Genomic DNA, 53,636 nt, shown 5'->3' on the forward strand with positions numbered 1-53,636 from the left:
TACGTTCGGCGGGCTGGTCAGCACCGCGTGGACCGGATCGCCCTGCGGCGGGCCGAAGTCCCCCGGCGCCACCGCGCCCGCCGTCGCCGCGGCGAGCGGGGACGAGGCCCCGGAATGCCCCGAACAGGCGGCGAGCAGGCAGGCGCCGGCGCAAAGCAGCGCGACGCGACGGATCCGCGACATCGACCATGACATCGGCATTCCCCCCGTGATTTTCCCTGGCGCACGGCCAGGCGACCTTCATCCCTGAAGCGGTGGATGCCGATCGCCATCCGTCGAGCAGGTGGCTGCGACAATCTGTCACAGCCCGGCGGGCAGAAATGTGCGGATCAGCCCGGTTTACCGTCGCGCCTCGGGGTCAGGTAGATCCACAGCGCGCGCAACACCCAGGGCAGGAAGGCCAGCAGCCATCCGGCGGCGGCGAGCACCAGCCACAGGTAGGCGTCGCCGCCCAGCTCCGCGCGCACCCGCAGCAGCAGCACGCCCTGCAGCAGCGCGAAGCACAGCCACGGCACCGCGCCCATCTGCAGCGGACGCCCGGAATGGCCCTGGGTGACCCGGGTCACCATCGCCACCAGCATCGAGCCGAAGTAGCCGATGGTCAGCACGTGCAGCGGCGCCAGGCCCAGCACGGGCTGTTGCGTCGCCATCAGCCACAGGCTTTGCAGCGCGTACAGCGCGAACGCCAGCGGCAGCCAGGCGAAGGCCAGGTGCAGCACCGCCAGCAGGCCTGGCCGGCGCGCCTTCCACGGCTGCCAGGCCAGGGCATGCCAGCCGAAGGCCAGTGCCAGCGGCGCATCCACCACCCACAGCCACGCCGGCTCCCCGCCCAGGTCGATCAGCAGGTGCGCCAGCAGCAGCGTCCACACCAGCGGCAGGCTCCAGGCCGGCCGCCGCACGACGTAGCCGGCCGCCACGTTGCCGCTGAAGAACGGGATCATGCGATGCGACACCGTGAAGTACACCGGCAGCAGCAGGCCGAACGTGCCCAGCTTCACCGCCAGCAGCGCGCACGCCGCCGGCGCGCCGGACAGGAAGGCGAGGAACGCGGCCAGCCCCAGCGCCCCCAGCGCGAACGCGGCCAGGCACGACAGGGCATGGCGGTCGCGCGAGCGCGCGGCGCGCAGCACGCCGCCCAGCGTGGCCAGGGCCAGCAGGTAGCCGGCCAGCATCAGCGCCAGGCCTGCGCGCAGCAGCCACGGCGCGTCGAGCAGACCGGCGTGCGCCAGCAGGTAGCCACCGAACACCGCGCCGGCCACCGGCACGTAGCGGGCGCGCGGCAGCGCCGGCTGGCCCAGCCAGCGCGGGAACACGGTCAGCAGGAAGCCGAACATGAAAAGCGGCAGCATGCCGTACTCGGTCAGCACGGCGTGCGCCCAGCCCGGCGGCACCGGCGGCTGCGGCCAGCCGGCCAGGCCGAAGCGCAGCGACACCAGCTCCAGCGTCCACCAGGCCATGCTGGTCAGCACCGCCAGCGCGCCGGCGAAGAACAGCAGGCGGTGCGGCGCCGAGGCCAGCAGCGCCGGCAGTTCCTTCATCCCGGCCTCCATGGCCGGTGGTCGAACGTCGCGCATGCCCCGGGCCTCGCTGCAATCGGTCGCCCGCATGCTCGCAGCCGCGCCGGCCGGGCGCCGTGATCTGGATCAGCCGGTCAGTCCGCCAGCAGGTCCTGCCCGATCGCCCGCAGGCCGGCCGGGTCGCGCAGCACCAGCTCGCGTCCCTCGACGGCGATCAGGCCCTGGCTGCGGAAGCGGCTGAGCACGCGGCTCACCGTCTCGGCGGCCAGCCGCAGGTAGTTGGCGATGTCCGCGCGCGACATGCTCAGGTGGAAGCGCGTATCGGAAAAGCCGCGGAAGGCGTAGCGCTCCGACAGGTCGACCAGGAACGCCGCCATGCGCGTGTCCGCGCTGTGGTCGCCCGCGAGCAGGCTGGCCGCGCCCAGTTCCTTGCTGATCAGGCGGAACAGGTGCTGCTGCACCACCGGCATGCGCGCCGCCAGGGCGCTCATCGCGGGGAACGAGAAGCGGCAGAAATACGCCGTCTCCAGCGCGATCGCGTCGCACGGGAAATGGTCGGGATAGATCGCGTTGAGCCCGATCACCTCGCCCGGCAGGTAGAAGCCGAGCACCTGCTCGCGTCCCTGCTTGTCGACCATGCAGGTCTTCACCGTGCCGCCGCGCACCGCGTAGATCGCGCGGAACGGATCGCCGGTGCGGAACACGTGCTCGCCGGCGCGGAACGGCCCGACGTGCTCGACCAGGCAGTGCAGCTCGGCCAGCTCCGGCTTGCCGTAGCCCACCGCGATGCAGGCGCTGGAAAACGCGCAGGTGCTGCAGAAGCGCACGGCATCGCCGTCGTCGGCGATCGGGCGGACTGGCGATGAGAGGGAACGCATGCGGATGACCATGGCCGGATGGAGCAGGAACGCCCCGCGCCGTCACGATGCGCGGGCGGGCACGGTGGTGATAGTAGTAGGCCGCGGCGGCGCCGCACAGGCGGCGGCGTGACGCAGCGCACCGCAGCGGCGGCCGGCGCCGGCCGCTGCGGGAAGCCCGCGGGCGGTTTTCAGCGCCGCAGCGGCGCGATCTCCTGCTCGATCGCACCGAAGATCGAGGCGCCCGACGCGTCGGTGACGTCGATCTTCAGGCGGTCGCCGAACTTCAGGAACGGCGTGCTCGGCTGGCCGTCGCGCAGGGTTTCCACCGTGCGCTGCTCGGCCAGGCAGGACGCGCCCTTGCCCGTGTCCTCGTTGGCGATGGTGCCGGAGCCGACGATGGTGCCGGCGGTGAGCGGGCGCGTCTTTGCCACGTGCGCCACCAGCTCGGCGAAGCTGAACTGCATGTCCACGCCGCACTCGGCCTCGCCGAACCATTGGCCGTTGAGCCAGGTGCGCATCGGCAGGTGCAGCTTGTCGCCCCGCCACGCCTCGCCCAGCTCGTCCGGCGTCGCCAGCACCGGCGACAGCGCCGAGCGCGGCTTGCTCTGCAGGAAGCCGAAGCCCTTGGCCAGCTCGTTCGGGATCAGCCCGCGCAGCGACACGTCGTTGACCAGGCCGACCAGTTGGATGTGCGCCGACGCCTCGGCCGGCGTGGCCGCCATCGGCACGTCGTCGGTGACCACCACCACCTCGGCCTCCAGGTCGATGCCGAAATCCTCGCTCGGCACCACCACCGGGTCGCGCGGGCCGAGGAAGCCGGCGCTGGTGGCCTGGTACATCAGCGGGTCGGTGTAGAAGCTGGCCGGCACCTCGGCGCCGCGCGCGCGGCGCACGCGCTCGACGTGCGGCAGGTAGGCCGAGCCGTCGACGAACTCGTAGGCGCGCGGCAGCGGCGAGGCCAGCGCGGCCATGTCCAGTGCGAACGCGCCCGCCGCAGTGCCGGCGTTGAGCTCGTCGGACAGCGCGTTGAGCCGCGGCGCCAGGTTCGACCAGTCGTCCAGCGCCGCCTGCAGCGTCGCGGCGATGCCGGCCGCCTTCACCGCCCGCGCGAGATCGCGGCTGACCACGACCAGCGTGCCGTCGCGGCCGCCTTCCTTGAGACTTGCGAGTTTCATCTGATGCTCCGAGGTTCGGAAATGTCCGGGATACCGTTACTTCTGGAAAATCCGCCGCGGGCGGCGGTTCCGTGCTTTTTTGCCGTCGGGAAGGCCGGCGTCCGTCATCCGCAGCCTTCCACGTAATCGACCTGCGGCGGCACGCCGACGCGCCATCGCGTCACCCTGCCGTCCGCCCCGGTCTCGAAGACCAGCACGCCCCCGCCCTGCGGCGCGGCCACGCGGAGGATCTTCGCACCCTCGACGTACTTGTGCGGCTGCTCATCGACCGCCGCGCCGTACAGCGCATGGACCTGCGCCAGGCTCATGCCGACCCGGCCGCCGCCCGGCGCCGCTTCCTTCGCGGTGCCCACGTCGTAGCGCACGAAGCGGCCGCCCTCGAACATGAAGGCGAAGTCGCGCGGCGTCTTCGCCCACTTCGGCAGCTTGTACTTGCAGCTCGACCCCGGCGACGGCGGGGCCCCCTTCAGCTCGCCGCCCCAGGCCTTGGCAAAGGCGGCTTCGTCCATGCCCAGGCGCAGGTCGCCGTAGCCGTCGTAGCGCGCCGGCTGCGCCGGGTCGGCCGGCGCCGGTGCCGGCTTGATCGGCGGCGCGGCGGCCACCGGCACGCCGTCGGAAGGCGCTCCGTTGCCGCAGGCCGCCAGCAGCAGCGCGCAGGCAAGTCCGGGCAGGCGGCGCATCATCCCGCGCGCCCGCCGTCGAAGTGGCGGGCGATGCCCTGCCAGCAGGTGTAGTAGTCCTGCTGCAGTTGCGGTGCGTCGAGCGCCTGCCGGGTCGGCCGGATCACCTTGCGCGTCTCGAACATGAAGGCCATGGTGCCGCCGATCACGTCGGGCCTGGACAGGTCGGCGGCGGAAGCCTTCTCGAAGGTGGCCGCGTCCGGGCCGTGCCCGCTCATGCAGTTGTGCAGCGACGCGCCGCCGGGCACGAAGCCCGCGGCCTTGGCGTCGTAGACGCCGGCGATCAGCCCCATGAACTCGCTGGCCACGTTGCGGTGGAACCACGGCGGCCGGAACGTGTGCTGCGCCACCAGCCAGCGCGGCGGGAAGATCGCCAGGTCCACGTTGGCGGTGCCGGGCGTGTCGCTGGGCGAGGTCAGCACGGTGAAGATCGACGGGTCGGGATGGTCGTAGCTGATCGAGCCGATCGTGTTGAAGCGGCGCAGGTCGTACTTGTACGGCGCGTAGTTGCCGTGCCAGCCGACCACGTCCAGCGGCGAATGGCCGATCTTCGCCTCCCACAGCGTGCCCTGGAACTTGGCGACCAGGCGGAAATCGCCCTCGACGTCCTCGTAGGCGGCGCACGGCGCGAGGAAGTCGCGCGCATTGGCCAGGCAGTTCGAGCCGATCGGGCCGAGATCCGGCAGCCGCAGCAGCGCGCCGAAGTTCTCGCACACGTAGCCGCGCGCCGCATCGTCCAGCAGCTCGACGCGGAAGCGCACGCCGCGCGGGATCACCGCGATCTCCTGCGGCCCGATCTCCAGCACGCCCAGCTCGGTGGCGAGCCGCAGCCGCCCCTGCTGCGGCACGATCAGCAGTTCGCCGTCGGCGTCGTAGAAGAAGCGCCCCTGCATCGAGCGGTTGGCCGCATAGACGTGGATGCCGATGCCCGCCTGCTCGGCCGGGCCGCCGTTGCCGGCCAGGGTGACCAGGCCGTCGACGAAGTCGGCCGGCGCCTGCGGCAGCGGCCACGGGTCCCAGCGCAACTGGTTCGGCGTGGCCGGCGCCTCCTCGAAGCGGTTGTGGAAGCGCTCGTGCGCCAGCGGCGCGAACGGCTCGTGCACCGCCGCCGGGCGGATCCGGTACAGCCAACTGCGGCGGTTCGCGTGGCGCGGCGCGGTGAAGGCGGTGCCGGAAAGCTGCTCGGCGTAGAGGCCGTGCGCCACACGCTGGGGCGAGTTCTGCCCCTCGGGCAGGGTGCCGGGGATCGCCTCGGTGGCGAATTCGTTGCCGAAGCCGGATTGGTAACCGTTGCTGACCATCGCAGACATGCGCGTGCCCTTGGCTCTTTAAAGCCCCTCTCCCCGCGGGAGAGGGGTTGGGGTGAGGGTTCGGTTTTCGCCGATGCTCAGGATGGATTCGAGCACCGCCTCGGTTTGCTGCAGGGCCTCATGATCCCAGTAACGCAGGACCTTAAGGCCCATCGATTCAAGATGGCGGGTGCGCGGCGCATCCGCGTCTTCGTTGTGCTGCGAACCATCAAGCTCGACCACCAGCCTGGCTGCCTCGCAATAGAAATCCACCACGTAGGGCGGGATCGGGTGCTGGCACCGGAACTTCAGGCCGCCCAGCCTGCCGGCGCGCAGATGCAGCCACAGTCGCCGCTCGGCCTCCGTGGCTTCCTTCCGTAGATTGCGCGCCTGCTGCCTCGTCCGTGCCGGCAGCGGCGGGTTGATGCGTCCCGGCATGCCCGTACCCTCTCCCCAACCCCTCTCCCGGCGGGAGAGGGGCCTTGAGACCTTACAGCACCCCGCGCTTCATCTGGTCGCGCTCGATCGACTCGAACAGCGCCTGGAAGTTGCCCTCGCCGAAGCCCTCGTTGCCCTTGCGCTGGATGATCTCGAAGAAGATCGGGCCGATGTTGTTCTGGGTGAAGATCTGCAGAAGCTTGCGCTGCTTGGTCTCCGGGTCGGCGTCGATCAGGATCTTGTTCTTCGCCAGGCGCGGCACGTCCTCGCCGTGGTTGGGGATGCGCAGGTCGATCACGTCGAAGTAGGTGTCCGGGGTGTCCAGGAACTCCACGCCCTGGGCGCGCATCGCTTCCACCGTGGCGTAGATGTCGTCGGTGAACAGCGCGATGTGCTGGATGCCCTCGCCGTGGTAGGCGTCGAGGTATTCGTTGATCTGGCTCTTCGGGTCGTTGGACTCGTTGAGCGGGATGCGCACGATGCCGTCCGGCGCGGTCATCGCCTTGGACACCAGGCCGGTCTTGGCGCCCTTGATGTCGAAGTAGCGGATCTCGCGGAAGTTGAACAGCCGCTCGTAGTAGTCCGACCACTTCTGCATGTTGCCGAAGTAGAGGTTGTGCGTGAGATGGTCGATGAAGGTGAGGCCGAAACCGGCGGGGTTCTGCTCGGCGCCTTCGACCGGCGCGTAGTCGCCGTCGTAGATGCTGCCGGCGCTGCCGTAGCGGTCCACCAGGTACAGCATGCAGTCGCCGATGCCCTTGACCGCCGGCGCGTTCACCGCCTTGCTCGCCTCCTTGTGGTCGATCGCCTCGCCGCCGTTGCCCAGCACGGTGGCGAGCACCTCGGCGGCCGGCTTCCTGAAGCGGATGGCGAAGCCGCAGGCGCAGGGGCCGTGCTTTTCGGCGAAGTCGGCGGCGAAGGAATCCGGGTCCTCGTTGACCAGCAGGTTCACGCCGTTCTGGCGGTATACCGTGATCGGCCGCGTCTTGTGCTTCAGCACCGCGGTGAAGCCCATGCTGCGGAACAGCGCGTGCAGTTCCTGGCTGCGGCCGGCCGGGGCGGCGAACTCGACGAACTCGAAGCCGTCGATGCCCATGGGGTTTTCGAACGTGGTGACCTGCATGCCAAGATTCGGCTGGGCGTTCATGGCGTTCTCCTGCGATGCGTTGTAGCTAAGCTGCGTCTATGGGCGGCCCGCGCGTGGACGCACGGGCTCCGGCGAGGGGTCCGCCCGCGGGAAAGTCCGCCCAAGCATGGCCGGACGCCCGCAAGGGAACCGCATATCTCCCGTTATAGTTACATATGAAACCACTTGCAAGGAAGACCGCCGCAGTGACCGTCAAGCGCAAGCCCGCTCCCGCCACCGCCGAACACGCCCCGCTGCAGTTGGAGCACTTCCTGCCGTACCGGCTGTCGATCCTGTCGAACACGATCAGCCAGGCGATCGCCGACGACTACCAGCGCCGCTACGACATCTCGATGACCGAATGGCGGGTGATGGCGGTGCTGGCCCGCTTCGAGGGCCTGTCCGCGCGCGAGGTGGCCGAGCGCACCGCGATGGACAAGGTCGCGGTGAGCCGCGCGCTGGCACGGTTGGTCGCGGCCGGCCGGGTCGACCGCGCCATCCACGACGACGACCGCCGCCGCTCGGTGCTCAGCCTCACCGAGGCCGGCTGGACCATGCACGACGAGGTCGCGCCGATGGCCCGCGCGCGCGAGCGCGAGGTGCTGGCGAAGCTCGACGACGAGGAGCGCGCGTGGCTCACGCGCATCCTCGACAAGCTGCTGCCGGCGGGCTGAAGCGGCTGTCCGAGGCGGCTGCCTGAAAAATGGCGGCCCGAAACGGCAAGGGCGGCCCGGAGGCCGCCCCTGCACGCCGCCGGCGCCGCGCGCTCAGCGCACGCCGTGCATCAGCCGGTTGATCAGCGGCGCCACCAGGAACAGCAGCGCGCCCGGGATCACCAGCAGCCAGAAGCTGAAGGTGAAGCCCGACAGCGCCGAGGCCACGGTCATGCCGGTCTCGCCGCTGACGTGGCCGGCGAAGATGCCCGACAGGTTGTTGCCGATGCCGGTGGACAGGAACCAGCCGCCCATCGCGAAGCCCACCATGCGCACCGGCGCCAGCTTGGTCACCATCGACAACCCGATCGGCGACAGGCACAGCTCGCCCACCGTCTGCAGCACGTACACCAGCACCAGCGGCCAGAACGGGATCAGCCCGCCCGCGTCGACCAGGCTGGACAGCGCGTACATCAGCACGGTGAACGCCAGCGCGTTGAACAGCAGGCCGAGGCCGAACTTGCGCGGGATCGACGGCTCGGCGTTGCGCCGGTCCAGCAGCCCCCAGGCGATCGACACCAGCGGCGCCAGCAGCACGATCGCCAGCGGCGCGACCGACTGGAACCAGCCCACCGGGAACTCCCAGCCGCCGAACATCCTGCGGTCCACGATGTTCTGCGCGAGGAAGTTGAACGAGCTGCCGGCCTGCTCGTAGAACATCCAGAACAGCACGTTGAAGGCGAAGATCAGCAGCATCGCGATCACCCTGTCGCGCTGCACCCGCCCCTCGCGGATGCCCTCGACCAGCAGCATCAGCGACAGCCCGACGAACATCACCGTCAGCAGCCACTGCAGGAAGATCGCGCCGGCCTTCGCCATCAGCAGGTACACCAGCGGCGCCGCCAGCACGCAGCCGACCAGCACCCACGCCACCCGCGCCCGGCTGGCCTGGTCCGGCGCCGGCCGGCCCACGCCCTTGAGCTGGCGCCGGCCGACCAGGAACCACGCCAGGCTGACCAGCATGCCGATGCCCGAGGCGAGGAACACCAGCTTGTAGTTCTGCTGCATCGGCGTGTCGGTGAAATGGGCCGCCATCCAGCCGGTGAGCAGCGGCGCCACCAGCGCGCCGCCGTTGATGCCCATGTAGAACAGCGTGAAGCCGCGGTCGCGGCGCGGGTCGCCCTGCAGGTAGAGCTGGCCCACCATCGAGGAGATGTTGGGCTTGAACAGGCCGTTGCCCACGATCACCGTGGCCAGGCCGAGCAGGAACACCGGCTCGCTCGGCCACATGATCATGAACAGGCCCACCGCCATCACCACCGCGCCGACCAGGATCGAGCGCTGGTAGCCGATCACCTTGTCCGCCACGTAGCCGCCGAACACCGCCGCGGCGTACACCAGGGCCAGGTAGGCGCCGTAGGTGCGGCTGGCGTACGCCTGGCCGGACGGATCGCCGCCGAAGAACTCCGCCACGATGTACAGCGTCAGCGCCCAGCGCATGCCGTAGAACGCGAAGCGCTCCCAGAATTCGGTCATGAACAGCATCCACAGCGGGCGCGGATGGCCGAGCATCTGCGGATAATCGGGCCTGGCGCCTGGCGCCACGTCGGTGGTCGGACTCATGGGTTCCCCTCGGGTTGCGGGTCGGCACCTCACGTGCGGACCTGTAATTTCTTGCGAAGGTGTACCCGCTGGCCGCACGCGGCGTCAAATGCACCGCAGCAAGGCATCGCCGGCACGCGAAAGCTTCCACGGCAGCCATGGCGGCGCGATGGCCGCCATGGCCGGTGCCGCACGCTCAGCGCACGCCGTGCATCAGCCGGTTGATCAGCGGCGCGACCAGCAGCAGCACCACGCCGGCGCCGGCGAGCAGCCAGAAGCTGAAGGTGAAGCCGGACAGCGCCGAGGCCGCGGTCATGCCGCTCTCGCCGCTGATGCGCCCGGCCAGCAGGCCCGACAGGTTGCCGCCCACCGCCAGCGACAGGAACCAGCCGCCCATCGCCAGCCCGACCAGCCGCGGCGGCGCCAGCTTGGTCACCATCGACAGGCCGATCGGCGACAGGCACAGCTCGCCCACCGTCTGCAGCACGTAGCACAGCGTCAGCGGCCAGAACGGGATCAGCCCGCGCGGGTCGAGCAGGGACGACAGCGCGTAGGTCAGCACGGCGAAGCCCAGCGCGTTGAACAGCAGGCCGAAGCCGAACTTGCGCGGGATCGACGGCTCCATCCGGCGCCGGTCCAGCCCGGCCCACACCAGGGTCACCAGCGGCGCCAGCACGATGATCGCCAGCGGGCTCACCGACTGGAACCAGCCCACCGGGAACTCCCAGCCGCCGAACATCTGCCGGTCCACCAGGTTCTGCGCGAGGAAGTTGAACGAGGTGCCGAGCTGGAAGTAGAACATCCAGAACAGCACGTTGAAGGCGAAGATGATCAGCATCGCGATCACCCGGTGCAGTTGCACGCGGTCGTGCCGCACCGCCTCCACCACCAGCATCGCCGCCACGCCCACGAACAGGAGGCCGAGCAGCCACTGCAGGCCGTCGGGCCCGATCTTCGACAGCAGCCCGTACACCACCGGCACCGCCAGCGCCGTGCCGGCCAGCACCCACACCACGCGCAGCCGGCTCTCGGCGCCGGGCGCCGGGCGACCCACGCCGCGCAGGCCGCGCCTGCCGATCCAGAACCACAGCAGGCTCAGCACCATGCCGATGCCCGCGGCGGCGAACACCAGCTTGTAGTTCTGCTGCATCGGCGTGTCGGTGAAATGCGCGGCCAGCCAGCCGGTGAACAGCGGCGCCACGAAGGCGCCCGCGTTGATGCCCATGTAGAACAGGGTGAAGCCGCGGTCGCGGCGCGGGTCGTCCTTGCCGTAGAGCTGGCCGACCATCGAGGAGATGTTCGGCTTGAACAGGCCGTCGCCAACGATCACCAGGGCCAGGCCGAGCAGGAACATCGGCTTGCTCGGCAGCATGATGGTGAACAGGCCCGCCGCCATCACCGCCGCGCCGATCAGGATCGAGCGCTGGTAGCCGATCACCTTGTCCGCCACGTAGCCGCCGAAGATGCCGGTGGCGTAGATCAGCGCGGTGTACGCGCCGAAGATGCCGCTGGCCCAGCCCTGCCCCGCCGGATCGCCGTGGTAGAACTGCGCCACCACGTACAGCGCCAGCGCCCAGCTCACGCTGTAGAACGCGAAGCGCTCCCAGAACTCGGTCATGAACAGCATCCACAGCGGGCGCGGATGGCCGAGCAGTTGCGGGTAGTCGGGCACGGCGCCGGTATCGATGGTCTGGCTCATGGATTCACCTCGGCGCCTGAAGCCGCAGCCTGGCGCGTTGTCGTGGGGTTGTCGTGGATAGGGATCGCGCGGGCGCGCGGCGGCGCCTGGCGAAGGACGATGCGCCGCGGCCCGGCCGGCAGGCGCGGCAAGCGTGGAAGGACGGCTGGCCGAACGGTGCGTCTGCACGCCTCGCACGAAGCGCGGGAACGGCCGCGCGCAACGCCGCGCGACCGCCGGGCGCCCGGTTCGGCGACCATGCTGCGGCCATGCCCTTCACGCCGCCGGCGTACCCAGCACCGTGCGCACTTCCAGCAGCTCGGGGAAGAAGGTCAGGTCCAGCGCCTTCTTGAGGAAGCCCACGCCGGACGAGCCGCCGGTGCCGCGCCGGTGGCCGATGATGCGCTCCACCGCCTTCATGTGGCGGAAGCGCCAGAGCTGGAAGCTTTCCTCGATGTCCATCAGCGTCTCGCACAGATGGAACTCCGCCCAGAACTTTTCCGGCGCCTCGTAGATGCGCCGGAACACCGGCAGCAGGTCGTCCTCGCGCTGCCAAGGCTGGCTCACGTCGCGCCGCAGGACCGCCGCCGGCACCGCATGGCCGCGCCGCGCCAGCCAGCGCAGCACCTCGTCGTACAGGCTGGGGGCGTCCAGCGCCTCGCGCAGCGTCCGCGTCGCCGCCGGATCGTGCGCGAACACCGCGAGCATGTCGGCGTTCTTGTTGCCGAGCAGGAACTCCACCGTGCGGTACTGCACCGACTGGAAGCCGGACGACGGCCCCAGCGTGTCGCGGAACGCGAGGTACTCGTGCGGCGTCATCGTCTCCAGCACCGCCCACTGCTCGAACAACTGGCGCTGGATCTGCTTCACCCGCGCCAGCACCTTCAGGCAGGGATCGGCGCGGTCGGCGCGCAGGAACTCCAGCGCCGCGCGCAGTTCGTGGATCACCAGCTTCAGCCACAGCTCGGCCACGTGGTGCTGCACGATGAACAGCATCTCGTCGTGGTACGCCGGCTGGCTCAGCGGCTGCTGCGCGGACAGCAGGGTATCCAGCCGCAGGTAGCCGGCATAGGTCATGCGCCCGTCGAGGTCGCGCTCGATGCCTGCCTCGAGCTCGCGCTGGTTGTCCGTCATGGGGGATCGCGGTGGCCGAAAACGCGCATGGTAACCCCTGCCGGCCGGCAGGCTGCACGCGGCCGCGAATCGCGCGCCTTCCCCGCAGCCTCCGTACCCGGCCGCATGCTGCGGCGTACCTTGCGACGCAACATGCCCTCCTGCTATCAATTGCCGGCTATTTCAGGCTGTTTTGATCGGCGCAACTGATCGCCGCAGCCAAGGGATCTTCGCGCGCCAGGCCCCACTGGATGGGCCGCCGCCTCCCGCCATCCCCCTTCAGTCCACCCGGGAGCGAGTCGTGTCCATCGCCGCCAAGTTTGAGATCGAATACCTGCAATACCTCGATGCCGAAGGCAACGAGGTCCGCAAGGACCTGCCGGCCTTCGCCAAGGATCTCGACCACATGGTCGAGCTGTACAAGCTGATGCTGTCCACCCGCGTGTTCGACGCCAAGTCGATCGCCCTGCAGCGCACCGGCAAGCTCGGCACCTACGCGAGCTGCCTGGGCCACGAGGCCGCCCACGTCGGCATCGGCAGCGCGATGAAGCCGGAAGACGTCTACGCGCCGAGCTACCGCGAGTACGGCGCCCAGCTCTACCGCGGCGTGCAGCCGCGCGAGGTGTACATGTACTGGGGCGGCGACGAGCGCGGCAACGACTACCAGAAGGAGCCGGCTCGCCACGACTTCGCGTGGAGCGTGCCGATCGCCACGCAGTGCCTGCACGCGGCCGGCAGCGCGCTGGCTTTCAAGATCCGCGGCGAGAAGCGCGTGGCGGTGTGCACCATCGGCGACGGCGGTTCGTCCAAGGGCGACTTCTACGGCGCCATCAACATCGCCGGCGCGCAGAACCTGCCGCTGGTGGCGGTGATCGTGAACAACCAGTGGGCGATCTCGGTGCCGCGCAAGATCCAGTCCGGCGCGCCCACGCTGGCGCAGAAGGGCATCGCCGCCGGCCTGTTCTCGATCCAGGTGGACGGCAACGACATCATCGCCGTGCGCAAGGCGATGGAAGACGCGCTGGAGCGCGCCCGCAACGGCCAGGGCGGCAGCGTGATCGAGGCGGTCACCTACCGCCTCGGCGACCACACCACCGCCGACGACGCGCGCCGCTACCGCGGCGAGCAGGAAGTGAAGGACGGCTGGGACAAGGAGCCGATGAAGCGCCTGCGCAACTGGCTGGTGGCCAAGGGCGTATGGGACGACGCGAAGGAAGAAGCCTGGAAGGCCGAGTGCGACGAGTGGATGGACAACGAGGTGAACGCCTACCTCGAGACCAAGACGCAGCCGGTCTCGGCGATGTTCGACTACACCTTCGCCGAGGTCCCCGCCGACCTCGCCAAGCAGCGCGACTACGTCCTTTCGCTCGAAACCAAGGGTCACTGAGCCATGGCACAAATCACTCTCATCGAAGCCGTCACCCAGGCACTGGCCTACGAAATGGCACACGACGACAGCGTCGTGGTGCTGGGCGAGGACGTCGGCGTCAACGGCGGCGTGTTCCGCGCCACCCAGGGCCTGCAGCAGAAGTTCGGCGAACTGCGCGTGCTCGACACGCCGCTGGACGAGACCACCATCGCCGGCGTCACCGTGGGCCTGGCCGTGCAGGGCATGAAGCCGGTGGCCGAGGCGCAGTTCGAGGGCTTCATCTACCCGATGATGGAGCAGATCGCCTGCCACGCCGCGCGCATGCGCAACCGCACCCGCGGCCGCCTCACCGTGCCGGCCGTGTGGCGCGCGCCGTGGGGCGGCGGCATCCGCGCGCCGGAGCACCACTCCGAGGCGAACGAACACCTGTTCACCAACATCCCCGGCCTGCGCGTGGTGCTGCCGTCCTCGCCGGCACGCGCCTACGGCCTGCTGCTGGCGGCGATCCGCGATCCCGATCCGGTGATGTTCTTCGAGCCCAAGCGCATCTACCGCCAGTACAAGGAAGAAGTGCCCGACGACGGCGAGGCGCTGCCGCTGGACGTGTGCTTCGTGCTGCGCGACGGCACCGACGTGACCCTGGTGACCTGGGGCGCGCAGGTGAAGGAAGCGCTGGAGGCCGCCGACGAGCTGGCCCAGCAGGGCATCAGCGCCGAGGTGATCGACGTCGCCACGCTGACCCCGCTGGACTTCGACACCATCGCCGAATCGGTGCAGAAGACCGGCCGCTGCGTGATCGTGCACGAAGCCCCGAAGACCGCCGGCTTCGGCGCCGAGATCGCCGCGCGCGTGGCCGAGGAGTGCCTGTACGACCTGCTCGCCCCGGTCGAGCGCGTCACCGGCCCGGACACGCACATCCCGCTGTTCCGCCTCGAAATGAAGTACCTGCCCAGCGTGGAGCGCATCGTCGACGCCGCCAGGCGCACGCTTGCCGCCAGCTAAAACCTCACCCACGGAGCGTCATTCCGGCGATGGCCGGAATCCAGTCCAAGGACTCGTGCGAAGCACACGAACCCTTTGCGACACCCCAACGACATCGCCACTGGATCCCGGCCCTGCGCCGGGATGACGCACAATGAAATCCTCCGCCTGACCACGGAACTCCGAACATGGCCGACATCAAGACATTCCACCTGCCCGACCTCGGCGAAGGCCTGCCCGACGCCACCATCGTCGAGTGGCACGTGAAGGAAGGCGACACGATCAAGCTCGACGCCCCGCTGGCCTCGATGGAAACCGCCAAGGCGGTGGTCGAGGTGCCCTCGCCCTACACCGGCAAGGTGACCAAGCTCTACGGCGCCGCCGGCGACATCATCGAGACCGGCGCCGCGCTGGCCGACTTCGAGCCCGACCCGAACGCCAAGCAGCGCGCCGAGGCCGAATCCACCGGCCACCACCACGGTCCGAAGAAGAGCGTGGGCAGCCCTGCGCCCGACGACGGCGGCAAGGTGGTCGCCTCCGACGAGGGCGGCGAAGTGCAGGCCGGCGGCGCGGAGCGCGAGGACGAAGGCACCGTGGTCGGCGCGATGGTCAGCGGCAACGCCGTGCACATCGAGCAGGCCGCCAGCATCGGCGGCGTGAAGGCCGTGCCGGCGGTGCGCGCGCTGGCGAAGAAGCTCAAGGTCGACCTGGCCCGCGTGCGCCCCACCGGCGCCGACGGCGTGGTCACCCTGAAGGACGTGAAGGACGCCGCCGCCAACGGCAGCGCGCCGCTGGGCGCCGCCCCGGCCCGTGCCGTGCTCGCCTCCGCCGGCCGCCACCTCGCGCCGGAACTGCCCGAGCCCGGCCCCGCGCCTTCGCGCACGCCGGTGTCGCTCGCCGGCAAGCCGGTGCGTACCGCGCCGCCGTCGCAGCAGGCCAGCGGCCAGCCGGAACAGCTCAAGGGCGTGCGCCGCAACATGGCGCGCGTGATGGCCGAGGCCCACGCCAACGTGGTGCCCACCACCCTGGTCGACGACGCCGACCTGCACGCCTGGATCGGCAAGCAGGACATCACCGCCCGCCTGATCCGCGCCATCGTCGCCGCATGCAAGGCGGTGCCGGCGCTGAACGCCTGGTTCGACGGCAAGAACCTCAGCCGCACCCTGCACCCGCACGTGGACATCGGCATCGCGGTGGACACCGACGACGGCCTGTTCGTGCCGGCCCTGCGCAACGCCGACGTGCTCGACGGCGCCGGCATCCGCGCCGCGATCAAGCGCCTGCGCTCGCAGGTCGAGGACCGCAGCATCCCGGCCTCGGAGCTGTCCGGCTACACCATCAGCCTCAGCAACTTCGGCATGTTCGCCGGCCGCTACGCCACCCCGGTGGTGGTGCCGCCGACCGTCGCCATCATCGGCGCCGGCAAGCTGTGCCACGACGTGGTGGCGGTGATGGGCGGCATCGAAGTGCACCGCCGCATGCCGATCAGCCTCACCTTCGACCACCGCGCCGCCACCGGCGGCGAAGCCGCCCGCTTCCTCAAGGCGCTGATCGACGACCTGGCGCTGCCCAACTAAAGGGCGGCCCCGGCCGGGAAAAAAGGCGCCCAGGGGCGCCTTTTTTCATGCCCCACCCCACGCCCACGGCGACAGGCGGCACCACCGACGCCGTCGCGATCACCGAGCCGCGGATCGTCCGGACAGGGGCCGGGCCATTGGCCGAAGAGCGGGACGCTTCCGGCAAGAACGTCGCGCCCGCCATGCCGGCACGGTTCGGTCGTGCCCGGAACGGCGACGGCATCCGCTACATGCGGCGCGACGCATGGGGACTGCCGTGCTACCGCGGCAAAGTGCATGCCGATGACAACTGGCTCCATCACCGGTGTCGTACCAGGACGCCCGGTCGGCGTTCGCCGGGAAATACGCATCGGCGGCGGATCCCGGCGCCGGTCCATGCCATGTCCTCCCCAAGATCGGCCGTCCATCGACCATCAATGCGTCCCGCTGCGCCATCCGTTCCGCTACTCGCCGTCAGCCGCACGCCCCCGTCATCCCGGCGAAAGCCGGGATGACGGCAAGGCGGCAAGCCAAGGTCCATCCGCTTGCCGAATCCGCGTCGTGACTGCGGGGATGCCCGCAACTTCCGGGCAACCGGATACCCCGCGACCGCTCGTGGCTCGCCCGCAAGGCGGAAGCATCCCGCCCCCTGCATAGCTCGACCGTGCAGCGAATCACGAGCCTCCCGCGAATCATCGCCGGGCACCCGGCAGCGCGCCCCCGAAGACATCGGCGCGCAGGCCGGGAAGCACTCGGCCAACCTCGTCGTGATCGCATCATGGCCGGGCCGGTTGAGGGAACCTCCACGCGGGCGCGCCTATAGTGCGAGCGTCACCACGGAGCATTCCGCCGCGCCGGCTTGCCGGCCGCCCGAATGCGCGGCCCCTCCCCCTTGTCCCGGAGAAATCGCCATGCACCACAGCCGCCTCAGCACCCTGGTCATCGATTGCCGGACCGACGACCTCCGGCAAGCCACCGATTTCTGGAGCCATGCCCTGGGCAAGCCCGTCGTCAGCTACGACCAGGACGGCGACGGCAAGTACGCCGAGCTGGCGACCCTGGCCGACGAGCCGATCATCCTGCTGCAGCGCGTGGCGCACGACAGCCGCGTGCATTTGGACATCGAAACGGACGATCTCGAAGCCGAAGCCAGGCGCCTGGAAAAACTGGAAGCCAGCCGCATCGAGTGCGTGCGCGGGCGCTGGTGGGTGATGGAAGCGCCGAGCGGGCATCGCTTCTGCGTGGTGCAGAAGCAGCGCGAGGCCTTCGGCGCGCACCTCAACCGCTGGGAGTGAGGCGCCGCCCGGCGGGCTCAGTAGTCGCGCACGTCCAGCATCAGGAAACGGTGGACGCTGTACGGCTCCGCCGCTTCCGGCAGGGCCACGCTGGCCAGGGCGCGATCGCCGGCGGCCCACGGCTCGTTGTCGAGCAGCGCCTCGACGGCGGCGCGGCCGTCCGCATCGCGGCGCAGGAACAGGCGCACCCAGTGCAGCCGGGGCTCCAGCGCTTCGTTGCGCAGCGCGGCGGCAAGCGGCGCCAGCGCATCGTCCGCCAGCGCAGCCGGCGCGCCCTGCACGACGGCCGGGCCGATGAAGACATCCCAGCCGCGCACGCCGATGTCCCACGATTCCAGCCGCAGCCTGCGCTCGTCGGTGACGTACCAGCACGCGGCCAGCAGCACCGGCAGGCCGCCCTGCTCGAAGCGCCGCAGCGCGTCGCGGCAGCCGGCCTCGCCATCGCCGAAGCCGGCATAGCTCTCCTCGACCTGCTGGTCCTCGCCGAGCACCACGTCGAGGTCGAGCCGCCCCGGCCCGCCCGCCGCGCCTTCGTGCCAGGCGGCGCGGATCGCGGGGAAGTCGCCGTCGGTGACCAGCCAGTCCTCGTCGGGCTCGAGTTCCACTTCGTGCCGCTCGAACAGGCGCAGCAGGTGGCGTTGCAGCGTATCGTTGTCCATGTCGTTCCCGTGGCGACCGCGCCTCAGCGCGGTCGGCGCCAGATCAGGTAGCGCAGCAGCATCGCCAGCGCGAGCACGGCGATGAACACGCCGTAGCCGTTCAGCGCGGGCAGCACCTGCTGCCAGATCGCACCGCTGACGCGGCGGCCGAATTCGTTGTCCTGCGGCACCACCGCCGCCTCGAAGCCGAGCACGGCGCAGCCGATCGACGCGACCGCGGCGAGCAGCAGCGCGACCGTGTCGAACGAGCGGCGCGCGGCGGTGCGCGGCAGGCTCTTCGGATAGGCGAAGTAGGCCCAGCCGAGGACCAGCAGCCAGGGGGCGAGCAGCAGGATGGCGAGGTAGCGCATCAGCGTCCGGTTCCGTCAAGCGGGCCGGCCGCGTTCATTCCTGCGCGGCCAGCCGTTCCAGTGCCTCGCGCAAGCGCGCGAGGGCGTCGTCGCGTGCCTGTTCGTCGGCGTATTCGGGCGAGCTGGCGACGGCTTCGCCGTCGAGTTCCAGCACCAGCGCCAGCGACGAAAGCTGCACCACCGCCGCCGGCGCGCCGAGCGTGCGGATGCGCTTCTGCAGCGCCCCGGCCGCCTTGGGATCGGCGAACGGCGCGGACAGCAGCAGTTCCTCGCCCTCGGCGGAGAACAGGCGGAAACGGAAGCTACCATCCGGATCGCGGAAACTGGCGAAGCGCGGCAATTTGTCCGCCTTCGCGGCAGCGCGCCGCTCCGGCTGCGACACCCCGGCCGCCGGCGCGACGATGGCGCGCAAGCCGATCGCGTCGCGCAGCTCGGCGAGCTTCGGCGTGGCGATCGCGCGCGCCTTCTGCGCGCCCTCGCGCAGGCGCTCCTCGATCTGCGCCGGCCGGGCCATCAATGCTTCGTAGCGCTCGCGCATCGGCGCCACGTCGGCCTCGATCCGCTCGAACAGCACCTGCTTGGCCTCGCCCCAGCCGATGCCGTCCAGCAGCGCCTGGCGGAACGCGGCGCTCTCGGCCTCGCTGGCGAAGGCGCGGAAGATAGTGAACAGCGAGGAGCTGTCGGGATCCTTCGGCTCGTCCGGCCCGCGCGAGTCGGTGACGATGCGCATGATCGACTCGCGCAGTTGCTTCTGCCCGCCGGCGAACAGCGGGATGGTGTTGTCGTAGCTCTTGGACATCTTGCGGCCGTCCAGGCCCGGCAGGGTCGCCACCTGCTCCTCGATCACCACCTCCGGCAGCACGAAGAACTCGCGGCCGTAGGTGTGGTTGAAGCGCTGCGCGATGTCGCGCGCCATCTCGATGTGCTGGATCTGGTCGCGCCCCACCGGCACCTTGTTCGCGTCGAAGGCGAGGATGTCGGCGGCCATCAGCACCGGGTACATGTACAGGCCGGCGGTGACGCCTGCGTCCGGGTCCTCGCCCGCCGCGGCGTTCTTGTCCACCGCGGCCTTGTACGCGTGCGCGCGGTTGAGCAGGCCCTTGGCGGTGACGCAGGTGAGGAACCAGGTCAGCTCGGGGATCTCCGGGATGTCCGACTGCCGGTAGAAGGTCACCCGGTCCGGATCCAGCCCCGCCGCCAGCCAGGTCGCCGCGATCTCCAGCCGCGAGCGTTCGATCCGCGCCGGGTCGTCGCTCTTGATAAGCGCGTGGTAGTCGGCCATGAAGTAGAACGCGTCGACGTCGGCGCGGCGGCTGGCCGCCACCGCCGGGCGGATCGCGCCGACGTAGTTGCCAAGGTGCGGGGTGCCGGTGGTGGTGATGCCGGTGAGGACTCGGGTCTGCATAGGTATCGCTTGTCGGTGGAGGCGGGTGGCGCTCAGCGGATCAGGGTGGACTTGCCGAACAGCGACTCGACCAGATCCACCGCCAGCTTGGCGGTCTGGTTGCGCTTGTCGAACGCCGGGTTCAGCTCGACGATGTCGAGCGAACCGAGCCGCCCGGTGTCGGCGATCATCTCCATGCAGAGCTGCGCCTCGCGGTAGCCCGGGCCGCCGCGCACGGTGGTGCCCACGCCCGGCGCGATGGCCGGGTCGAGGAAGTCCACGTCGAAGCTCACATGCAGGTGGGTGTCGCCGTCGACGCCGTCGAGCGCCTCCTCCATCGTGCGCTTCATGCCCACCTCGTCGATGTGGCGCATATCGTAGATGTCCACCTTCGCCTCGCGCACCAGCCGCTTCTCGCCCTCGTCCACCGAGCGGATGCCGATCTGCCGGAACACGTCCGGGGCGGTCGCCGGCACGTGCTCGCCGATGCCGGTCAGCTCGGCCGGGCCGTTGCCGCACAGGCACGCCACCGGCATGCCGTGGATGTTGCCCGAGGGCGTGACCTGGGCGGTGTTGAAGTCGGCATGCGCGTCCAGCCACAGCACGCGCAGCCGCTTGCCGCTCTCGCGGCAGCGGCGCGCCACCGCGCTGATCGAGCCGATCGCCAGGCAGTGGTCGCCGCCCAGCATGATCGGCAGGCGGCCCGCCTGCAGTTCCTGGTGCACGGCGCCGTGCACGGCCGTGTTCCAGGCCACCACCTCGGGCAGGTGGCGGTAGCCGTGTTCCGGCGGCTGCCACGGATTGAGCGGCCCCTGCAGGTTGCCGCGGTCGATCACCTTCAGCCCGCGCCGCTCCAGTTTCTCGGCCAGCCGCGCCACGCGCAGCGCCTCCGGGCCCATCGAGGCGCCGCGGTGCCCGGCGCCGATGTCGGTGGGAACGCCGATGAGGGAAATGATCTGCTTGTCCATGTTCGCTCGTGGTTGAAGGTCACTCAGGGATCGTCGGCCGCGGCTTCGCTTACCAGCGGACGGTGCGCCGCGCGCCACGCGTCGGCGCTGCCTTCGAGCAGGCGCACCCGCGTGTAGCCGAGCGACTGCAGGATCTGCCGCGCGCGCGCGGCCCGCCGCCCTGACTTGCAGTAGACCACGATGTCCTGCCCGCGGTCGAAGCCGAGCGCGCCGTGGCGCGCGGCCAGTTGCTCGACCGGCACGTTCAGCGCGCCGGCGATGTGGCCGTCGCGGTACTCCTCCGGCGTGCGCACGTCGAGCAGGGCCGGCGCCGCATGTTGGCGCTGCAGCGCCTCCAGCGCCTGCGGCGCGAGCGGCGGCGTCTGGGCCGCGGCGACCGCGGGCAGCAGCGCAACCATGAAGAGCAGGCTGGCGCGCATACGGGCTCTCCTGCGCAGTGATGGTGCCGGCACCCGGGTTCGAACTGGGGACCTACCGCTTACAAGGCGGTTGCTCTACCAACTGAGCTATGCCGGCGAAAGAGCGGGAATTCTAGCAGGCGCCGCCGCGCCGGCTCAAAAGCAGCCGGTGCTGTGCGAACCGACGCTGGCGTTGCGGATGCGGCTGCGCCAGTCGAAGCCGGCCCTGTCGGTCACCGCCAGGTCCAGCCAGTATTCCGGCACGGTCTCGGTGCGTTCGCTCATCTGCGCCGGGAAGCCGGCCGCGACCACTTCGTCGCGCCGCTTGCGCGCGTTCGCCGGATCCTTGAACAGGCCCAGCGACACGGTGTTGGACTGGTCGCCGGAACTGACCACGAAGTAATCGCCGATGTGCCTGGCCTCCAGCCGACGCGCCAGTTCCAGCGCCTGCGCACGGTTGCCGCTGGCCGGCAGGTGCACCCACCAGCCGCGCGTCTGGGTGGTCTGTTCCTGCCGCGAGCGCATGCGCGCGCTCTGCGCCGCCAGCGCCTGACGCGCGGTGCGCAGATCCTGCGGCGCGGCGAACGGGCCGAGCGTGAGGCAGCTATAGCTGGACGACGGCGTGCCGGCGCGGACGGGCGCGGGGGCCGGTGCGGCCGGCGGCGCCACGGTCGAGGCGGCGGCATCGCCGGACGCCGGCGCCGCCGGGACGGCCTCGCTGCGTTCGGACAAAAGCTTCAGCTCCGGCATGCCGGGATCGGTCGCGCTGCGCCCGTGCGCATCGTCCTGTCCCAGCAGCAGCCATGCGCCCACCGCGATATTGAGCGCGATCAGCAGAACGAACAGCAGGCGCAGAAACATCCATCCCCCTTGACGACCCACCCGCGCATTCTAGGAAATGACCGCCGGGCCGGTCTGTGTCTGCGCCCACACGGCCAGCCCGCGCAGCACGCCATCGTGCGAGAACCGCGCCGGCCGCGACAGCAGGGCCGCCAGCGGGGCGGCGTCGCCGCCGCCGAGCATGAGCACGGGCGCGCCGCCCAGCCGCGCCTCCGCCTGGGCGACGAAACGCTCGATCAGGGCCGCGGCCGCCTGCCAGCAGCCGGACGCCACCGCGTCGGCGGTGTTGTCGGCCAGCTCCACGATCGCGCCTTCGCGTTCGGGCCGGACCTGGGCGGTGGCACCGAGCAGCGACTGCCGCATCAGCCGCGGGCCCGGCGCGATCAGGCCGCCGAGGTGGCGGCCGTCGGCGGCCAGCGCGTCCAGCGTGAGCGCCGTGCCCACACCGGCCAGCACGCAGGCGCCCAGGCCGTCGGCATGGGCGGCGACCATGGTCAGGAAGCGGTCCACGCCGAGCCGCTGCGGCTCGGCGTAGGCATTGCGCACCCCGCAGGCCGCCGCCGGCGTGCGCAGCCAGCCCGGCTGCAGGCCGAAGGTCGCGGCCACGCTGCGCTCCAGCAATGCCTCGCGGGCCGGCTCCACCACCGAGGCGCCGAACGCGGCCCGCGGCGCCAGCAGGCCGGCCCAGTCGCGTGCCAGCCGGGCCGCGACGTCCTCGTCCCAGGCGACCGCGCCGTGCGCAAGCCAGGCGTCGTCCCGGTGCATGGCCCACTTCAGGCGGGTATTGCCCAGGTCCAGCAGCAATCTCATGCGCGCCGCACCGTGACGTCCGCGCTGTCGATGCTGCGCAGGCTGCCGTCGGCCAGGCGCACCTGCAGGGCGCCGCGCGCGTCCACCCCGGCGCCGGTCGCGTCGAACTCGCCGAGCGCGCCGCTGAGGCGCAGCGGCCGGTCGCGCAGCAAGTCGTGGCGCGCGAAGTCTGCGCCGAAGCCGGCGAAGCCGTCCCGCTCGAACTGATCCAGCCCGTCGGCCAGCGCGCCGATCAGGCGGATCGCCACCAGGTTGCGGTCCGGCGGCGTGCCGCCGGCCAGCGTAGCCAGGTCGCACGCCGGCTGGCCGGCCTGCGCGCGCAGGGCCTCGGTCAGGCGCAGGTTGAGGCCGATGCCGATCACCGCCGCGCACGGCCCCTGATATTCGCCGCTGAGCTCGACCAGCACGCCGGCCAGCTTGCCCTGCGCCGACAGCACGTCGTTCGGCCACTTCAGGCCGGCGCCTTCGATGCCGAGGGATTCCAGCGCGCGCAGCACGATCACGCCCACCGCCAGCGACAGGCCGGACAGCGCGGCAAAGCCCTGCTCGAACCGCTTCAGGCACGACAGGTAGAGATTCAGTCCGGGCGGCGACAGCCAGGGCCGGCCGCGCCGGCCGCGGCCGGCACTCTGCGTCTCGGCCAGCAGCATGCTGAGGTCGGCCGCCGCGGCGCCGCGGCGCTGCAGTTCGCTCGACGTGGAATCGAGCTCCCAATGCACTTCGAGCGCCCCCAGCCGCCCCCTGACCGCGGCCGGCAGGCCGTCGCGGATGGCCTGCCCGTCGAGCAGTTGCAAGGGCCAGGGCAGGCGGTAGCCGGCCGGACCGCGCGCCTCGATCGGCAGCCCGCGCGCGCGCAGCGTCTCGACCTGCTTCCAGATCGCCGCGCGGGTCACGCCGGAACGCTCGGCCAGCGCCGCACCGGACACCGCCGCGCCGGAGGCCAGTTCGGCGAGCAGTCGCTGCGCCAGCATCAGCGCGCCCGGCCCCGGCCACGCGGAGCGTTGTCGGCGACACGCCCGTAGGTGAGGTGAATGGCCTGCATCGGGGGATTCTAGCCAGCGCCCGGGGCAAAGTCGCCTCTGCCACAGGTCACCGCGGAACCGCCTCCCGGCTGCGCCCGCCCGCGGCAGCACTGGCAAGCGCGTCACATTTCTGCGACGATCCGGCCCTTCGCTTGTGGATCAAGGGGTTGGTCGCCATGCGTACCCGTCAGTTGCTTTTCGGATGCGTGCTCGCGCTCGGTAGCGCCGGCGTCGCCGTGGCGTCCGACGTGGATACCCGCGACCTGATCGGCGACGGCCACTCCAGCCTCGACGGCGGCGGCCGCGAAGGCAGCGTCGGCAGCAACGACCCCACCGCTCTCAACCGCGACTGCCCGGCAAGCAGCGGCAGCGCCGGTGGCGGCAGCGCCAGCATGCCGGCCAGCGGTGGCGGCGGCAGCGGCGGCAGCCGGCCGGCCGGCCACCGCAGCCTCGGCTGGCAGTCGCTGCTGCCCGGTTCGATCCAGTAGGCCACCCCGGCCGCGGCGGGACCGCGGCGCCGTCCTCAGCCCGGCGGCAGGCTCACCCCGAAGCGCGCCCCGCCGAATTCCGGCGAACGATCCACCTGCAGCTCGCCCCGGTAGGCGCGCACGATGTCCTGCACGATCGACAGGCCGATGCCGTGGCCCTGCACCCGCTCGTCGCCGCGCACGCCGCGCTGCAGCACCTTCTCGATCTTGTCCTCGGGGATGCCGGGGCCGTCGTCCTCGACGCTCAGCCACAGGCCCGGGCGGTTGCGGCCTGCCTGCGGCTGCAGCTTCACCACCAGCAGCACCCGGTGGCTGGCCCACTTGAACGCGTTTTCCAGCAGGTTACCCATCAGCTCGAGCAGGTCGCCCTGCTCGCCGTAGAACACCGCGCCGTCGTCGATGTCGAACTCGCACAGCACGTTCTTCGCCGCGTAGACCTTCTCCAGGCTCTGCACCAGGTCCTCGGCATGGCCGGCGATCGGCACCGCGGTGGCGAACGGCTGCCGCCCGGAGGTGGCGGCGCGGGCCAACTGGTAGGCCACCAGCTCGTCCATGCGGCGCACCTGGTCGAGCACGTCGTTGCGCATCGACGGGGCGTCGCCGGCCGACTCCAGCCGCGAGCGGATCACCGCCAGCGGGGTCTTCAGGCTGTGCGCCAGGTCGGCCAGCGTGTTGCGGTAGCGCGTGCGCTGCTCGCGCTCGGTGTCGATGAAGGCGTTGATGCGCTCGGTGAGGCCGGTCAGCTCCAGCGGGTACTGGCTGTCCAACTGGTCGCTGTCGCCGCGCTCGACCCGGCTCATGTCGCTGGCCACCTTGCGCAGCGGGGTCAGGCTCCAGCGCAGCAGCAGCAACTGCAGCAGGATCAGCATCACGCCCAGGATCGACAGCATGCTGATCAGGGTGCGCCGGTACACCGCGTTCTCGCCCTCGAACTGGTCCTCGGTCTGCGCCACCATGAAGGTGAGCAGGACCGGCTTGCGCGGCGGGTTGTCCATGGCGACGCCGTAGGCGTAGTAGTACAGCGGCCCCAGGCGGGTCTCGACCCGGCCGAAGCGGTTCTGCCCCGGCTCCAGCGGCTGCAGGAAGGCGAAGTCGCGGCCGATCGCGGAGGACGACTCCGCCCGGAACCCGCCCTCGCCGATCACCAGCGCGTACAGGCCGGAGCCGGGGCGCGAAAAGCTCGGGTCCGGCGGCGAATCGGGCAGGAACACCTTGCCGAAGCGGTTCACCTCGGTGCCGGCCAGGTAGGAGATCACGTAGTTCTGCAGGCGGTCGTGCAGGCCGCTCAGGGCGGTGTCGTGGTTCGCCTTCGACAGGGTCAGCCCGACCAGCCCCAGGAAGGCCGCCAGCACCAGGCCGGTGGCCATGGCCGCGCGCGCCGCCAGCGAGAACGGGCGGCGCACGGGCGGCGGCGGCTCACTCGTCGTCGCCGTCGCTGCGGGGGATGGCAAAGCGGTATCCGCGTCCACGTACGGTCTCGATGGGCTTGAGGGTGCTTTCCGGGTCGAGCTTGCGGCGCAGGCGGCCGATGAACACCTCGAGCACGTTGGAGTCGCGGTCGAAATCCTGCTGGTAGATGTGCTCGGTGAGGTCGGCCTTGGAGACCAGCTCCCCGGCGTGCAGCATCAGGTATTCCAGCACCTTGTACTCGTAGCTGGTGAGGTCGACCAGCTTGCCTTCCACCGATACCGTCTGCGCGGTGGTGTCCAGCTTGATCGGGCCGCAGGCCAGCACCGGCTTGGACCAGCCGCTGGCGCGGCGCACCAGCGCGTTGATGCGCGCCAGCAGTTCCTCGACGTGGAACGGCTTGACCAGGTAGTCGTCGGCGCCGTGCTTGAGCCCCTCGACCTTGTCCTGCCAGCCGCCGCGGGCGGTGAGGATCAGGATCGGGTAGCGCTGGCCGGCCTCGCGCAGCGCCTTGATCAGGTCCATGCCGGACATCTTGGGCAGGCCCAGGTCGATGATCGCCAGGTCGAACGGCACCTCGCGGCCCAGGTAGATGCCTTCTTCGCCGTCCTGCGCCGCATCGACGGCAAAGCCATCGCGCTTCAGCCGTGCCGCAAGGGTCTCGCGCAGCGGCGCCTCGTCCTCCACCAAAAGGATGCGCATCAGTGTTTCTCCTTGTTGCCGTTGCCGGCCGGGTTCTTGGTTGATTCGGCGGAGGCCGGCGGACGGGCCGCGTCGGCCGCCACCCTGACCACCCGCACGTGGCCTTCGGGCGTGAGCACTTTTATCGCGTATTCGGTACGCCGGCCGACCCGGCGCGAATCGGCCGACAGTACCTTGCCGTCGGTTTCCTGCTGCACCTTGGCGATCGCCTGCTCCAGCGTCATCGCCGCCTGGGCCGCCGCCGCGGCGCCGGACGCCGCCAGCAGCAGCGCTGCGAGCCACAACAGGCCGTGGTTGTTCAAGATCATCGCTTCGATTCGCCCTGGATATGGCCCCGACCGGCGTTCAGCCTAGGGAATCCGGGCTGAATACTGACCGGACGGCCGTGTGCTGTCACGCGGCGGCCGCACGCCGCGGCGCCAGCGCCTGCTCGATCAGCGCCCAGCCGGCGCCCGGCAGGTGCGCCCCTTCGCTCAGCGTGCGCCGGAACCCGCGCGCGCCGGGCTCGCCCTGGTACAGCCCAAGCAGGTGCCGGCTGATGTGCTTCAGCGCAGTGCCGCGCGCCAGTTCCGCCTCGATGTACGGGCGCATGTGCAGCAGCACGCTTTCGCGCGCGGGCAGCGGCTCGCCGTACAGCGCGTGCTCGATCCGCGCCAGCAGGTAGGGATCGTGGTACGCCGCGCGGCCCAGCATCACGCCGTCGAGCCGCTCCAGGTGCGCCCGCACCTCCTCCACCGTGGTGATGCCGCCGTTGATCGCCACCACCAGTTGCGGGAACTCCCGCTTGAGCCGGTACACGCGCTCGTAGTCCAGCGGCGGGATCTCGCGGTTCTCCTTCGGCGACAGGCCCTTGAGCCAGGCCTTGCGCGCGTGCACCACCAGCACCTGGACGCCGGCTTCCAGCATGGTCTCGGTGAAGTGCTGCAGGCCGGCGTAGTCGTCCTGGTCGTCCACGCCGATGCGGCACTTCACCGTCACCGGCACGTCCACCGCGTCGCGCATCGCCTTCACGCAGTCGCCGACCAGCACCGGCTCGTACATCAGGCAGGCGCCGAAGCGTCCGGACTGCACCCGGTCGGACGGGCAGCCCACGTTGAGGTTGATCTCGTCGTAGCCGGCCCCGGCCCCCAGCCGCGCCGCCTCGGCCAGCTCGGCCGGCTCGCTGCCGCCCAGTTGCAGCGCCACCGGATGCTCCTGCTGGCTATGCTCCAGCAGGCGCAACTGGCGCCCGCGCACCAGCGCCGCGCTGGTCACCATCTCGGTGTACAACCGCGCGTGCGGCGACAGCAGGCGATGGAAATAACGGCAATGTCGATCCGTCCAGTCCATCATCGGGGCAACGGAAACGCGCCAGGACGTGGCTTGGATGGGGGCAGCGGTGGCGTGTCTTTCGCTCATCAGGCGGCCATTTTCGGGGAATCGCGCCATGAGCGCCATGCCGCGACGGCCGCCTCCGCCCCGTCCGACGGCCCGGCCTGCCTATACGGATGGCCGGTCTTGGGGCGCCGCGCCGGTGTTTTTCACGCGGACGGCGGCGCCGCAGCGGACGCCTGGACGTCCTTCTTCGCGGCGTTTTCCATCCGCGACGAAACGGCGCGCAGCGCCAGCGCGGCGAGCGTGAAGACCAGCGCCGCCACCCGCATCTCCTCGGCATAGAAAGCCAGCGCGACGAAGATCAGCACGACGAACAGCTTGCTGAGCAGCCAGCTCCACGCCAGGCGGCGGTCCACGTCCGGAGCGAGGTTGGCGACCAGCGCCGCGTAGAACCAGAACATCGCCAGGCAGGTGTAGTTCGCCGCCACCGAGAGCGCGTAGACGAGGAGATTGATCGACTCCGGATCCCTATGGGAGAACGAGACGCGGATCACCACCGGCATCAGCGCCACCATGCTGAGCAGCAGCATGTTCAGCGCCGTGGCGGGGCCATCCACGTCGCGCAGGTGCGCGACGATGCGCCGGTGGATCGCCCAGACGCCGCCGATCAGCACGAAGCTGAGGAAATAGACCATCAGCGGGAATTTCCACGCGTCCCACAGCGACTGCCCCGGCACGATCTCCGGCTTGATCTCGATCGCCGACAGCGTGATCGCGATGGCGAACACGCCGTCCGACAGCATCACCAGCCGGTCCAGGTGGCGCTGGCCGACGTGATGATCCGAAATGGGTTCCCGTACCCGACCGCCCATGCGCCACTCCCCCTGTTGAATTCGGTGCGGCATGATGCCGCAGATCCCGGCCGCGGTCTGCACCGCCCCGCCCGGCTCCGCGCAGGGCGGTGCCGGATCGCGTATTCTGTACAGCCGTCGCCGCGGTTCCGCGGCGCTCGCACGGCACAGCGGCAGCGCCGCCCTCCCCGCGAGTTTTCCCGACAACCCGGCCAGTCCGGCGCACGGCCGAACGCCTGTGCCACGGCAAAACTTACGAGACAAGACGACATGGTGGCAATGGCGACCGAGCACGTGATCGACGTGCAGCACTGGAACGACAACCTCTTCAGCTTCCGCACCACGCGCGACCCCGGCTTCCGCTTCGACAGCGGTCAGTTCGTGATGATCGGGCTGGAAGTGGACGGCCGTCCGCTGATGCGCGCCTACTCGATCGCCAGCGCGAGCTGGGAGGAGCACCTGGAGTTCTTCTCGATCAAGGTGCCGGACGGCCCGCTCACCTCGCGCCTGCAGCACCTGAAGGCGGGCGACCCGCTGGTGGTGACACGCAAGCCCACCGGCACCCTGGTGCTCACCGACCTCAAGCCGGGCAGGCACCTGTACCTGCTCGGCACCGGCACCGGGCTGGCGCCGTTCCTGAGCATCATCCGCGATCCGGACACCTACGAGCGCTTCGACAAGATCGTGCTGGCCCATGGCGTGCGCCACGTCAACGACCTGGCCTACGCGCACTACCTGGAGCAGGAGCTGCCGCAGCACGAATACCTGGGCGAGCTGGTGCGCGGGAAGCTGATCTACTACCCCACGGTGACGCGCGAACCGTTCCGCAACCGCGGCCGCATCACCGACGCCATCGTCGACGGCGTGATGAGCCAGGCCACCGGCCTGCCGCCGCTCAACCCGGAAACCGACCGCGTGATGCTGTGCGGCAGCCCGGCGATGCTGGACGACCTGTGCGCCCTGCTCGACGGCCGCGGCTTCCGCGCCTCGCCACGGACGCGCGAGCCGGGCGACTATGTGATCGAGCGGGCGTTCGTGGAGAAGTGACCGATGCCCCGGGCTGTCCGGTCGTGCAGACCCGGCAGCCCCGCCCGGTGCGCTGCGCCTCGCTGCGGCAATCCGGCCCATCGCCGTCCCGGCCGCCGCGCCATCGGCCCTTTCGCGACTCCGGCTTGCTCTACGACCGCCCCCTTCCCCTCACCGTCATTCCGGCGAAGGCCGGAATCCAGTGAAGTATGCGTGCGAAGCACACGAAACAGGCTTTGCGTGCTTCGCACGAGTCATTGACTGGATTCCGGCCTTCGCCGGAATGACGGGTGCGTGCAGGGAGAAGGTGGGACGCCCCCTCACTCCCGCACCCGCCCCTTGCCCTCGTTGTCCCAGTAGCCGAATACCCGCCGGGCGATCAGCTTGTAGAGCCGCTTGCCGGTGGCGCGCCACAGCCGCGAATGCGGTGCGGGCGTGTCGAGGATCGCGCGCTGGCGGGCACTGAGCGCCGCCGGGCAGTAGGTGCGCTTGTGCTTGAGCAGGTGGCGCAGGTCCTCGCGCGCGAGCAGGCGGAACAGCCGGCCGCGGCGGCCGCGGGTCCAGGCGATCTGGAAATCCACCAGCGCCGGGCGGCCGTCCTCGCGCACCAGCCAGTTCGGCTCCTTCGCCAGGTCGTTGTGCACGATGCCGCGCCGGTGCAACTGCGCGAGCAGGCGCAAGGCATCCCGGTAGTAGCCGCGGTCGCGCGGCTGCGCCTGCTGCATCGGCGCGCCGGCGATATAGCTGCGCAGCAGCTCGCGGCCGTCCCAGCCGAGCAGGGCGGGCACGCCGTCGATGCCGGCCAGCCGGGCCAGCGCGCGCGCCTCGCGCGCGGCGGCGCGGCGGGCGAACGCGCGCGCCCACCAGCGGGCGGCGGCCACGTCGCGGCGGATCACGCGGCGGCCGCCGCGCGTGGCGATTTCGATGCGGCCCAGTTCGTCGGCCTTGAGCAGGATGTCGTCCACGGGTCTCCGGCGGCACGTATCCGGCGCACATTTTCGGCCGGGAGCGTCTATTGTGCCCCGACCGGGCCCGCGAGGCCGCGTCGGCAAGGGAGCGTTCCATGGACATCGCGCTGTACCTGCTTGCCGCGATCCTGATCGTCGGCGGCCTCGCCGGCGCCGTGCTGCCCGCCCTGCCGGGCATCCCGATGGTGTTCGGCGGCATCTGGCTGGCCGCCGCGGTGGACGGCTACCGGCACCTCGGCGCGTGGTGGCTGGGCATCATCGCCGTGCTCGGCACGCTCGGCGTGATCGTGGACTTCGTCGCCGCCACGCTCGGCGCCAAGCGCGTGGGCGCGAGCCGCGCGGCGCTGTGGGGCGCCAGCCTGGGCACCCTCGTCGGCATGTTCTTCGGCATTCCCGGCCTGCTGTTCGGCCCCTTCCTCGGCGCCCTGGCCGGCGAGCTGGCCACCGGCACCAGCGTGCTGCGCTCCACCCACGTCGGCGTAGGCACCTGGCTGGGCCTGCTGTTCGGCACCCTGGTGAAGCTGGTGATCTCCTTCGTCATGGTCGGCCTGTTCGGGCTAGCCATGTTGTTCGGCTGAGCGCGGCCGGAACGACGGCAGGCATCCGCCATGCCAGCGATGCGCAGGCACTCGGCAGCAAGCCCGGCTCAGGCCCGGTCGGGAATCACGTAGAGCAGCACCGCCAGATAGTGCAGCACGCTGCCGGCCAGCACGAAGCCGTGCCATACCGCATGGTGGTAAGGCAGCCGGCGCGCCAGGTAGAACGGCACGCCCAGCGTGTAGGCCACGCCGCCGGCGATCAGCAACACCATGCCGCCGGTTTCCAGGTGCGCGCTCAGCGGCTTGAACGCGACCATGCCGATCCAGCCCATCGCCACGTACAGGAATACCGCCAGCTTGCGGCCGTTGTAGCGGCGCAGCAGGCCCAGCTCCAGCGCGCTGCCGGCCAGCGCCAGCGTCCAGATCGCGCCGAACAGGCCCCAGCCCCACGCCCCCGGCAGGGCGACCAGGGTGAACGGGGTATAGGTGCCGGCGATCAGCCAGAAGATCGCCAGGTGGTCGAGCGTGCGCAGCACCCGCCGCGGCAGTTCGCCCGGGATCGCGTGGTACAGCGTGGAGGCGGTGTACAGCAGGATCAGCGTGGTGCCGAACACCGCGCTCGCCATCACCGTCCGCGCATCGCCGTACAGCGCGGAGAACGCGACCAGCACCGCCAGCCCGGCGATGCTCAGCAGGATGCCGACGCCGTGGATCAGCGAGCTGGCCAGCTCGTCGCCGATGGCGTAGCGCGGAATGCCGGCGGTGGTTGATACGGGCATGCAGGGGACTCCCGGCGAAGCGGAGGACGCGCGTCCCGCCTACCTTAACGGCGCCGGCGTCCCCTGCCTACCCGAGCGACGCCGCCTACTCGATGATGAAGGCGCCGAACGCCACGCCGAGGTTCCAGCCCTGGCCCTTGCCGCTCAGCGCCAGCGACACGTTGCCCTTGGTCAGCACCTGCGCATCGGCCGACTTCTCCGCACCCGCGTGCGCCTCGGCGTTGGCGTAATGGCCGAGCACGTCGCGCACGTTGGAGACGCCGCTGAACTTGCCGATGCCGTCGGTGATCTTGGTCTTGCCGAAGGTCAGCCCGCCGCCCTTCGCCCGCAGCTTCACGTGCAGGGTCTGGCCGTTGCTGCAATGGACCGTGCCGCTGCCGCTGGCGGTCTTGTAGAACACCGACCAGCCGGACAGCTCGAAATTCATCTTGCACGATACCTCGCCGGCCTGCGCCGACAGCGGCAGCAGCACCGCCCCCAGCAGCACGATCGCCGCCGCCGTGATTCCCTTTCGCTTGCCCATGTCTCCTCCCATAGCAAACCCAGCCCGGCCGGTTGCCGGCAGGCGATTGTTGCAGGCCCTCCTGAACTGCGAGTCAATCGCCGCGTGAAAACGGCTTTCACCCGGCCTGCACGGCGACGCAAACCCGGCCCTGCAAAATTGGCCGCGGATGCACCGCATCCCCCTGTGCATCCCCCCCTATCTGCCCCGCCCCTGTGCGGGGCTTTTTTTGCGCCCAGCCATCCAGCCGGCTCGACCCCGCCCGCGTCCGATCCGCGTTCCATCCTTCGGCTATCGACCGCAGGGAGGATCCGCCCGAACACCCAGCCCCACGCGCCGCGCAGGCGGGTTCCGGCCGGCTTGCGCGAACGCACGGGACAGGCATAGGCTGGCGCTGCGCCCGCACCATCCCCCGCTGCCTGGCAGCGTGCCGGCGCCAAAAAACGAAATCAGCCGTCAGGAGGTCGCCATGTCGTCCGCAAGCCTGGCTGTACCCTGCCGCACGCCCGATCGCGTGCATATCGCCGCCCTCAGCGCGGCCCTCGCCCTCAACCTCGCCGTCCTGCTGCTGGCCTTGCGGCCGCTGCCGCCGAGCTTCCTGGACGCGCCGCGGTCGAGCGCGGCGATCCCGCTGCATTGGATCCCGGCGCCTCCGAAGACGCCCGATCCGCCCCCGCTCGACGTCAAGCCGCTGACCAGGGCCCCCGTCCAGGCGCCGCCAGCCACCCACGTGGCGCCGCCCGCCGTCGCGCCGCCGGCGGTGGCTGTCGACGACGGCCGCCTTGCCCTGCCGCCGGCCATGCCGGCGATCGCCCCGCCCGCTCCCACACCCGCGGCAGCCTCCGAGCCGGTGGAAACCAGCCTGGGCTACCGCACGGCGCCGCTGAAATTCCCGGCCACGGCGATCCGCCGGCACATGCACGGCACCGTGCTGTTGCGCGTCCTGGTTGACGAACAGGGCAAGCCGCTCGACGTGGTGATCGAGCGCAGCAGCGGCCACGAACTGCTCGACCGCAGCGCACGCGAGCAGGTACTGGCGTCCTGGCTGTTCCAGCCGGCGACGGTGGACGGCCGCCACGTGCGGGCGTGGGCGCGCGTGCCGGTCAGCTTCGATCTGCGCGAGCTGTAGAACGCCCGCGGCACGATGCGGGAAGGCCCGGCCGGCAATGCCGGACCGGGCCCTTCCACGGCAACCGCGAATTCCAGGATCTACGGATAGGTCTAATGGGCGCAGCTTCCGGTCGACGCCGGCGCGCGCTTGTTGGCGCGCACGATCGCCCAGACCAGCGCCGCCAGCAGCAGCACCGGCAGGCACAGCGGCAGCAGCGCGATGGCGACCAGCGGCGCGACGACCAGCAAGGCGATGCCGCCGAACACCAGCCCCACCGCGCCGGCGACCATACCGAACAAGCCGCCGATCAGCGCGAACGTCAGCTTGAACACCACGCCGATCAGCGAAGCGGCCAGCCACAAGGCACCGAACAGCGATACCACCACGATCAATTCGATCATCTGCGTACCTCCTGGGCGACGATGCGAGCGGATCGCACCATGACGGAAGTGGGATGCGGCCGGTCGGCAAAACGTTGGCATCCGGCACGACGGATTTTCCGCCGCCGCGCGGCCGCGCGCATACCGCAAAAGTCATGCTTCCGCATCGCTTCGGGTTACGCCGACTTAACGATGCGCATGCTCCACTTCGCTCCGGTTATCGCATGGCGTTTCTCCATGGGCATACATAGGCAGAGTCTGAAAACGCTGCGCCGGATCGCGCACGCGCACGGCCAGGGCGGGCATCCCGACCTCGCCTCGCTGGCGCGCGACCTCGGCAGCGCGATCCATCGGCATGCGGCGACGCTGGATGCCGAGCTGGCCTACCTGCGCGCGCCCGGACGCGGCTTCGAGCGGTGGCTGCTGGGCCATCGCCGTCGCGCCGGCATGCAGTTGCTGGTGATGGCGTGGCCGGCCAATTACGCCACGCCGGTGCACGACCACGGCGGCCTGTGGGGACTGGAGATCGCCCTGTACGGCGCGCTGGAAGTGCAGTCCTACGCACGCGATCCGTCGAGCGGCGAACTGCAGCCGCGCGGCCGCACCTGGCTGGGCCCGGGCGACGCCACCTGGTTCGACGCCGGCGAACCCGGCCTGCATCGCTGCCGCAACCTGTCGCGGCACGACACCGCACTGACGCTCCACGTATACGGCGGCAACCTGGCCGAGTACTTCGCGTACGAGCAGGCGCAGCCGGACCAGCCATGGCAGGCGCACCCGCGGCACGCCGCCGTCAGCGGCCGACTGCCGGCCTGACCGGCGCCGCTCGCGCGCGCCAACCAGCCACAAATCAGAAGGAAGCCCCATGTTTCGACGGGTCGCCATCATCGGCGGCGGCGCCGCGGCGGCGGCGCTGCTCAGCGAACTGCTCGAGCATCGCCCCGCTCGGCCGCTGCACCTGGACTGGTACACCGGCGGCGGCCGCGCCGGCCGCGGCGTGGCCTACGGCACCGATTCGCCGCGCCACCTGCTGAACGTGCGCGCGGCCTCGATGAGCATGTTCGCCGGCCGTCCGCGCGGCTTCCTCGATTACGCGCAACAAGGCGATCCCAGCGTGGCCGGCACCGATTTCCTGCCGCGCCGGCTGTACGGCGACTACCTGGAGGCGGAAGTGGCGCGCGCACTGGCGCAGGCGCGCGCCAGCGGCATCGACGTGCGCGTGATGCCGTTCGCGGTGGACGCGCTGGTGCCCGAGTCCGACGGCGTCACCGTGCTGCAGGGCGAGGAAAGCCGCCGCGTCGACGCCGCCGTGCTCGCGCTCGGCGCCCTGCCGGCGCAGCCGCTGGCGGGCGTCGAGGACGAGGCGATCGCCGGCGGCGGCTACGTGGTCGATCCCTGGGCGTTCCTGGCGCAGGTCCGGCCCGACCCGTCGCCGCGCGAAGTGGTGCTGATCGGCCTCGGCCTCACCGCGGTCGACGTGCTGCTCGAATTGTCCGCGCAGTGGCCGAACGCGCGATTCACCGCGATCTCCCGCCACGGCCTGCTGCCCGAGGCCCACCGGGCGTCGGCCGCGGTGCCGGCCGACGACGGCGGCAGCCTGGTCGAGGCGATGCGCGAGGCGCCGGGCATCCGCCCGTGGATGCGCCTGCTGCGCGAGGCCACGGCCGCCAGCCGCGACTGGCGCCCGGTGATCGACAGCCTGCGCCCGCATACCGCGGCCCTCTGGGCCGAGCTGCCGCGCGACGAGCGCGCCCGCTTCCTGCGCCATGCGCGCTGGGCGTGGGAACGCATTCGCCACCGGCTGCCGCCGCAGATCAACGAGGCGATCGCCGCGCTCGAACAGGACGGCCGCCTGCAACGCCGGCGCGGACGCGTGCAATCGGTGCGGCGCGGCGACGGCGGCAGGCTGCAACTGCAGGTCAGCCACGCCGGCGGCGCGCCGGTGCCGCTGCAGGCCGACCTGGTGATCCAGACCGTCGGCCTGGACACCGACGTGCGCCGCACGCCGCATCCGCTGGTGCGGCAATTGGTGACCAACGGCCACGTCATGCCCGACCCGCTGGGCATGGGCATGCAGGCGAGCGCCGACGGGCGCCTGCTGCACGAGGGCAAGCCGTGGGAACGGCTGTTCGCGATGGGCAGCCTGCTGCGCGGCACGCTGTGGGAATCCACCGCGATGCCCGAGATTCGCCAGCAGGCCCGCGGCCTCGCCGACCGCCTGCTGGGCGATCAACCGGCGCGCTGACCGCCCCGGCCAGAAGGCGCGCCGCCGCTAGCGCGGCGGACGCCGCGCATTGCAGACCGCCAGCGCGACGATCACGCCGAGCGTCGCCCCGACCAGCTCGCACAGCACGCGGATGCTGATGCCGTCCGGGTCGTGCACTTCGGCCAGCTTCACCTTCAGCAGTTGCAGCGACTCCAGCCGCGCGAAGTTGAAATAGAACATGTCCCACAGGTCGCCGCTGGCGGTCAGCGCCAGCGCCAGCAACCAGGCCCAGGCGATCTGCGCGCCGTGGCTGCGGCGACCGCGGGTGCGCCAGTGGATCAGCGCGAACAGCAACGCGGCGACCGCGGCGCTGATCGCGCCGGCCTCCAGCCCGCCGGTCCAGCCATAGCCCATCCACGATTGGTCGTAGTGCATTGTGCCCGGATGTCCTGTTCGTATCGGGCCATTATGCCGTGTCGCGGCGGCCGACCGGCCCCGGCGCGCCGGCCGCGCTAGACTTGCGCGCTCCGCTTCCGCTCAAGCCGCTCCTATGCTCCCTGCGCCGAGCCCCCATGCCGCCCTGATCCTGGTGGACGTGCAACCGGACTTCATGCCCGGCGGCGCGCTGGCCTGCCACGAGGGCGACGCTATCGTCGCCGGCATCGACCGCCTGCTGCGCACGCGCGCGTTCCGCCACGTGGTCGCCACGCAGGACTGGCACCCGCGCGACCACGTCTCGTTCGCCGCCAACCACCCCGGTCGCGCACCGTTCGAGCAGATCGCCCTGCACGGCCGGCCGCAGACGCTGTGGCCGGCGCATTGCGTGCAGGGTACGCCGGGGGCGGCGCTGCATCCGGCGATCGACTGGTCGGCGGCGGACCTGATCCTGCGCAAGGGCAGCGACCCGGGTGTGGATTCGTACAGCGCCTTCCGCGAGAACCACGGCCCGGACGGCGCGCGCCCCAGCACCGGCCTGGCCGGCTGGCTGCGCGAGCGCGGCATCGACGAGGTCTACCTGTGCGGCCTCGCCCGCGACGTGTGCGTGCTGTGGACCGCGCAGGACGCCGTGGCGCTGGGCTTGCGTGCGCGCCTGCTGTGGGATCTCACCCGCCCGGTCACGCCGGACGGCGACGCCGCCACCCGCGCCACGCTGCAATCGCTCGGCGTCGGCATCGACTGACCGCGTCAGGCGTCGTTCTCGCCCGCCGCGGCGACCCGCGGCTCGCCGTCGTCGCCGAGCGTCACGGTGAGCGTGATCGGCCGGCAGCACACCTGGCAGTCCTCGATGTACTGCTGGTCGCCCGCGCTGGCGTCGAGCAGCACCTCGACCGGCTCGCCGCAGTACGGGCAATCGATGGTGGCGGGGGTCAGCATGCGCGCTCGCTCCGTGGCGGGCCCGGGGATAGGCGGGCCGCTATACTGGCATGCAAACCAGGAACGAATCGTCATGACCGAGCGCACGTTCGACCGCTACCACGTCCGCTCCGGCGCCAGCGCCGAGGGCTCGCGCTTCACCGCCTGGCTGGCGGTCTCGCCGCGCGACGGCCGCGGTTTTCCCACCTACTACGCCATCTGCGAGAACCGCAGCTTCCGCGACAGGGGCAAGGCCGAGCAGGCCGCCGCCGCCGCGCTGGCCGACATGGCCGGACTGGAAGACGACGGCACCCCGATCTTCCCCGACGACTACACCGGCTTCGCCGACGACGCGGCACCCTGACGCCGCCGATGACGCCGTTGAAGTACCTCGCCGGCTACCCGCCGGCCGTACAGGAACAGGTGCGGCAGTTGATCGCGCAGGACCGGCTCGCCGACTACCTGCAACGGCGCTACCCGCAACGCCACGCGGTGCAGAGCGACAAGGCGCTGTACGCCTACGTCCAGGCGCTGAGGCAGGAGCACCTGCGCAACGCGCCCGGCATCGACAAGGTGCTGTACGACAGCAAGCTCGACGTGGTGCGCAAGGCGCTCGGCCTGCACAGCGCGATCTCGCGCGTGCACGGCGGCCGGCTCAAGGCGAAGAAGGAGATCCGCATCGCCTCGGTGTTCCGCGAGGCCGCGCCGGAATTCCTGCGCATGATCGTGGTGCACGAACTGGCGCACCTGAAGGAATTCGAGCACAACAAGGCGTTCTACCAACTGTGCTGCCACATGGAGCCGGACTACCACCAACTGGAATTCGACCTGCGTGTGTTCCTCAGTTGGCGCGAGCTGTCCGCGGCCAACGAACGCACACCCTAGCGCGCGATATTCCCGCGAAGGTCGCGATGCGGCGACCATGCCTGCGGCAGGCCGATCCAGAACAACCCCTCGCGCGCGCAGCGCGGCGCCAGCCTCAGCAGCTCGTTGTCCTTGCTGACCAGCCAGCGGGCGCCGGCGGCCTGGGCCAGTTCCAGGAATTTCTGGTCGTCCGGATCGGCGCAGCGCGGCAGCGCCACGCCAGGCTCCGCCTCCGCTTCGCCGTCCGGCAGGCAGCGCACCAGCGCATCGAACGCCTGCGCCAGGCCGGGGCGCAGCGTCTCGTCGATCGGCAACTGCGGGTAGTGCAGCACGCGCAGCCACTCCTCGCGGCAGTCGCGGCGGGTCACCGCCTCGATCGCGCCTTCGCGCATCGCCGCGTGCAGCGCGGCGGACTGCGGGTCGCCGAACAGGAACAGGTCGAGGCAGACGTTGGTGTCCAGCACGATGCGCGGCGGCACCGGCAAACCCTTATGCGGCAAGGCCGGCCGCACGCTGCGCCAGCTCGCGCACCGCCGCGGGAATCGCCGCCGGCGCATCGGCCGTCACGTAGCGTTGCGTATCGTCGCCGAGGCCGTTCTCCAGCTCGTGCGCCCAGGTCACGTGGTAGGGCATGTGCACGCCCCAGCCGCCCAACCGCACCACCGGTTCGATGTCCGAACGCAGCGAATTGCCGACCATCGCGAACTGCGCCGGCTCGAGCCCGAACTCGGCGAACAGCCGCCTGTAGGTCGCGGCATCCTTTTCCGACACGATCTCGATGCGCCGGAACAGGTCGGCCAGCCCCGACTGCTCCACCTTCTTTTCCTGGTGGAACAGGTCGCCCTTGGTGATCAGCACCACGTGGTACTGCTCCGCCACCGCCCGCACCGCCTCGCGTATGCCCGGCAGCAGCTCCACCGGATGCTGCAGCACGCCCTTGCCGATCGCCACGATCCGGTGGATGTCCTGCGCGGTGATGCGCGAATCCGTCAGCGCGATCGCCGTCTCCACCATCGACAGCGTCATGCCCTTCGCGCCGTAGCCGAACAGCTTCAGGTTGCGCCGCTCGGTCGCCAGCATCTGCTCGTGCAGGCGAAGGTCGGCCAGATCGACGTAGCCGCCAAGGATCGCCTCGAACGCCTTGCCGGCGTCCTGGTAATAGCCCTCGCTGTGCCAGAGCGTGTCGTCGCCGTCGAAGCCGATCATCTGGAGCATGCCAAACTCTTTCGCGTAACTGCTGGCGGAGCAGCATGGCATCTCCATCGGCAGGTGTCGATCAATGCCGGCGCTGAGCCCATGCCCCCGCCGCTGGCGGCATGGCGGGGTATACCAAGGACGCCATCCCCACTGAATGGCCTGCGCCGCCACGGCCGGCTTTCCTTCATCGTCTGCAACCGGCACGGCATGCGGTCCGAAGAGGATCGCGGGTGTGTGCGGGCGACCGGCGTTCCGTGGCGGCGACTCAATTCGCCGCACCGATCGCATACCCTATGGCGCTGCCGGAAGCAGAACTACGGTATCGCCTGCGTGGAAGGCGCAGCGACCAATTGCTGGCTCAGCGCATACAGCACGCGCAGGTCCTCGGCGTCGAGCGTGTCGCCCTCGATGCCGCGGAAGTGGTGGTGGAAGGACACCACCGCCGCCGGGCGGTCTTCCAGCGGATAGCCGATCGCGGCCAGTGCCAGCCAGGGATCGAAGCCGGCCGGCGGATCGACCAGCGCGCCTTGCGGCCACATCCCGAAGCCGGCGTCGGCGAGCTGCTTCCACGGGAACAGCGGCCCCGGATCGTTCTTGCGGCCCGGCGCCAGGTCCTCGTGGCCGATGATCTGGGTGCGCGGAATGTGCAGCCGCTCGGTGAGATCGTCGAGCAGGCGCAGCAGGCTGGCGATCTGCGCCGGCGCGAACGGCGAGTGGCCGTTGTTGTCCAGCTCGATCCCGATCGAGGACGAGTTCAGGTCGGTGATCGTGCCCCAGCGGCCCGGGCCGGCCTGCCAGGCGCGCAGTTCGTCGGCGACGAGCTGGTAGATGTGGCCGTCGCTGCCGATCAGGTAATGGGCGCTCACCGGCCCGCCGCTGTTCTTCGTGCGCAGCGTGTCCAGGCTCTGCTGCACCGAATCCTGGTCGGTGAAATGCAGCACGATCAGCACCGGCCGGCGGATGTCGTAGTTGGGGGACGGCACCCAGGTCGCCAAGGGATTGCGCGACGGCGCCGCGGCGCAGCCGGCGAGCAGGGCGAGCGCCGCCAGCAGGATCGTGCGGGGAAGACCGCGCCCCAGCGGGCGCGACGCGCGAGTCGGACGAGACATGCGTACTCCTGCACCAAGGATTCCGCACCGATCATGCAGCAAGGCGGCGGCGCGCCCAACCGTCGGCGAGGCCGCGCCCCTGCCGGCCAAGGCCAGCGCGCCTCAGCCCAGCTCGCCGGCCGTGCGCAGGCCGATGCCCATCGCCGCGGCCAGCTCGCGCATCGGTTCGCTGTCGCGCGCCAGCGTGATCCAGCCGGCGAAGGTGCCGTCGCCGGGCTCCCATGCCCATACGACATAGCCGAACTCGGCCAGGCGGTCGCCGGCCACCGCGAGCAGCGCCGCCACGTCGGTATCCTCGAAGAATTCCTCGTCGTCCGGCTCGCCGTCCCAGTCGATGGCGAGGCTCCAGCGCGCGGCCAGTTCGTCGAGCGCCTGCACCAGCGAGCGCGGATCCTGGGCGTCGACGTAGAAGCCCGAGCGCCAGTCGATCACCCGGCCGACCACCTCGACCGGATCGCCCTCGTCGCCGGCCTGCACCGCGTCGCGGTATGCCGCGAACTGCTGCAGGGCGGTTTCCTCGTCGCCAGGGTTGATCAGCAGCAGCAGGCGCCAGACCTGCGCTTCGACCGAATCCTCGCCGGCGTCGTCGAAATCCCGCTCGTGGTCGTCATCGTCGTCGTAGGCGTTCATGCGCGGCTCGTCGTGGAAGGCTTCGTGGGCGGCCAATGGCGGACGGGCATTCAGCCTTCCGCCGCGCCGACCCGGCGGCGCACCGCGCCGATGTCGCGCACCGGGCGGACCTCGATGCAGCCGGTCGCCGCCCACGGGAATTCGGCGGCGATCCGTACCGCTTCGTCGATGTCCTCCGCCTCGATCAGGTTGAAGCCGCCCAGGTATTCCTTGGTCTCGGCGAACGGCCCGTCCAGCACGCTCATGCGCTGGTTGCGCACGCGCACCGACTTGGCGGCGGCGGCCGGTTCGAGCTGCTGCGAATCGAGCAGGCGCCCCTGCGCACGCAACTCGTCGGCATGTTCCAGGCAGCCGCGCATCAGCGTGTCGAAGCGGCCTTCCGGCAGGGCGTCGAGCAGCGTGTCGTCGGTGTAGATCATCATCAGGAATTTCATGGCGTCCTCGGCGGGGTGTGGGAGAGCAGCCTGCGGGCGGGCGTCGGTGGATAATGCGGCCGCCAACGCCCGAACGCCCATCATGCACGACAGCCACGACGCATTCATCTGCCGACCGATCGCCCACGTCCGCTCGCCGTACGCGCGGCGCATCGACGCGCCGCACCAGCCCACCGTGGTGGAGGGCACCGAGACCGGCGCGCAGGCCGAGGCCCGCATCGAGTTCGTGGCCGGCTTTCCCGAGGCGGCGTTCGGCGATCTCGCCGGTTTCGAGCGGATCTGGCTGGTGTTCGTGTTCGACCGCAGCGAGGGCTGGAAGGCGCAGGTGCGTCCGCCGCGCGGCGGCGGCAAGCGCGGGGTGCTGGCGACGCGCTCGCCGCACCGGCCCAATGCGATCGGGCTGTCGGCGGTGGAGTTGCTGGCGGTCGAGGGCCATGGGTTGCGCGTACGCGGGCTGGACCTGCTCGACGGCACGCCGATCCTCGACATCAAGCCGTACGTGCCCTATGCGGACGCCTTCCCGCAGGCGCGCGCCGGCTGGATCGACGAGATCGACGCCGCGCAGGGCCGGCATTCCGCCCCGGGCCCCCGCCGGCCGCGATCCGCACCGCCGCGCTGAGCCTCGACCCCGTACTGCGCTATCGTGCGTTTCACCCGTACCCATCCGGAGAAAACCATGAAATACAGCCTGCTGTTGCTGCCGCTCGCCCTCGCCGCCTGCTCGCCGGCGCCCTCGTCCGACACGCCGGCCGCGCCGCCCGCCGCCGCCACCGCTGCGGCACCGGCGGCACCGGCGGCACCGTCCAGCACGGCCGCAACGACCGGCACCGTGGATGCCGCCCTGCTCGGCCGCTACCACTGGCAGTTGAACGAAGCCACCGGCAGCGACGGCAAGCGCATCGACGCGCTGTTCGCGCGCCCGGACAAGCCGGTGCAGCTCGACTTCGCCGACGGCCGGGTCAGCGTCAGTAATACCTGCAACCACATGGGCGGCGGCTACCGCATCGAGGGCGACCGCCTGCAGGTCGAGTCGATGATGCACACTTTGATGGCCTGCTCCGAACCCGGTGTGAGCGCGCTGGACGGCGCGATCGGCGACCGCCTGCAAGGACACCCGAAGCTGAGCCTGCACGATGCCGGCGACGCGCCGCGGCTGAGCCTGCTCACCGACGGCGGCGATACCCTGGTATTCACCGGCCAGCCCACCGCCGAGACCCGCTACGGCGGCCCCGGCGTCACCGAGTTCCTCGAGGTGGCGGCGAAGACCGCGCCCTGCAGCCATCCGCTGATCCCGGACAAGCAGTGCCTGCAGGTACGCGAGCGCAAGTACGACGAGCACGGGCTGGCCGTCGGCAAGCCGGGCGAATGGCAGCCGCTGTACCAGGACATCGAGGGCTATACCCACGAAGACGGCGTGCGCAACGTGCTGCGGGTGAAGCGCTACGCGATCAAGAACCCGCCCGCCGACGCGCCGTCCAGCGCGCTGGTGCTGGACATGGTGGTCGAGTCCGAGACGACGAAGCACTGAAAACCGCCGCGCCTCGCCGGCCGGCGAGGCGCTTGCCGGCGACGGCCGGAGACGACTGCCTGGGCCTCGGGCGGATCGCGCGGGACGTCACGATGCAGGATCAATGGCGTCCCCGGGCCGGGTCATCCCCGGCCCGGGGACGGCAGGCCGCGGAACGGCTCCCGCTAGTCCGGCACCACCGCGATAGCGTCCACTTCCAGCAGCAGGCCGTCCCGCGCCAGCCGGCGCACTTCGACCAGGGTGCTGGCCGGTGGATGCGCGCGGTCGATGTAGCGGTCGCGCGCGGCGCGCAGTGCCTGCAACTGGCTCATGTCGGTGACGTACATGGTCAGCTTCACCACGTGGGAAAAGTCGGCGCCGGCGCCTTTCAGCGCGGTATCCAGGTTGGCGAACACCTGCTGCGCCTGCGCGGCGAAGTCGTTGGCGCCGACCAGCTTGCCCGCGCGGTCGAACGCGATCTGTCCCGACAGGTACAGCGTGCGCCCGGCCGGGGCCACCACCACGTGGGTGTAGCCGGCCGGCGACGCCAGGCCGGGTGGATCGACGAACCGCAAGCCGGCATCGGCCGAGGCCGGCCTCGCTGGCGCGGAAGCCGCGGCGGCTGGCTGCGCAAAGGCGGCCGAAACCAACGCGCCGGCCAGCAACGCGGCAAACGATCCTGGGGACTTGGACACGGCTTGCTCCTCTTGCGTGGCGGGAGCGCACGATGCTAGCCCAAGCCATCCCCGCACGGTCCGCCGGCGCGGTCCCAATCCGTGAGACGCACCGCCGCTAACTTGCCCCGGCCGATGCGGATCCCCTCCGGCTCGGCGCCGGCTCACCTGGCAGTGGTCGGTTCAAACCCCTTTGCCGCGCCGGCGTGCACCGGCGCGGCTTTTTTGCGTGGGCCACCGGGTCCGGCCGCGCAACGATCGCGACGCGCGGCTGTGCTACGGTCGTGAAGATCCCCCTCTTTCGACGGAGCCGGCCATGCGTTCCTTCCGCCTGTTTCTGATCGCCGCCCTGTGGGCTCTGTGCGCCGCGCCGCTGGCCGCGCAGACGTTGCGCGTGATGACCTTCAACGTGCGCCTGGGCACCGCCGACGACGGCCCCAACCGATGGGAGCTGCGGCGCGACATCATGGTGCGCACGATCCTCGAGCAGCATCCCGACCTGTTCGGCACGCAGGAACTGTACAAGTTCCAGGGCGACTACCTCGCCGGCAAGCTGCCGCAGTACCGCTGGTTCGGGCTCGGCCGCTTCGGCAACGACGGCGACGAGCACATGGGCGTGTTCTACCGCGCGGACCGGCTCGAGGTGGTGGAATCGGGCAACTTCTGGCTGTCCGACACACCGGACAAGCCGGGCAGCATCACCTGGGGCAACGTGTTCCCGCGCATGGTGACCTGGGCGCTGTTCGAGGTGAAGGCCACCCACCGGCGCTTCTACTACTACAACACGCACTTCCCGTACCGCGACCAGGACGAGCCGATCCGCACCCGCTCCGCACAGGCGATCCTGGCCCGCATGAAGACCCTGCCCGCCGGCGTGCCGTTCGTGCTCACCGGCGATTTCAACAGCCCGCCCGACCGGCCCGACCACGCCCTGCTCACCCGCACGCTGCACGACGCCTGGCTCGACGCGGCGAAGCGCAGCGGCCCGGAAGCCACCTTCCACAATTTCACCGGCAAGCCGGACCATCGGATCGACTGGATCCTCTACCGCGGCTTCAAGGCCAGCGACGTGCGCACCGTCACCACGCAGCAGGACGGCCGCTATCCGTCGGACCACTTCCCGGTGGTGGCCGACCTGCAATGGCTGCCCTCGGCGGCCGCGAGCGGGAGCGCCGGTAGCAGCCACTGAGCCCCTCCGGCACGACGCTTCCAGGGAGCCTCGGACAACCGACGTGGACTCGTCCGTTCCTGGGAACTGCTGCAGCCGAAGGGCAACCCGGACAAGGAACCCAGCGCCTTTTCTTCCGGCAATTTCTCGAAAGCCCCGGACCCCGGCTTCCGCCGGGGTGATGGCAGTTTTCGGGGCTCCCGTCAGTTACCCGCGGCGGACGGCTGGCGCGGGCGGTCCAGCGCACGCAGCACCGGCGCGTCGCGCCCGTAGATATCGGGGCGGAAGCCGAGCCGGCCGTCCTCGCGCAGGTCCACCGTCCAGTACGCCAGCAACACCGGCACCGGCCGGGGCAGCATCACCGTGCGGGTCTTGTCGGTGTCGATCGCGCGGTCGATCGCCGCGCGGTCCCAGCGCGCCGGATCGTCCAGCAGCAGCTCGACCAGCTCGCGCGGCCGCTCCACGCGGATGCAGCCGGAGCTGTTGGCGCGCTGCTCGCGGGCGAACAGCTCCTGGTGCGGCGTGTCGTGCAGGTAGATCGCGTAGTCGTTCGGGAAGCGGATCACCACGCGCCCCAGCGAATTGCCGGGGCCGGCGTCCTGGCGCAGCACGATGCCGCGCGGGCGGTTCCAGTCCACGCTGGCCGGCGAGCGCGGGTTGCCCTGCGTGTCCAGCACGCGGATGCGGTTGGCCGCGAGGTAGCCGGGGTTCCTGCGCACCTTCGGCAGGATGTCGTTCTTCAGGATGGTCGGCGGCACCGTCCAGGTCGGGTTGAGCGTGAGGTAGGTGATCTGCGACTTGAACACCGGCGTGCTGCGGTACGGCTTGCCCACCTGCACGCGCGAGCGCCATACCGGCTTGCCGTCGCGGTAGTAGGCGATCCGGTAGCCGGCGATGTCCACCACCACGAACTCGCCCTGCAACTGGTGCAGCAGCCAGCGCGCGCGTTCCAGGTTCACCCGCAACTGGTCGATGCGCGCCTCCACCGGAACGTTCAGCGCGGCCAGCGTCGCCGCGCCGAGATGGCCGTCCGCGGTCAGGTACTGCTCCTGCTGGAACTGCTTGAGCGCCGCCTCCAGCGCGGGGTCGTAGAACTCGCCCGCACCGGCGCCAGCATCCGCGGCCAGGTAGCCGCCCAGCACCAGCCGCTGGCGCAGCGCGGGCACCCGCGGATCGCTCGTCCCGGGCTTCAGCGTCGGACCTTCCGGAACCTGCGGCCAGCCGCCCTGCGCCGCCAGCACGCGCAGCTTCGCCAGCATCGTGCGCAGCTCGCCGTACAGCGGGTTCTGCGGGCGCGCGCGGTCGAACAGGGCGGCGATTTGTCCCTGCGCCAGGGCGTCGCGCAGCGCCTGCAGGCCCTGTGCGGGATCGAGCTGGCGCGGATCGAAGTTCCAGTGCGGGTCCAGCGTGGACGGATCCACCTTGCCGCGGTACAGGTGCATCAGCGCGGTGAGGCACGACTGCGTGGCAAGCAGGTCGAACTGCGCGCGCTGCAACGGCGTCGCCCGCGGGTCGGCCAGCACCGCGCGGCGCTGCTCCAGCTCGGCCACCGCGTAGTCCTGGGGGTTCAGCCCGTCGGCATCCATGCCGCGCAGCGCCGCCAGCAACTGGTCGACGTCGCGCGGCTGCGTCCATGCCGGCGCGAACCCGTCCTGCTGGTAGAAATCCGCCTGCGCATTCTCCAGCACGCTGACGCCGTCGGGCGGCGCGCTGCGCAGTTGCTCCACCCGTTCGCGGATCAGCTCGGCCTCCGGCGACAGGGCCACCGTCGCAGCCGGCGCCGGTGCCGGCTGCGGCAGCGCGGATTGGGCATGCAGGGGGACGCTCAACGCCAGCATCAGCACGGCGAGGCAGGGCAGGCTTCGGGGACGCAGGGGCGACACGGCAGATTCCTTTGCGCGGGATCGCCCCCGTCTTAGCACAGCCGCCCCATGCTGCAAACCGGGTGGGACACATCCTTAACCCGCGGCTGCTAGGATCGGGCGCCGTATCCGCCGCCGCACCCATGCCCCGATGAACCGACTCCTGCGCCACGTCGCCGCCGCGGCGTTCCCTCTCGCCACCGTCCTCGTTCCCGCGCACGCTGCCGACGACTCGCTGCAGGCCGCCCTGAGCCGGCTGGCCCCGCAGGCCAACCCGAAGGTGATCGGGCTGGCGCTGGCCGCCACCGAGTGCGCCGCCGCGCAAGGCCAGCCGCCGTCCGACCGGCTCGCGGTGATCGACTACTCGCGCCCTTCCACCGAGCCGCGGCTGTGGGTGTTCGACCTGGTGCGGCGCAAGCTGCTGTTCCACGAACTGGTCGCGCACGGCCGCAACACCGGCGACAACCTCGCGACGAAATTCTCCAACCGGCCGGACAGCCTGGAATCCAGCCTCGGCCTGTTCCGCACGCGCGACACCTACGCCGGCCGCAACGGCTATTCGCTGCGCATGGACGGCCTCGAACCGGGCACCAACGACCGCGCGCTGGACCGCGCCCTGGTGATCCACGGCGCCTCCTACGTCAGTTCCGCCATGGCCAGCCGGCAGGGCCGGATCGGCCGCAGTTGGGGCTGCCCCGCCGTGCGCAGCGCCATCGCGCGGCCGTTGATCGATACGCTCAAGGGTGGCCAGTACGTGTTCTCCTACTATCCCGATGCCCGCTGGCTGAGCGCCTCGCCGTACCTAAAATGCAATGCCGGGCGCGCCATGACGGCCAGCCTCCGGGCACCCTAGCCGCACCGGATCGTTCCGCCCGCAGCTCACTTGGCCGCCACCTGCCGCTTGCGTTCGAGCAGGTAGATCCGCTCGATGCGGGCGGCAGGGCTGGATCCGCACGAGGCCAGCCGGGCCACCATGCGCACGCCGGCCTGGCGTTCCGGTGCGGAGAACTCCATCGTGCGCACCGGGGCGCCGCCGCGCTCCGCGTCGAGCATGCCGGCATAGGCGCCCATGTCGGCGGGCCGCGCTTGCAGGTCCCGGTTGAGCGCGGCGGCGAGCGCCTGCACCGAGGCGACGGTCATGCCGCGGCCGGACTGCTCGTAGAGCGTGCGCACGGCGCGGTCCTCTCGCGCATACATCACCTTCAGCAGCGCCATCGCCTTGATCCGGCACGCCAGCGCCAGCACGATCATGCCGCCGTAGACCACCAACACCCGCAGCCGCGTGGCAACGCCCACCCACAATGCCAGCCGCGGCCAGGCCTGGCCTGGCCTGCCAGCACGCCGCTCAAGCCGAGTGCGAACAACGTGCCTGACAGGTCTCCTCCCGCGCGCGCCACCGCGTGGGCCTGGTGCTTGAAGAACAGGCCATCGTTCCAGTCGTAACCGCCTTTCATCGCGATCACGGGAATCCCCAATACGATGACGACCGCAGCGAGCGCGAGGCAGAAGATCAGGCCCGTCGGCACGGTATCGGATGGCGGCGCGCCATCGAGTCCGGCAAGGACCGAAGGTCGTGCATCACCATGTCGAGCGCCTTCGTTCATGGGCGACTTGCCTATCCGTTGATTCACGAGCGGCTGAAAACGACTCGGCTTGACCTCGTTTCTGACTTGATGCTATTCGAACAAGGTCGCCCGCTCGCAGGAGCGGCAAGCGACAAGACGTTCAATGGATCGCAAAAGGAGATGCACTATGAAGACGTTCAAGAAAGGCAAGATGGCGCTTTTCGCCATGATGGTGGTCACCGCATTGTCCGGCTCGGCAATAGCCGCCTCGCGATGCGCGGTTTGCGATCAGGTCCATCGCGACTGCCTTGCCCAAGCGTATGACCATCAGGATGTATTACGTTGCGACAACGACTGGAAGGAATGCAGGCGCTCCGGCTGCACCCTTCCCTGATTGCTTGCCGCAAAAGACTTGCCGCAAAAGAAAAAGGGGGGAGGAATCCTTCCTCCATTCTTCAACATGACGTACCGATCCGTCTTGGTGAAAAACGCACTCCTTATCGGTACGCATCAGTCCGCATGCGCCAGCGCGAAATCGATCGCCGCGCAGACCGCCGCCACCTGCGCGGCGTTGCACTGCTCGGGCGTGGCGCGCGGGCTGTCGGGGTAGACCTCGGTGGTGGTCTTGTAGCGGGCATGGGTGATGCCCGCGCAGAGGCCGAGCCGTTCCAGCGCGTACTCGATGACGCCCGGCGCGACCACCGGCGAGCCGATGATCTCGCCGTTGGCGTCGGCCGGCGCGATGTGGGTGACTTTCGCCACCGCCGCGATCACCGCCTGCTGGAACTTGGGTTGCGGGTGCTCGCTGTCGTCGACCAGGTAGAAGCCGTCCGGGATTTCGCCCGGCTCGTAGGCCGCGCCGTCGCGCGCGGCCAGCGCGGGACGGAACTCGGACTCGTCGGTGTCGGTGGTCTCGTGCAGGTCGATGTGCACCAGCACGCGGTCGCGCAGCGGCGCGACCAGGCGCATCAGCGCCGCCGATTCCTGCGCCGGGCTGTTCTCGCGGAACGAGCGGTTCGGGTCGATCGCATCCGCGTTCCAGCGGTGGATGCGCTCGTACGCCCAGGGGCTGACGCAGGGCGCCACCAGCAGGTTGGCCTTGCCCGCGTAGTCCGCCGCGTGCCCTTCGGCGAACTGCAGCGCGCCGTGCACGCCGCTGGTCTCGTAGCCGTGCACGCCGCCGGTCACCAGCGCGCAGGGCAGGTCGTCGCGCCAGTCGCGGCTGCCGATGGCGAACAGCGGATAGCTGCCGGAGGGATAGTCCAGCCGGCCGTATTCCGCCACGTCGAAGCGCGCGCGCAGGGCGTCGATCCTGCGCAGCACGTCCGCCTCGTAGCTGCGCTTCACGTCCTGCCGCGACAACCACTGCGCCACCTCCTCCCTGCCCCACGGTGTTCCGGGTTTGCCGATGGGGTAGAAGGCCTGGATCGTCATCGTCTCGCTCGCTGTGCCGTGAAATGGGGGAAAGGCGAAGCGTAGCACCGGCCCGGACGCACCTGCGATTCCCGTTCTACCTGATGCTGTCCGTCCAGGCGATCGGGCTGCTGGTCCGTCATACGGTCATCGGCAGGCTGCTCAACGGCAAGCGGATGCGTGGCGAGCCGGCAGTCGTCGCCACGTAGAAGATTGTGCGGTCGGCTGCCCTGTGTTCTCGCTGCCGGAAGCTTCCACTCCGGTTGCGTGACCCTGCGCGAAGGCGCTGGATTCCAGCTTTCGCTGGAATGACGGCGTACCCGGGGATGACGGCGTGCTCAGAACGCCAGGCGCAGGGACAGCGACATGTTGGCCGGCGCGCCGTAGTACGTGTTGTCGTACTCGTCGAGGACGTAGAACTTGCGGTCCAGCACGTTGTTCGCGTTGAGCTGCAGCGAGGCGCTCGGCGAGAGGTCGTACTTCGCCATCAGCGAGAGCTGCGGCACGCTGCCCTGGCGGAATACGACGCTGCCTGCCGGGCTCGCCACCGTGGTGTAGCTGCGCGACTGCCAGTTGAGTCCGGCGCCGAGCGTGAGGCCGTCCACCCAGCGGCGCGGCGTCCACGTGGCGAACGTGCGCAGCAGGGTGCCGGGGATGTAGGTGCGCACGTTCTTGCCGGTGGCGTCGTGCATCAGCGTGCGCGAGAAGCCGAGCGAGGCTTGCCACTCGTCGCTGAGCCGGCCGGCCACCTCGACCTCGAAGCCGCGCGATTCGGTGCCGTCGAGCGCGCGCGACACCTGCGAGCCGTCCGGCAGCAGCAGCGGCTCGCCGGTGGCCTCGTCGTACACCGGCGCGGCGACGTTGTCCTGCCGGGTCTTGAACAGCGTCAGCGAAGTGGTCAGGCGGCCGTTCAGGTGCTCGCCCTTGAGGCCCAGCTCCACGCTGCGCCCGTCGATCGGGTCGAGGTAGTGGCCGTCGATGTTGCGCGCGTTCTGCGGCTTGAAGATGCCGGTGTAGCTGGCGAACAGCGAGTAGTCCTTGCCGATGTCGTAGACGAGGCCGGCGTAGGGAATGGTCTTCTTGAAGTCGTACTTCGAATCGTTGGGCGTGTCGTAGACGTAGAACGAATCGACCTTCCAGGTCGCGTAGCGCGCGCCGGTGATCAGCGTCAGCGGATCGGCCAGCGACCAGCGCGCCGCCGCGTAGAAGCCGTTCTGCGTGGTGTCGATGTCGTTGAGCGGACTGCCCTGCGCGGGGAAATCCGGCCTGGGGTAGGCGCCGTTCCAGTCGAAGAAGTTGCCGGTGTCGGCAAGCGCACCGGTCGGCTCGTACTCGCGGCCGGTGTTGGACGTGCGCGAGCCGCCGTAGCCGAGCACCAGCTCGTGCGTGCGACCGAACGCGTCGAACGGCCCGCTGGCGTACAGGTCGACGGCGCGGTCGATGATCTCGCCCTTGCTCTTGTACGCGGACGGCTCCAGCCCCTCACCGGTGGCCGGATCCGGGAAGCCGGAGACATAGAACAGTTGCACGTCCTCGCGGTAGCGGCGCACGTTGGCCGAGGCGTGCAAGGTCCAGTCGTTGCCGAAGCTGTGCTGAAGCTCGCCGAACAGCGTGTCCGTGCGGCGCGTCCAGTGGCTCCAGTCGGCCGCCGTGGTGACCGAGCGCGGCCAGTCGGCCTTGCTGCCGTCGGACAGGAACAGCGGGAACGAGCCCCAGGTATTGCGGCGCGGCCGGTTGTCCTGGTGGTCGAAGCCGAGCGACAGGCGTGTCGCCGGCGACACGTCCCAGTCGACGATGCCGTACAGCACGCCGGTCTTCTTCCGGTACAGCGCCTGGTAGGACTCCTGGTCCTGGTATACCGCCACGCCGCGCGCGCGCACGCTGCCGCTGGCGTTGAGCGGCACGCTGCCGTCGAGCTGCACGCGGCCGTCGTTCCACGAACCCGCCGAGAGATCCACCGACAACGACGGCGTCTTTTCCACCGCATGCTTGCGTACCAGGTTGATCGACGCGCCCGGGCTGCCCGCCCCGCTCATCAGGCCGGTGGCGCCGCGGACCACTTCGATGCGGTCGTACAGCGCCGTGTCCAGCGTCTCGTCGATCGAGCCGGTATTGAAGTTGGTGGTGGCCGGCACGCCGTCGTACATCAGCGTGTCGACCAGGAAGCCGCGCGAGAAGAACAGCACGCGCTCGGTGTCGTACGCGTCGGAGTACACGCCGGCGGTGTTGTCGAGCACCTGGCGCAGCGAGGTGAGGTTCTGGTCGTCCAGGCGCTCGCGCGTGATCACGGTGAGCGACTGCGGGGTCTCGCGCGGCGAGAGGTACAGCTTGGTGGCCGCCGCGCTGTTGCGCACGGCATAGGCGCTGGTGTCGACGCCGGTCACCGTCACGCCCTTGAGGTCGATCGCCTTCTTCTGCTCGGCCGTGCGGTCAGGCGCGTTGTCCGGCGGCGTTTCCGCCGCGGTGGCGGCCAGCGGGGACAGGACGGCGAGCAGCGCGATGGCCAGGACGGTGCGTGCCGGCGCACGCGGGCGGCGAGGCCGGGGAAGAGCGGACAGCAGGGGTCGATTCATCGGGGAAGACTGCAAACAAGAATGATTTGCAATTGTATTTGCTGCGGGATCGGCCTGTCCATGCCGCGCGCTCAGGCGCGACCTTGCGCCGCAAGGCTGCGCGAGCGGACCGCATGCTTGTGCTGCGCGCGCCGCCGGCGCCACCACAGCAGCAGGCCGGTTACGCTCAGCGCGGCGACGGCAAGCCCGACCAGGCTCACGATCACCCGCCCCGCCACGCCGATGATCCGTCCCGAATGCAGCGGAAACTGGGCCTGCAGGAAGATGTCGCCCGCGCTGCCGGTGCCCGGGATGTCCGCCCCGGCGGGCGAGCCGTCGCCGGCATTGAAATACAGCCACGGATTGCCCAGGCCGCCGTCGCCGTGTTCGTCGTCGGGCTCGAAGAAGCCCACGCCATACATCCCGTATTCCGGCGAATACAGGATCGCGCCCGCCGGCGCGGTCCAGCCGCGCCGTGCGGCTTCGGCACGCGCCAGCGCCAGCACGTGGCGCCGCGAGACACCCGGTTCCGCCTGCTGCGCCGGCGCCAGTTCGGCGCGCGTGTCGTAGGGATTGGGCGTGAGTTTCGAGAACGCGGAAACCACCGGTACGACCACCTGCGAACGCAGGTTCATGGAGACCGCGGTCACCGCCAGCACGAGCAGCAACAGCCAGATCCACACACCGCCCGAGCGGTGCACGTCGAAAGTGAGCGCGTGGCCGCCCCGCTGCCAACGGAACGCCAGCGACTTGCGCCACGAGCGCGGATGCGGGAACGACAGCAGCAACGACACGAACGCGTCGAGTACCCACACGATCGCCACGATGCCCATGAACAGCGAGCCGACGTCGTAGCCTCCCATCAGCGGCAGCTCCAGGCTGTAGTGCAGCTTGTAGAGGAACGGCAGCAGGTTCTCGCGCGTCAGCGAAACGTCGCCCCACAGGCGCCTGCCCTGCTCCGCGCCCGTGACGGGATTGAGCGCCAACTGGTTGAACGCCAGCTCGTACGGCTGGCGCGACACCGGGTCGACGCGGGGCTCCACCCACACCTGCAACGCTTCGCCGGCGGGCGCCGCCAGCGGCAAATAACTCACGCGGGCGCGCGGATGCGCCGCCTCCACCGCGTCGGCCAGGTCCAGCGCCGGACGCTGCGGCCCCTGCTCGGAGTGGTACATCGCGGGATTCAGGGCCGAGTCCAGTTCGTGGTCCCACGAAATGACCGCGCCCGTCGCCCCGGCGATGAAAAGGAACACCGCGGTGAACAAACCGAAC

The 53,636-nt window shown here is 70.5% G+C and carries 61 protein-coding genes and 1 tRNA gene (1 of these 62 only partly in view); 20 read left to right on the plus strand and 42 right to left on the minus strand.

The window, feature by feature from the left end:
- Window positions 1–250, plus strand: a 250-nt coding sequence (locus ASG87_RS20720) for a hypothetical protein (RefSeq protein WP_235499523.1), incomplete at its 5' end; no start/stop codon positions are given.
- A gap of 79 nt (window positions 251–329) precedes the next feature.
- On the opposite strand, the gene ASG87_RS00170 is transcribed toward ASG87_RS20720, so the two are convergent.
- The 7 genes from ASG87_RS00170 to hppD form a co-directional block, all read right to left on the minus strand.
- Window positions 330–1,574: an NnrS family protein gene (locus tag ASG87_RS00170; protein ID WP_055999014.1), complete on the minus strand. Its 1,245-nt coding sequence runs from the start codon at window positions 1,572–1,574 to the stop codon at window positions 330–332.
- A 77-nt stretch (window positions 1,575–1,651) separates the two neighbouring features.
- Window positions 1,652–2,395: a helix-turn-helix domain-containing protein gene (locus ASG87_RS00175; protein WP_235499524.1), complete on the minus strand. Its 744-nt coding sequence runs from the start codon at window positions 2,393–2,395 to the stop codon at window positions 1,652–1,654.
- Window positions 2,396–2,565: 170 nt separating this feature from the next.
- On the minus strand, window positions 2,566–3,552 hold the full coding sequence (locus ASG87_RS00180; RefSeq protein WP_055999018.1) for a fumarylacetoacetate hydrolase family protein: 987 nt from the start codon (window positions 3,550–3,552) through the stop codon (window positions 2,566–2,568).
- Window positions 3,553–3,656: 104 nt separating this feature from the next.
- Window positions 3,657–4,235 (minus strand): hypothetical protein, encoded by a 579-nt coding sequence (locus ASG87_RS00185; RefSeq protein WP_055999020.1) that lies wholly within the window; start codon window positions 4,233–4,235, stop codon window positions 3,657–3,659.
- Window positions 4,232–5,542 (minus strand): homogentisate 1,2-dioxygenase, encoded by a 1,311-nt coding sequence (hmgA, locus tag ASG87_RS00190; protein WP_055999023.1) that lies wholly within the window; start codon window positions 5,540–5,542, stop codon window positions 4,232–4,234. Before hmgA ends, ASG87_RS00185 begins: the two co-directional genes overlap by 4 nt.
- An 18-nt stretch (window positions 5,543–5,560) precedes the next feature.
- Complete coding sequence (locus ASG87_RS00195; protein ID WP_055999026.1) at window positions 5,561–5,959, minus strand: DUF559 domain-containing protein; 399 nt, start codon at window positions 5,957–5,959, stop codon at window positions 5,561–5,563.
- A 52-nt stretch (window positions 5,960–6,011) separates the two neighbouring features.
- Window positions 6,012–7,082: a 4-hydroxyphenylpyruvate dioxygenase gene (gene hppD / locus ASG87_RS00200; protein WP_157510849.1), complete on the minus strand. Its 1,071-nt coding sequence runs from the start codon at window positions 7,080–7,082 to the stop codon at window positions 6,012–6,014.
- Window positions 7,083–7,291: 209 nt separating this feature from the next.
- Here hppD and ASG87_RS00205 point away from each other — a divergent pair, with 209 nt between their 5' ends.
- Window positions 7,292–7,759 (plus strand): MarR family transcriptional regulator, encoded by a 468-nt coding sequence (locus ASG87_RS00205; RefSeq protein WP_157510797.1) that lies wholly within the window; start codon window positions 7,292–7,294, stop codon window positions 7,757–7,759.
- 93 nt (window positions 7,760–7,852) lie between these two features.
- Here ASG87_RS00205 and ASG87_RS00210 read toward each other — a convergent pair whose 3' ends face one another.
- From ASG87_RS00210 to ASG87_RS00220, 3 genes are all read right to left on the minus strand, one after another.
- The gene (locus tag ASG87_RS00210; protein WP_055999035.1) at window positions 7,853–9,361 is read right to left on the minus strand and encodes an oligopeptide:H+ symporter; all 1,509 of its coding nucleotides are present in this window, start codon (window positions 9,359–9,361) and stop codon (window positions 7,853–7,855) included.
- A 175-nt stretch (window positions 9,362–9,536) separates the two neighbouring features.
- Window positions 9,537–11,039 carry an oligopeptide:H+ symporter gene (locus tag ASG87_RS00215; protein WP_055999038.1) on the minus strand — a complete coding sequence of 501 codons (1,503 nt, stop codon included), beginning with the start codon at window positions 11,037–11,039 and terminating at the stop codon, window positions 9,537–9,539.
- Between the two features lie 255 nt (window positions 11,040–11,294).
- Complete coding sequence (locus ASG87_RS00220; protein ID WP_055999040.1) at window positions 11,295–12,152, minus strand: tryptophan 2,3-dioxygenase family protein; 858 nt, start codon at window positions 12,150–12,152, stop codon at window positions 11,295–11,297.
- 280 nt (window positions 12,153–12,432) lie between these two features.
- On the opposite strand from ASG87_RS00220, the gene pdhA reads away from it, so the two are divergent.
- From pdhA to ASG87_RS00240, 4 genes are all read left to right on the plus strand, one after another.
- On the plus strand, window positions 12,433–13,518 hold the full coding sequence (gene pdhA, locus ASG87_RS00225; protein ID WP_055999043.1) for a pyruvate dehydrogenase (acetyl-transferring) E1 component subunit alpha: 1,086 nt from the start codon (window positions 12,433–12,435) through the stop codon (window positions 13,516–13,518).
- A 3-nt stretch (window positions 13,519–13,521) separates the two neighbouring features.
- The gene (locus ASG87_RS00230) at window positions 13,522–14,502 is read left to right on the plus strand and encodes an alpha-ketoacid dehydrogenase subunit beta (RefSeq protein ID WP_055999045.1); all 981 of its coding nucleotides are present in this window, start codon (window positions 13,522–13,524) and stop codon (window positions 14,500–14,502) included.
- Window positions 14,503–14,669: 167 nt separating this feature from the next.
- A complete protein-coding gene (locus ASG87_RS00235; RefSeq protein ID WP_055999048.1) occupies window positions 14,670–16,058 on the plus strand; it encodes a dihydrolipoamide acetyltransferase family protein in 1,389 nt (462 codons plus the stop codon).
- An 890-nt stretch (window positions 16,059–16,948) separates the two neighbouring features.
- Window positions 16,949–17,332 carry a VOC family protein gene (locus tag ASG87_RS00240; protein WP_055999051.1) on the plus strand — a complete coding sequence of 128 codons (384 nt, stop codon included), beginning with the start codon at window positions 16,949–16,951 and terminating at the stop codon, window positions 17,330–17,332.
- Between the two features lie 17 nt (window positions 17,333–17,349).
- Here ASG87_RS00240 and ASG87_RS00245 read toward each other — a convergent pair whose 3' ends face one another.
- From ASG87_RS00245 to ASG87_RS00285, 9 genes are all read right to left on the minus strand, one after another.
- Window positions 17,350–17,991, minus strand: a complete 642-nt coding sequence (locus ASG87_RS00245; RefSeq protein ID WP_055999054.1) for a DUF6348 family protein — start codon at window positions 17,989–17,991, stop codon at window positions 17,350–17,352.
- 23 nt (window positions 17,992–18,014) lie between these two features.
- A complete protein-coding gene (locus ASG87_RS00250) occupies window positions 18,015–18,341 on the minus strand; it encodes a hypothetical protein (RefSeq protein WP_055999057.1) in 327 nt (108 codons plus the stop codon).
- A gap of 34 nt (window positions 18,342–18,375) precedes the next feature.
- On the minus strand, window positions 18,376–19,746 hold the full coding sequence (locus ASG87_RS00255; RefSeq protein WP_055999060.1) for a tryptophan--tRNA ligase: 1,371 nt from the start codon (window positions 19,744–19,746) through the stop codon (window positions 18,376–18,378).
- 32 nt (window positions 19,747–19,778) lie between these two features.
- Window positions 19,779–20,693, minus strand: a complete 915-nt coding sequence (gene rocF / locus ASG87_RS00260) for an arginase (RefSeq protein WP_055999063.1) — start codon at window positions 20,691–20,693, stop codon at window positions 19,779–19,781.
- A gap of 23 nt (window positions 20,694–20,716) precedes the next feature.
- Window positions 20,717–21,112 (minus strand): rhodanese-like domain-containing protein, encoded by a 396-nt coding sequence (locus ASG87_RS00265; protein ID WP_055999066.1) that lies wholly within the window; start codon window positions 21,110–21,112, stop codon window positions 20,717–20,719.
- 21 nt (window positions 21,113–21,133) lie between these two features.
- Window positions 21,134–21,209 (minus strand) — tRNA-Thr (locus ASG87_RS00270).
- Window positions 21,210–21,247: 38 nt separating this feature from the next.
- A complete protein-coding gene (locus ASG87_RS00275; RefSeq protein WP_055999069.1) occupies window positions 21,248–21,952 on the minus strand; it encodes an SPOR domain-containing protein in 705 nt (234 codons plus the stop codon).
- A gap of 30 nt (window positions 21,953–21,982) precedes the next feature.
- The gene (locus ASG87_RS00280; protein WP_055999072.1) at window positions 21,983–22,741 is read right to left on the minus strand and encodes a type III pantothenate kinase; all 759 of its coding nucleotides are present in this window, start codon (window positions 22,739–22,741) and stop codon (window positions 21,983–21,985) included.
- Entirely contained in the window at window positions 22,738–23,712 is a 975-nt protein-coding gene (locus ASG87_RS00285; protein ID WP_055999075.1) for a biotin--[acetyl-CoA-carboxylase] ligase, read from the minus strand. Before ASG87_RS00285 ends, ASG87_RS00280 begins: the two co-directional genes overlap by 4 nt.
- 227 nt (window positions 23,713–23,939) lie before the next feature.
- On the opposite strand from ASG87_RS00285, the gene ASG87_RS00290 reads away from it, so the two are divergent.
- Window positions 23,940–24,251: a hypothetical protein gene (locus ASG87_RS00290; RefSeq protein ID WP_157510799.1), complete on the plus strand. Its 312-nt coding sequence runs from the start codon at window positions 23,940–23,942 to the stop codon at window positions 24,249–24,251.
- Between the two features lie 35 nt (window positions 24,252–24,286).
- On the opposite strand, the gene ASG87_RS00295 is transcribed toward ASG87_RS00290, so the two are convergent.
- The 5 genes from ASG87_RS00295 to ASG87_RS00315 form a co-directional block, all read right to left on the minus strand.
- Window positions 24,287–25,702, minus strand: coding sequence for an ATP-binding protein (locus ASG87_RS00295; protein WP_055999081.1), 1,416 nt, complete (start codon window positions 25,700–25,702; stop codon window positions 24,287–24,289).
- The gene (locus ASG87_RS00300; protein ID WP_055999085.1) at window positions 25,668–26,360 is read right to left on the minus strand and encodes a response regulator transcription factor; all 693 of its coding nucleotides are present in this window, start codon (window positions 26,358–26,360) and stop codon (window positions 25,668–25,670) included. The genes ASG87_RS00295 and ASG87_RS00300 overlap by 35 nt, the downstream gene beginning before the upstream one ends.
- On the minus strand, window positions 26,360–26,668 hold the full coding sequence (locus tag ASG87_RS00305; RefSeq protein WP_055999088.1) for a PepSY domain-containing protein: 309 nt from the start codon (window positions 26,666–26,668) through the stop codon (window positions 26,360–26,362). The genes ASG87_RS00300 and ASG87_RS00305 overlap by 1 nt, the downstream gene beginning before the upstream one ends.
- A gap of 85 nt (window positions 26,669–26,753) precedes the next feature.
- The gene (dusA, locus tag ASG87_RS00310) at window positions 26,754–27,758 is read right to left on the minus strand and encodes a tRNA dihydrouridine(20/20a) synthase DusA (protein ID WP_055999091.1); all 1,005 of its coding nucleotides are present in this window, start codon (window positions 27,756–27,758) and stop codon (window positions 26,754–26,756) included.
- A gap of 122 nt (window positions 27,759–27,880) precedes the next feature.
- Window positions 27,881–28,546 carry a TMEM175 family protein gene (locus ASG87_RS00315; protein WP_055999095.1) on the minus strand — a complete coding sequence of 222 codons (666 nt, stop codon included), beginning with the start codon at window positions 28,544–28,546 and terminating at the stop codon, window positions 27,881–27,883.
- A gap of 249 nt (window positions 28,547–28,795) precedes the next feature.
- Between ASG87_RS00315 and ASG87_RS00320 the strand changes: the two genes are divergently transcribed.
- Complete coding sequence (locus ASG87_RS00320; protein WP_055999098.1) at window positions 28,796–29,572, plus strand: ferredoxin--NADP reductase; 777 nt, start codon at window positions 28,796–28,798, stop codon at window positions 29,570–29,572.
- A 299-nt stretch (window positions 29,573–29,871) separates the two neighbouring features.
- Here the strand turns inward: ASG87_RS00320 and ASG87_RS00325 are convergent, their stop codons facing one another.
- The gene (locus ASG87_RS00325) at window positions 29,872–30,516 is read right to left on the minus strand and encodes an RIO1 family regulatory kinase/ATPase (RefSeq protein WP_055999101.1); all 645 of its coding nucleotides are present in this window, start codon (window positions 30,514–30,516) and stop codon (window positions 29,872–29,874) included.
- A gap of 98 nt (window positions 30,517–30,614) precedes the next feature.
- Between ASG87_RS00325 and ASG87_RS00330 the strand changes: the two genes are divergently transcribed.
- Window positions 30,615–31,097 (plus strand): DUF456 domain-containing protein, encoded by a 483-nt coding sequence (locus ASG87_RS00330; RefSeq protein WP_055999104.1) that lies wholly within the window; start codon window positions 30,615–30,617, stop codon window positions 31,095–31,097.
- A 68-nt stretch (window positions 31,098–31,165) separates the two neighbouring features.
- Here the strand turns inward: ASG87_RS00330 and ASG87_RS00335 are convergent, their stop codons facing one another.
- Window positions 31,166–31,837, minus strand: coding sequence for a hemolysin III family protein (locus tag ASG87_RS00335; RefSeq protein WP_055999107.1), 672 nt, complete (start codon window positions 31,835–31,837; stop codon window positions 31,166–31,168).
- 85 nt (window positions 31,838–31,922) lie between these two features.
- Window positions 31,923–32,360: a hypothetical protein gene (locus ASG87_RS00340; protein ID WP_055999110.1), complete on the minus strand. Its 438-nt coding sequence runs from the start codon at window positions 32,358–32,360 to the stop codon at window positions 31,923–31,925.
- A 448-nt stretch (window positions 32,361–32,808) separates the two neighbouring features.
- Here ASG87_RS00340 and ASG87_RS00345 point away from each other — a divergent pair, with 448 nt between their 5' ends.
- Complete coding sequence (locus tag ASG87_RS00345; protein WP_055999112.1) at window positions 32,809–33,468, plus strand: energy transducer TonB; 660 nt, start codon at window positions 32,809–32,811, stop codon at window positions 33,466–33,468.
- 92 nt (window positions 33,469–33,560) lie between these two features.
- On the opposite strand, the gene ASG87_RS00350 is transcribed toward ASG87_RS00345, so the two are convergent.
- A complete protein-coding gene (locus tag ASG87_RS00350) occupies window positions 33,561–33,851 on the minus strand; it encodes a hypothetical protein (RefSeq protein ID WP_055999115.1) in 291 nt (96 codons plus the stop codon).
- A 216-nt stretch (window positions 33,852–34,067) separates the two neighbouring features.
- On the opposite strand from ASG87_RS00350, the gene ASG87_RS00355 reads away from it, so the two are divergent.
- Window positions 34,068–34,646 carry a cysteine dioxygenase family protein gene (locus tag ASG87_RS00355; protein WP_055999118.1) on the plus strand — a complete coding sequence of 193 codons (579 nt, stop codon included), beginning with the start codon at window positions 34,068–34,070 and terminating at the stop codon, window positions 34,644–34,646.
- A gap of 49 nt (window positions 34,647–34,695) precedes the next feature.
- Window positions 34,696–36,075, plus strand: coding sequence for an FAD/NAD(P)-binding protein (locus tag ASG87_RS00360; RefSeq protein ID WP_055999121.1), 1,380 nt, complete (start codon window positions 34,696–34,698; stop codon window positions 36,073–36,075).
- Window positions 36,076–36,102: 27 nt separating this feature from the next.
- Here the strand turns inward: ASG87_RS00360 and ASG87_RS00365 are convergent, their stop codons facing one another.
- Window positions 36,103–36,471: a hypothetical protein gene (locus ASG87_RS00365; protein ID WP_055999124.1), complete on the minus strand. Its 369-nt coding sequence runs from the start codon at window positions 36,469–36,471 to the stop codon at window positions 36,103–36,105.
- A 115-nt stretch (window positions 36,472–36,586) separates the two neighbouring features.
- Between ASG87_RS00365 and pncA the strand changes: the two genes are divergently transcribed.
- Complete coding sequence (gene pncA / locus ASG87_RS00370; RefSeq protein WP_055999127.1) at window positions 36,587–37,216, plus strand: bifunctional nicotinamidase/pyrazinamidase; 630 nt, start codon at window positions 36,587–36,589, stop codon at window positions 37,214–37,216.
- A 5-nt stretch (window positions 37,217–37,221) separates the two neighbouring features.
- Here the strand turns inward: pncA and ASG87_RS00375 are convergent, their stop codons facing one another.
- The gene (locus ASG87_RS00375) at window positions 37,222–37,410 is read right to left on the minus strand and encodes a CPXCG motif-containing cysteine-rich protein (protein ID WP_055999130.1); all 189 of its coding nucleotides are present in this window, start codon (window positions 37,408–37,410) and stop codon (window positions 37,222–37,224) included.
- Window positions 37,411–37,483: 73 nt separating this feature from the next.
- On the opposite strand from ASG87_RS00375, the gene ASG87_RS00380 reads away from it, so the two are divergent.
- Window positions 37,484–37,753 carry a hypothetical protein gene (locus ASG87_RS00380; protein ID WP_055999133.1) on the plus strand — a complete coding sequence of 90 codons (270 nt, stop codon included), beginning with the start codon at window positions 37,484–37,486 and terminating at the stop codon, window positions 37,751–37,753.
- Window positions 37,754–37,761: 8 nt separating this feature from the next.
- On the plus strand, window positions 37,762–38,274 hold the full coding sequence (locus tag ASG87_RS00385) for a M48 family metallopeptidase (protein ID WP_055999136.1): 513 nt from the start codon (window positions 37,762–37,764) through the stop codon (window positions 38,272–38,274).
- On the opposite strand, the gene ASG87_RS00390 is transcribed toward ASG87_RS00385, so the two are convergent.
- From ASG87_RS00390 to ASG87_RS00410, 5 genes are all read right to left on the minus strand, one after another.
- Window positions 38,271–38,732: a putative toxin-antitoxin system toxin component, PIN family gene (locus ASG87_RS00390; protein WP_235499526.1), complete on the minus strand. Its 462-nt coding sequence runs from the start codon at window positions 38,730–38,732 to the stop codon at window positions 38,271–38,273. The two genes, ASG87_RS00385 and ASG87_RS00390, sit on opposite strands and share 4 nt — an antisense overlap.
- A 10-nt stretch (window positions 38,733–38,742) precedes the next feature.
- On the minus strand, window positions 38,743–39,468 hold the full coding sequence (locus ASG87_RS00395) for an HAD family hydrolase (RefSeq protein ID WP_055999139.1): 726 nt from the start codon (window positions 39,466–39,468) through the stop codon (window positions 38,743–38,745).
- Between the two features lie 296 nt (window positions 39,469–39,764).
- Window positions 39,765–40,559 (minus strand): N-acetylmuramoyl-L-alanine amidase, encoded by a 795-nt coding sequence (locus ASG87_RS00400; RefSeq protein ID WP_055999142.1) that lies wholly within the window; start codon window positions 40,557–40,559, stop codon window positions 39,765–39,767.
- A 102-nt stretch (window positions 40,560–40,661) separates the two neighbouring features.
- Window positions 40,662–41,189 carry a hypothetical protein gene (locus ASG87_RS00405; RefSeq protein WP_056000186.1) on the minus strand — a complete coding sequence of 176 codons (528 nt, stop codon included), beginning with the start codon at window positions 41,187–41,189 and terminating at the stop codon, window positions 40,662–40,664.
- Between the two features lie 50 nt (window positions 41,190–41,239).
- Window positions 41,240–41,623, minus strand: coding sequence for a YciI family protein (locus tag ASG87_RS00410; RefSeq protein WP_055999145.1), 384 nt, complete (start codon window positions 41,621–41,623; stop codon window positions 41,240–41,242).
- An 82-nt stretch (window positions 41,624–41,705) separates the two neighbouring features.
- Here ASG87_RS00410 and tsaA point away from each other — a divergent pair, with 82 nt between their 5' ends.
- Both tsaA and ASG87_RS00420 read left to right on the plus strand, forming a co-directional pair.
- A complete protein-coding gene (gene tsaA / locus ASG87_RS00415) occupies window positions 41,706–42,242 on the plus strand; it encodes a tRNA (N6-threonylcarbamoyladenosine(37)-N6)-methyltransferase TrmO (RefSeq protein WP_055999148.1) in 537 nt (178 codons plus the stop codon).
- 57 nt (window positions 42,243–42,299) lie between these two features.
- Window positions 42,300–43,151, plus strand: coding sequence for an META and DUF4377 domain-containing protein (locus ASG87_RS00420; RefSeq protein WP_055999151.1), 852 nt, complete (start codon window positions 42,300–42,302; stop codon window positions 43,149–43,151).
- Window positions 43,152–43,315: 164 nt separating this feature from the next.
- Here ASG87_RS00420 and ASG87_RS00425 read toward each other — a convergent pair whose 3' ends face one another.
- Window positions 43,316–43,825, minus strand: a complete 510-nt coding sequence (locus ASG87_RS00425; protein ID WP_200948950.1) for a RidA family protein — start codon at window positions 43,823–43,825, stop codon at window positions 43,316–43,318.
- Window positions 43,826–44,201: 376 nt separating this feature from the next.
- On the opposite strand from ASG87_RS00425, the gene ASG87_RS00430 reads away from it, so the two are divergent.
- Window positions 44,202–44,993 carry an endonuclease/exonuclease/phosphatase family protein gene (locus ASG87_RS00430; protein WP_235499547.1) on the plus strand — a complete coding sequence of 264 codons (792 nt, stop codon included), beginning with the start codon at window positions 44,202–44,204 and terminating at the stop codon, window positions 44,991–44,993.
- 182 nt (window positions 44,994–45,175) lie between these two features.
- Here the strand turns inward: ASG87_RS00430 and ASG87_RS00435 are convergent, their stop codons facing one another.
- Window positions 45,176–46,855 carry a L,D-transpeptidase family protein gene (locus ASG87_RS00435; protein ID WP_235499527.1) on the minus strand — a complete coding sequence of 560 codons (1,680 nt, stop codon included), beginning with the start codon at window positions 46,853–46,855 and terminating at the stop codon, window positions 45,176–45,178.
- Window positions 46,856–46,985: 130 nt separating this feature from the next.
- On the opposite strand from ASG87_RS00435, the gene ASG87_RS00440 reads away from it, so the two are divergent.
- Window positions 46,986–47,687 (plus strand): murein L,D-transpeptidase catalytic domain family protein, encoded by a 702-nt coding sequence (locus ASG87_RS00440; RefSeq protein WP_055999161.1) that lies wholly within the window; start codon window positions 46,986–46,988, stop codon window positions 47,685–47,687.
- A 26-nt stretch (window positions 47,688–47,713) separates the two neighbouring features.
- Here the strand turns inward: ASG87_RS00440 and ASG87_RS00445 are convergent, their stop codons facing one another.
- Both ASG87_RS00445 and ASG87_RS19710 read right to left on the minus strand, forming a co-directional pair.
- Entirely contained in the window at window positions 47,714–48,130 is a 417-nt protein-coding gene (locus ASG87_RS00445; RefSeq protein WP_055999164.1) for a hypothetical protein, read from the minus strand.
- Entirely contained in the window at window positions 48,082–48,438 is a 357-nt protein-coding gene (locus ASG87_RS19710; protein ID WP_157510803.1) for a hypothetical protein, read from the minus strand. Before ASG87_RS19710 ends, ASG87_RS00445 begins: the two co-directional genes overlap by 49 nt.
- Window positions 48,439–48,586: 148 nt before the next feature.
- Between ASG87_RS19710 and ASG87_RS19715 the strand changes: the two genes are divergently transcribed.
- The gene (locus ASG87_RS19715; protein ID WP_157510805.1) at window positions 48,587–48,793 is read left to right on the plus strand and encodes a hypothetical protein; all 207 of its coding nucleotides are present in this window, start codon (window positions 48,587–48,589) and stop codon (window positions 48,791–48,793) included.
- A 116-nt stretch (window positions 48,794–48,909) separates the two neighbouring features.
- On the opposite strand, the gene ASG87_RS00450 is transcribed toward ASG87_RS19715, so the two are convergent.
- The 3 genes from ASG87_RS00450 to ASG87_RS00460 all read right to left on the minus strand — a co-directional run.
- Entirely contained in the window at window positions 48,910–49,833 is a 924-nt protein-coding gene (locus tag ASG87_RS00450; RefSeq protein ID WP_055999167.1) for a M14 family metallocarboxypeptidase, read from the minus strand.
- Window positions 49,834–50,150: 317 nt separating this feature from the next.
- Complete coding sequence (locus ASG87_RS00455; protein ID WP_055999171.1) at window positions 50,151–52,385, minus strand: TonB-dependent siderophore receptor; 2,235 nt, start codon at window positions 52,383–52,385, stop codon at window positions 50,151–50,153.
- A 71-nt stretch (window positions 52,386–52,456) separates the two neighbouring features.
- A protein-coding gene (locus tag ASG87_RS00460; protein ID WP_056000190.1) for a PepSY-associated TM helix domain-containing protein crosses the window boundary here: on the minus strand, window positions 52,457–53,636 show its 3' portion. Its footprint extends 32 nt past the window's final position; the window shows 1,180 of its 1,212 coding nt (coding positions 33–1,212); the start codon falls outside the window, past its right edge; the stop codon is at window positions 52,457–52,459.

It is taken from the genome of Frateuria sp. Soil773 (assembly GCF_001428405.1).
In the GTDB taxonomy this organism is placed as follows: Bacteria; Pseudomonadota; Gammaproteobacteria; order Xanthomonadales; family Rhodanobacteraceae; genus LMSL01.

Coding starts and splice junctions, on each gene's coding strand:
- ASG87_RS00170 (WP_055999014.1), bottom strand. CDS start 1,574: ATGCGCGACGTTCGACCACCGGCCATGGAGGCCGGGATGAAGGAACTG.
- ASG87_RS00175 (WP_235499524.1), bottom strand. CDS start 2,395: ATGCGTTCCCTCTCATCGCCAGTCCGCCCGATCGCCGACGACGGCGAT.
- ASG87_RS00180 (WP_055999018.1), bottom strand. CDS start 3,552: ATGAAACTCGCAAGTCTCAAGGAAGGCGGCCGCGACGGCACGCTGGTC.
- ASG87_RS00185 (WP_055999020.1), bottom strand. CDS start 4,235: ATGATGCGCCGCCTGCCCGGACTTGCCTGCGCGCTGCTGCTGGCGGCC.
- hmgA (WP_055999023.1), bottom strand. CDS start 5,542: ATGTCTGCGATGGTCAGCAACGGTTACCAATCCGGCTTCGGCAACGAA.
- ASG87_RS00195 (WP_055999026.1), bottom strand. CDS start 5,959: ATGCCGGGACGCATCAACCCGCCGCTGCCGGCACGGACGAGGCAGCAG.
- hppD (WP_157510849.1), bottom strand. CDS start 7,082: ATGCAGGTCACCACGTTCGAAAACCCCATGGGCATCGACGGCTTCGAG.
- ASG87_RS00210 (WP_055999035.1), bottom strand. CDS start 9,361: ATGAGTCCGACCACCGACGTGGCGCCAGGCGCCAGGCCCGATTATCCG.
- ASG87_RS00215 (WP_055999038.1), bottom strand. CDS start 11,039: ATGAGCCAGACCATCGATACCGGCGCCGTGCCCGACTACCCGCAACTG.
- ASG87_RS00220 (WP_055999040.1), bottom strand. CDS start 12,152: ATGACGGACAACCAGCGCGAGCTCGAGGCAGGCATCGAGCGCGACCTC.
- ASG87_RS00230 (WP_055999045.1), top strand. CDS start 13,522: ATGGCACAAATCACTCTCATCGAAGCCGTCACCCAGGCACTGGCCTAC.
- ASG87_RS00235 (WP_055999048.1), top strand. CDS start 14,670: ATGGCCGACATCAAGACATTCCACCTGCCCGACCTCGGCGAAGGCCTG.
- ASG87_RS00240 (WP_055999051.1), top strand. CDS start 16,949: ATGCACCACAGCCGCCTCAGCACCCTGGTCATCGATTGCCGGACCGAC.
- ASG87_RS00245 (WP_055999054.1), bottom strand. CDS start 17,991: ATGGACAACGATACGCTGCAACGCCACCTGCTGCGCCTGTTCGAGCGG.
- ASG87_RS00250 (WP_055999057.1), bottom strand. CDS start 18,341: ATGCGCTACCTCGCCATCCTGCTGCTCGCCCCCTGGCTGCTGGTCCTC.
- ASG87_RS00255 (WP_055999060.1), bottom strand. CDS start 19,746: ATGCAGACCCGAGTCCTCACCGGCATCACCACCACCGGCACCCCGCAC.
- rocF (WP_055999063.1), bottom strand. CDS start 20,693: ATGGACAAGCAGATCATTTCCCTCATCGGCGTTCCCACCGACATCGGC.
- ASG87_RS00265 (WP_055999066.1), bottom strand. CDS start 21,112: ATGCGCGCCAGCCTGCTCTTCATGGTTGCGCTGCTGCCCGCGGTCGCC.
- ASG87_RS00275 (WP_055999069.1), bottom strand. CDS start 21,952: ATGTTTCTGCGCCTGCTGTTCGTTCTGCTGATCGCGCTCAATATCGCG.
- ASG87_RS00280 (WP_055999072.1), bottom strand. CDS start 22,741: ATGAGATTGCTGCTGGACCTGGGCAATACCCGCCTGAAGTGGGCCATG.
- ASG87_RS00285 (WP_055999075.1), bottom strand. CDS start 23,712: ATGCTGGCGCAGCGACTGCTCGCCGAACTGGCCTCCGGCGCGGCGGTG.
- ASG87_RS00290 (WP_157510799.1), top strand. CDS start 23,940: ATGCGTACCCGTCAGTTGCTTTTCGGATGCGTGCTCGCGCTCGGTAGC.
- ASG87_RS00300 (WP_055999085.1), bottom strand. CDS start 26,360: ATGCGCATCCTTTTGGTGGAGGACGAGGCGCCGCTGCGCGAGACCCTT.
- ASG87_RS00305 (WP_055999088.1), bottom strand. CDS start 26,668: ATGATCTTGAACAACCACGGCCTGTTGTGGCTCGCAGCGCTGCTGCTG.
- dusA (WP_055999091.1), bottom strand. CDS start 27,758: ATGAGCGAAAGACACGCCACCGCTGCCCCCATCCAAGCCACGTCCTGG.
- ASG87_RS00315 (WP_055999095.1), bottom strand. CDS start 28,546: ATGGGCGGTCGGGTACGGGAACCCATTTCGGATCATCACGTCGGCCAG.
- ASG87_RS00320 (WP_055999098.1), top strand. CDS start 28,796: ATGGTGGCAATGGCGACCGAGCACGTGATCGACGTGCAGCACTGGAAC.
- ASG87_RS00330 (WP_055999104.1), top strand. CDS start 30,615: ATGGACATCGCGCTGTACCTGCTTGCCGCGATCCTGATCGTCGGCGGC.
- ASG87_RS00335 (WP_055999107.1), bottom strand. CDS start 31,837: ATGCCCGTATCAACCACCGCCGGCATTCCGCGCTACGCCATCGGCGAC.
- ASG87_RS00340 (WP_055999110.1), bottom strand. CDS start 32,360: ATGGGCAAGCGAAAGGGAATCACGGCGGCGGCGATCGTGCTGCTGGGG.
- ASG87_RS00345 (WP_055999112.1), top strand. CDS start 32,809: ATGTCGTCCGCAAGCCTGGCTGTACCCTGCCGCACGCCCGATCGCGTG.
- ASG87_RS00350 (WP_055999115.1), bottom strand. CDS start 33,851: ATGATCGAATTGATCGTGGTGGTATCGCTGTTCGGTGCCTTGTGGCTG.
- ASG87_RS00355 (WP_055999118.1), top strand. CDS start 34,068: ATGGGCATACATAGGCAGAGTCTGAAAACGCTGCGCCGGATCGCGCAC.
- ASG87_RS00360 (WP_055999121.1), top strand. CDS start 34,696: ATGTTTCGACGGGTCGCCATCATCGGCGGCGGCGCCGCGGCGGCGGCG.
- ASG87_RS00365 (WP_055999124.1), bottom strand. CDS start 36,471: ATGCACTACGACCAATCGTGGATGGGCTATGGCTGGACCGGCGGGCTG.
- pncA (WP_055999127.1), top strand. CDS start 36,587: ATGCTCCCTGCGCCGAGCCCCCATGCCGCCCTGATCCTGGTGGACGTG.
- ASG87_RS00375 (WP_055999130.1), bottom strand. CDS start 37,410: ATGCTGACCCCCGCCACCATCGATTGCCCGTACTGCGGCGAGCCGGTC.
- ASG87_RS00380 (WP_055999133.1), top strand. CDS start 37,484: ATGACCGAGCGCACGTTCGACCGCTACCACGTCCGCTCCGGCGCCAGC.
- ASG87_RS00385 (WP_055999136.1), top strand. CDS start 37,762: ATGACGCCGTTGAAGTACCTCGCCGGCTACCCGCCGGCCGTACAGGAA.
- ASG87_RS00395 (WP_055999139.1), bottom strand. CDS start 39,468: ATGCTCCAGATGATCGGCTTCGACGGCGACGACACGCTCTGGCACAGC.
- ASG87_RS00400 (WP_055999142.1), bottom strand. CDS start 40,559: ATGTCTCGTCCGACTCGCGCGTCGCGCCCGCTGGGGCGCGGTCTTCCC.
- ASG87_RS00405 (WP_056000186.1), bottom strand. CDS start 41,189: ATGAACGCCTACGACGACGATGACGACCACGAGCGGGATTTCGACGAC.
- ASG87_RS00410 (WP_055999145.1), bottom strand. CDS start 41,623: ATGAAATTCCTGATGATGATCTACACCGACGACACGCTGCTCGACGCC.
- tsaA (WP_055999148.1), top strand. CDS start 41,706: ATGCACGACAGCCACGACGCATTCATCTGCCGACCGATCGCCCACGTC.
- ASG87_RS00420 (WP_055999151.1), top strand. CDS start 42,300: ATGAAATACAGCCTGCTGTTGCTGCCGCTCGCCCTCGCCGCCTGCTCG.
- ASG87_RS00430 (WP_235499547.1), top strand. CDS start 44,202: ATGACCTTCAACGTGCGCCTGGGCACCGCCGACGACGGCCCCAACCGA.
- ASG87_RS00440 (WP_055999161.1), top strand. CDS start 46,986: ATGAACCGACTCCTGCGCCACGTCGCCGCCGCGGCGTTCCCTCTCGCC.
- ASG87_RS19710 (WP_157510803.1), bottom strand. CDS start 48,438: ATGAACGAAGGCGCTCGACATGGTGATGCACGACCTTCGGTCCTTGCC.
- ASG87_RS19715 (WP_157510805.1), top strand. CDS start 48,587: ATGAAGACGTTCAAGAAAGGCAAGATGGCGCTTTTCGCCATGATGGTG.
- ASG87_RS00450 (WP_055999167.1), bottom strand. CDS start 49,833: ATGACGATCCAGGCCTTCTACCCCATCGGCAAACCCGGAACACCGTGG.
- ASG87_RS00455 (WP_055999171.1), bottom strand. CDS start 52,385: ATGAATCGACCCCTGCTGTCCGCTCTTCCCCGGCCTCGCCGCCCGCGT.